A 50742-nucleotide genomic window follows, 5' to 3' on the forward strand; every position below is an offset into this window, starting at 1 on the left:
GTTTTACTAGGGTTGGCAGGGATTGTTGTGATCGGGGGGCTCTTATCCTGGTATATTGCCGATACCAGCTCATCTGTATCAGATGATGCAAACCCCTCACCCTTGTCGTCCCACTAGTCCGTATGCACATCGCTTGGATTGGCAAAAAATCCCCGCCCTGTGGCAACGTCACCTATAGCCGCGAAATTACGAACGCCTTGCTAGATCGTGGTTATCAGGTCAGCTTTTTGCATTTTGCCCAAGATGCGTTTGATGAAGAAACAGGTAAGCCTCTAGAGTTTCAAGAGACACCTGTTCCCCAAGAATGCCAAGAGGTTCCTCTCCCCTTCCTCTACAAATCTCAGGTCTATACGATTCCCACCCTGAAATCGAGCAAAGTGTTGGCGGAGTCTTTGCGCAACCTGAAGCCGGATCTAGTCCATGCTTCCCTCACCCTCTCGCCCCTGGATTTTGTCTTACCGGAAATTTGCCAGGAGTTACAGGTGCCCCTAGTGGCAACGTTCCACCCGCCCTTTAGCCATAAACATCGCAATTTGTCTTCTGGTACCCAACACTTCATGTACCAGCTTTATGCCCCTTCCTTGGCTAATTATGATGCGGTGATTATCTTTTCCCAAGCCCAGCGAGATTTGTTGATGCGCTTGGGAGTGCCGGAAGCCAAAATTGTGATTATCCCCAACGGGGTGGATACCGATAAATATTCTCCTGGCCCGTCAACCTTCAAAGCCGAACTTCATACCGAGCGCATCTTTGTCTATCAAGGACGGATTGCAATTGAGAAAAACGTTGAATCTCTGCTCAAAGCCTGGAAGCAGGTGCAAGCACAGATACCGCACTCCAAACTGGTGATGGTCGGGGATGGCCCGTTGCTCAATGTGCATATGGCGAATTACGGTCCTGAGCAGAATGTCCTCTGGTTAGGGGCGATTTATGACGAGCATCGCCGGATTGAAATTTTGCGTGGGGCAGATGTGTTCATCCTGCCGTCTTTTGTAGAAGGTCTATCCCTGTCGCTACTGGAAGCGATGTCCTGTGGTGTGGCTTGCTTGGCAACGGATGCTGGCGCCGATGGAGAAGTCTTGGCGGGCGGTGCTGGCATTGTCCTGAATCCGCAACGAACCAGAGGGGAACTTCGCACCTTATTGCCCGTGCTCGCGGAGCATCCCGAGATGGTGAAGCTTTTGGGGCAAAAAGGCCGCCAGCGGGTGCTAGAACGATATTGTTTGGCGCGAAATCTGGATCAGCTAGAAACGTTTTACGCTGGGTTATTTCAAAACACTAAAGTTGAAGTCTATCGCTAATATCGCCGTCTCGGCGTTAGAAAAGCTGATCTGAAGCGCGTTTGCCAATCACCGCTTCAGGAAGAATCAGCATAGCATCACCAAAAGAATAGAACCGATATTGTTGTGCGATCGCATCCTTATACAAGGCTAATAATCGCTCACGCCCTACTAGAGCACTGACCAACATCAGCAAGCTTGATTTTGGTAAATGAAAATTCGTAATTAATCCATCCACCACCCGCCATTGATAACCCGGATAGATAAATAAATTTGTGCGACCCTGCCAAGCCGTCAGAGGACCGTTTTGACAGGCTCCTTCTAGAGCTCTTGTGACAGTCGTACCCACGGCAATAATCCGTCCCCCCCTGGCTTTGGTTGCTCGAATAGCATCCACCGTCGCTGCAGGCAAATCCACCCATTCCGAGTGCATATTATGCTGCAGAATATCATCCGTTTCGACGGGCCGGAATGTACCTATCCCTACATGCAACGTCAGACGCGCCTGATTAATACCTTGGGATTGGAGACGGTCGAGTAGCTCGGGTGTAAAGTGCAATCCCGCTGTTGGCGCAGCCACTGCCCCAGGATGCTGAGCGTAAACGGTCTGATACTGTTCTGGCTGGGCTCCCGAATCTTGAATATAGGGGGGGAAGGGAACTTCTCCCACCTGCTCTAGGAGATCCTCAAAAGGTTGTTCAACTAAAGGTTTAAATTGAATCATCCGTCCCCGAGTATCTTCATCCGTTGCCAGTACTTCTGCTCGCAATAAGGGGTGTTCTGCAGGACCAAACTCAACTTGAGCCCCAGGCTTTAAACGACGTCCAGGCTTAACCAATGCGAGCCAGGTCAAGGGTTGCCTTGGTTCTAACAAAAAGATCTCTACCGGCTGAGCTAGTTCAGAATTCACTTTGCGGCCCAGTAAGCGAGCTGGAATCACTCGGGTATCGTTAAAAACGAGTAAATCACCTGGCTGCAGGAGCGTCACCAAATCCTGAAAGATTAGATGCTCATGCGACGATTGACGAACCACTAAGAGCCGGGAACAATCTCTAGGAACCAGAGGGGTTTGGGCAATTAAGGTCTCTGGTAGGGAGTAATCATAGGCTTGAAGCGTTTGATCTAATTCAGGTGTGGAACCCACTGGCATACTTTCTTTTGACTTACGGTAAACGGGGGTGTTCAGGCTGTGATGGTTAACTAGGTTGGGTATAACTCCCTAATTATTATGGGGATTCTGCTCTACCCATAAGCAGAGCTGATCGTGAGAATAAGTATAGGCAGGTATCCCTGCCCACCACAAATTCGCTGGGGTTGGTGCCAAGGCAGGCACAATTATGGATTACCTATACTATCTAGGAACAGCAAGTTTAGTCTTACGCGTTGTTCAACACCTTCGCAGAACAACTTCATTACCCGTCGAGTTTATGACGGTTGTCCACCAACTCAATGGTTGGGTGTTAAGGATTAAAACAGCACCTGGTTGGACACAACAGGATTTAGATAACTTCCGCGCCTTTTTAGGGGAATTGGGTATTCCCTATCAAGTAGACACTCGAGTAAGCACAGTCCTCCAGGCCTTAGAGTCCGGCCAGTCCCCTGTAGAGGTGATGAGCCAATATCAAGTTGCTGTGATTGCTCACGGCACCCCCGACATGACTGAAATTGAGGCATTTCGTCAACAGTTTATTCAAGGATTGGGCTATTGTCCTGAAACGTTGGCGTAAATAATGCGCTCAATGTCATTCATCACTGCTCATGAAGTCCGGTGATTGCCTACCACCCTGATATTCCTTGGAGTCTCTCGGCTGAAGTATCATCTTCCAACTGCTTAACGCCAATTGCCGATTTTTGGTTTGTGTTGCTAAGGTGTTTCGTGGTCAGAGTATCTTGCTTTGAATAATCTTTAAAACTACAAAAAATATGGAACCCGTTGTCAAGTAAGTCAGCACAATCAAGGAAGCCGGAGGATTATTCTCAAAAGCCGCAAGATAGGCGACAAAAAGAAAGGCAAAACTAACGGCCAGCCAAATGATCACAAACAAGATGGCTATCAGCAGCGGTAAGACTTGTTTCGTGCTGATTGCTGTGGCTGCCATATACAGGGGCAAGAGTATATTCCCCACGAATGGAATGAGCACCAAAATCACTGATATCCAATACACAAGCCAGGACATCGTCGATAGTTTGGTGCGGCGAATTACCCTAGACATGATGGGTATGACCTATTGGTAACCGGGCCTTTCCAAGATAGCCAATGTTAGATCCAGATTGTATGAACTCTATTCCAGATTTAGCAATGGCTGATTCCCTCTTGGCGGGCAGCTTGTTCTACTGCCGAAGCGACTGCTGTAGCAACGCGCTCATCAAAGACAGAGGGAATAATGTGATCGTGATGGAGTTCATCACTACCGACTAACGCTGCGATCGCATAGGCAGCTTGTAGATGCATGGTCGTTGTAATCGCGGCAGCACGGCAGTTCAGGGCTCCTCGAAAAATCCCAGGGAACGCTAATACGTTATTAATTTGGTTGGGATAGTCGCTACGTCCCGTGGCAATCACGGCCACATCACTTTGAATCAGCTCAGGCTGAATTTCAGGAATGGGGTTAGCCATGGCAAACACGATCCGGTCGGGGGCCATCGTCTTAACCATCTCAGGGGTCACAACGCCGGGGGCACTCACCCCAAGAAACACATCCGCGCCTTGGAGGGCATCGGCTAAGGTGCCCGATTGCTCCACAGCAAAGGACTGCTTGGTTTCATTTAAGTCTGTGCGATTGCGGCTGATAATCCCGTTGCGATCGCACAGTCGAATCGTTTTCACACCTGCCTTCTGCAACAACCGGGCAATGGCAACACCTGCTGCCCCAGCCCCATTAATCACAATAACAATCTCCTCAAAGGCTTTATCCACAAGCTTCAAGGCATTAATTAACGCCGCCAACACCACAATTGCAGTGCCATGCTGATCGTCATGAAAGACAGGAATATCTAGTTCTCGACGCAGCCGTTCCTCCACTTCAAAACAGCGGGGCGCACTGATATCTTCCAGATTGATCCCCCCAAAGACAGGGGCTATCCGCTTTACCGTCTCCACAATCTCATCCACATCTTGGGTGGCAAGACAAACGGGAAAGGCATTAATCTTGCCAAACTCTTGAAAAAGTAGGGCCTTACCTTCCATCACAGGTAATGCAGCTTCTGGGCCAATATTGCCTAATCCCAGCACTGCACTGCCATCGGTCACCACAGCCACGGTATTGCTTTTAATGGTGTAGCGATACACCTGATCTTTCTCTTGGGCAATGGCGGTACAAATTCGGCCCACTCCCGGGGTATAGGCCATGGATAAATCATCCTGGCTATGGAGGGGCAGCTTACTTTGAACCGTAATTTTTCCGCCCCGGTGACAGTCAAAGGTGCGATCAGAAATTTCCAATAGCGTAATTTGGGGCAGTGCTTTTAAGGCTTCAACAATGGACCCTGCATGTTCTGTGCTAGAGGCATCGACGGTAATTTCCCGAATTAAACAGGTGTGGATCCGTTCTAATAGATCAATATGACCTAAACTCCCCCCGGCTTCACTAATGGCTTTTAAGACCTGAGCCAACATGCCAGGTTGATTGGGCAACTTGACCCTAATAGTGAGGCTAAAGCTAGAATTGGGGGTCAGTTGAACCATGGCGATATCTACCGTACGTCAGATTTATTGCAAGCTACCGCTCCCAATTGTAATGGCATATAACGCCCCAGTATGTTCTGACCAAATCATCAGAATTGGCTCATTCCCCTCAATATTCGCCAGTCTCACTAGCGACAAGCCTGTCTTAAGGTAGGCGTTTCAGTAAATTCAGTCGTTTGGTGACCTCTTTGTACACTTCAGTCCGGCCTTTTTGTTGTGCCAGACGGGCGCTTTGTTCCAAATCGGCCCGTCCCTCAATTCTTTTACCGCTCAGGGCCAGCACCGTTCCACGATTCATGTAGAACAGTGCATTACTGGGAGACAGACGGATGGCCTGGGTCAGATCCTGCAGTCCACCCGAAATATCTCTGGTACTGGCCCGTGCTAGACCTCGGGCACTATAGGCAAAAGCTGCATAGGGAGAATTAGCATCCAATTTCAAGGCTTGATTGGCATCTGCGATGGCATTTTGCCACTGCTGCTTTTCGGTCAATAGATTGGCCCGCAGGATATAAGGCATTGCAGCTTGAGAATCTAACCTCAGGGCTTGGTTGATATCTGAGGTCGCCCCCGATCCATCTTTCAAAACAAAGTTTAGATAAGCCCTGATGGTATAAGCATCACTCAAATTAGGGTTTAAGCGAATCGCCTCATTGATATCCTGTTGCGCAGCCAAAACAATATCACGATTCTTGCTAGACCTCCCCTCTAAAAAACTCCAGCCGATCGAAGACATGCGAGCATCCGCCCTTAAACGATAAGCATCCGCTGCACTGGGGTCCGTTGCGATCACCTGGTTTAGAGCCCCTAAAGCTGCCTCGTTATTGCCTTGATAGAGTTGATTCCCACTTTGGGCAATTAAGTCATCCACCTTTGAGGGTTTAGCAGTTGCACTTGGATCTGGCTTTTGAGTAGTCGCAACCTGCAAATCCAGATTGAGCCCAGATTGAGGTGCTAAGGAAAGAAACGTACTAATCGGAATTCCCAGGTTATAGCCAACTTTGACCACCACATCTGGATTGCGGGTGCTTGCTTGGCGATCGGTTTCGCCACGGCCATGAATGCCTACCAATGTTCCTTCCTCACTCAAGACCGGCCCCCCAGACATTCCAGGCAAAGTATTGTTGGTATAAATTAATCCATAACCATCATCTTGCTTGACTTGGGAATTAGCAGAGATAATCCCTTGCTGAAACAACAGCGTGGGCTGGGTAATTGCCGTTCCCGTTAATGGCCACCCAGCAACATAGGTAGTCATTCCCCGCTGGGATTGGCTGGAATTACCTAGATTTGCAACTTGGTAGGGTTTATCACTAGTGAACTGCACAACTGCAAGGTCAACACCGGGGAGTTTTTTTACCTGTGCATAGCTCAAAGCATGGCGCTGGTTATCCGGCGTAATCACGTCATACTCATCGTCTGTTGCAACGACATGAGCTGCGGTCAGCACAAAGTAAGTCTTGTCTTGCTTGGCGATCATCACTCCTGAACCTGGAGCTTGCCCATCAATCTTCACGCTGATTTGCTCAGCAATATTTGCAACCTGTGCAGCAGACAGAGCCAGAACAACTTGTGCTTGCACCACAACTATCGTTGCCGCCCCAACCAGAACGGATGGAATTCCATAACCAAATTTCATCTATCGACTCCTCCTGCCCAGCAGCATTATCCAATGCAACTTCAATGTTCAAAATCGTTATCAGCAAATACTGATACAACCTGAGCTACCAAATATCATCTGGTTTAGGTTGAGACGGTGCTGAGCTTTCATCTGGTTGTGCTTGAGAGGGTGTCCCGCTTTTAGATGAGGCGGTCGGAGTTGCATCGATGGTTGGCCTGGAATTCAAAAACTCATCCATCTTGATGTAGATACGCCGATTTGTCTCATTCAGTGGATCTTGGGACGCTCGTACCCGTAAATCCATTAGCCTCTGAAGTGTTTTACCAGGATTACTTCCTGGTTTTAGGGTAAATAAAATACCCGTACATTTCTTCTTTGGAGCAGGCGCAACGCAGACAACATTTTGACGAGTGGTGCGATCTCTCTCAGTTGTTAAATAGTTCAGTGACCCTTCGCGATAATATTGCTCAAACAAGCCCGATACTTTTTGGCAACGTGCTTCTGGGGTCCAACCTGAACCTGCAAAGTGTTCTGAGGTCCACCGAATCACGGCAACAAAGCCTTGTTTGGTTTTAGCCAGCGTTGTTGGCGCATTTTGGCTTTGGCCACAGCTAAATCGCGGTTCACGTGCTTGCGCTGGGGAACGACTCACCCACAAGGTCGCACCCACGACGACGGGTAAAGTCAGCAAAGAAATGATTGGGTAACGCTTCATAGTCAAGTCCATGCTTAAATTACATCGAACGCTTTATACCGATAAAATCGATAAACTTGGATGTAGAAATCTTTTCTGTAGAGATTGCAATTCCTTAAAAACAACTGATTTCTAACTATATCGAGTTTATAAAGCCTAGACAAGAAAATCAATCATTAGTTCTTTATGAACCTTTGATGAAGAATTTAGCCCCCCATCAAGACTTTAAATGAGTCAATGAAACTCTTGATCAAAAATATTTTTTACACCTAATGTAATCAATAAAAATTCAAGGTTTTTAACTGAAAATAATTGTTCTAGAAGCCACTTAAGGTCTTCCATTTTCTTAAGCGATCTGACTAATTGTGTGCTTAAAATAATCATGAAAAAGTTTTTAGCCAGAAAGTCATTGCGCTTTTGCGATCGCAAAACAGGTCTATTCAAATCTCACAGTCATCCAGAAATGACACCCTGTCGTTTGATCTGTGGTTCTTATAAACGCCTAAGGACACGGCATTAAATGGATTTAGTCTTTGCAAAGGGCGGGTTGATCGATCAAGTCTTCCATACTTTAGCAAAGTGATGAATATCGTAATATCGCCCATCCTTGAACACTTCCCGCTTGAGTACCCCTTCCAACTCATATCCACATTTTTCGACCACTCTCATTGACGCCTTATTAGGAGCCAGAATTGGAGCATAGAGCTTCTGCAACTGGAGGTCTGAGAACGCATGGTCAGTCATCTGTTGGACAGCCTGGGTCGCAATCCCTTTACCCCAAAAGGGTTCTCCTAGCCAATACCCAATTTCAGCGAGGTGATCGCGCCAACCCGCTTGTCGAGTGAGTCCGATACTGCCTGTAAAGGCACCGTTATACTCGATGACTTTTGTCACGCTTTCTTCGGCCTTAACACCTTCAGAAATCCACCATTCCGCATCGGCTCGGGTGTAGGGGTAAGGAAATGTATAGACGAGGTATCGCGATACCCGCTTGTTATTGGCTAAAGCTAATAGCGAGTCGAGATCCGTTCGCTCATAGTCCCGAAGCGTAATCATGGCGAGGGGCGAAGTGTCTAACTGCCGTAACTGACTGTCAAACTATCATCTTCTTCAGCAGGCTGCTATTCCATATTGGCCAAAACTGGGGAATCGGGGAAAGCCGCAATGTGGCAATGACTCCAATCCACTCCCTTGAGCGTGACCTGACTTAAATCAACTTGTTTCAAGATTGTGCCCGTTAAAATTGCTTGGCTGAGATTGGCATTGTGGAGGATCGCGCCGGTTAAATCTGCCCCGCTCAGGTTAGCTCCCGATAGGTTGATACCTGTTAGGTCAGCGTATCGAAGGTCAGCCCCTGCCAAGTTGGCGCCGGAACCGTTGGCTTGATGTAAACAGGCAACTCTCAAATCTGCCTTTGCTAGGAGGGCATGTTGCAAGTTAGCTTGGTTCAAAGTCGCTCGAATCAGCTTGGACTGACTGAGGTTCACCACCTCTAAATCTGCATAGGAAAAATCTGTTCTCCAGAGCAGCGCTTGGGATAGATTTGCCCCTCTTAAATGGCTTCCCTGAAGCTGCGTCAAACTCATATTGACACGGGCCAGATTTGCCCGTTCAAAGCTAATCCCGTTCAGCACTAACTCACAGAGGCTATCGCCCATCAGAATGGTAGAGCTAAAGTCTCGATGACCAGTAGCGTACTGTTGAAGTAGGTGATCGGATTGGATTTCAACAAGCATGGCGGTCTATCTAAGGATAAGTGCCTTGGTTTGCGAGCCCAGGACATAAACATCGAAGGGCCTTCACCTACGGAGGACCCGGTAGGTGAAGGACAGGTGGAAGGCTTGAATTTTATGCGCCCGTCACAATTTGAATGAAGTTGAGGTTGGTTGCGAGTTCTAGCAGCAGGATGGAGGTGAAGCCAATCATCGCCAGCCGACCGCTGAATCGCTCAGCATTCTTGTTAAAACCGAATACAGGCTCTTCTTGAGTGGATGTTTTGGGCTCAACGGCAAAATTGTTGGTGTAGCCGCGATCGTCTGATGTGAATCCAGAGGTCATGGAAATACTCCGTAATAGTTTGGCGTGGTGTTTATGTAAATAAATGTAACATAACTGGCCTTGATTGTAAAGAAATGATCTGTTTTGGCTCTTCGAAGCTATACATGAATCACTCTGTATTTCTTTCCAAAAAAGGATTCTGATGATTTGAATGCAAAAATATTTTTTGTAAGACAAGTTAATTTTGTAACATTAGTTTTGACATTTACCCATTACCCTCCTGCTGGGGCAGCACACCCACATTATTGAGAATCGTCATGGGGCCAAGGCGTTTCAACTGTTCAAGCTCCTGTTGATTGCGAACGAGGAGTGACCCCGCAAACCCCAAAGCGTTAATCGCTATCCCCTCAAAACTGGGTTGCGATCGCAACACCATCAACATCCATTTTCGTGTCACCAGCAGATTGTAAGCCCCCGTGGCCTGAGGACTGTTCGATTGAAAGGGTATCCCAATCGCGTCTAGCAGTTCGTGATAGAGGGCGAGTAATTTAGGGGTGAGGCTCTGAGCAGAAGCCGTCCAGTCTAGGGTTAGGGGCACCACCGCATGAACAAAGGAGAAGTCTGGAATATGGCCCAACCCCTGGAGATCCGCCGCTGCGATCAGTGGATCAATCGGTAAGTCAGGACGGCTGGGGATGAAGGGTAATGGCACCATCTGCAAATGCTTGTGGGGCTGACTTGCCCCCGCCGCCTGCCCTCCGTTGTAAAAAGCTAATCCATCCAGTTCCGTCAAAACGAGTGCCAATGCCAACATGTCTACTTCATCTAGCCAAGTATCTTGACTGACAAACTCCCGCGTTACCATCAGGAGGTGGTGATCCATTACATTGAATTTATTCAATAGCACCAGATGCTGATCGGATAGGTCAGCCACAAAAAGATGATCTTCATAGGGTAAAAACGGATTGAAGTTTTCGGGCTTGGGTGCTTTTTGGTGTTTGGATTTACGCTCAAGATTGGCCACAATCCGCACCAAAAATTCTTGATGTCCTTCGGTCAAATATTCGTAATTCGTTGAAATAGACTGCAGGGCACCATTCTGCTGCGCGTGCTGCGTTCGATGGATCAGTTGAGAGTAGAGTGTTCCTGGAATGAGCCGCTGGGTATTGTTCATAGGCTTGGTTAATATCAGTCTTGATCCATTTTTTTTGGCTATCTTGCGAACCATCCATCTGTCTGAGATTGCTTCAAGATTATTCAATGAGGCATAGGCAACTCAATATCAACAAGCTAGACTAATGTAAACTAACATTTCTCTTACTCGTCGCTGAATTAAGTTCATGCTTAAGCTTTCTTCCCTCGGTCGGCCACGCATGGCGTCCACTGCAGTGCAAACGCCAGTCACCCGCCCAGAAGAAAAACAAGCTCAAAAAACAGTTCGGAAGCCCTATCCGAATTTCAAGGTCATTGTGGTCAATGACGATATCAATACCTTCGAGCATGTTGCAAAGACCTTAATGACATACATCCCTCATATGACATCTGATCGGGCTTGGGAACTCACCAACCAAATTCACTTTGAAGGACAGGCCATCGTCTGGGTGGGGCCGCAAGAGCAAGCGGAACTATATCATATGCAACTCCAGCGGGCGGGCTTAACCATGGCTCCCCTGGAAGCAGCCTAAACGATGGCGAGCAAAGGTCGGTTAGTCCTTAACCATTCCACCCATATTCCCGGTTTATTGGTCATTTTAGAGAAACTCATTCACTTTCCCGGGATTCAAACCGTAACCCCCGGGGTGATTAGCCGTGTTAAAAGACATTCACCCCATCTCCGATTAAGAGTGTCTGTGCCCATTCGTGGTGGATTTAAACTGTTAGCCCGCTCTGGCAAAACGGTGCAAGAAGTATTTGTTGTCACCACCCTCCCGCAAGATCGTTTTTCCCAACTAATCGCCGAGTTGTGTTAGAAAGTCCAAACTCTGAAGGGCAAGCCTTATTTCAGATTGGACCGGCGTTCTTTCGGCAGAGTAGCCGACCTGCCCGGGATTTAGGGGTCCTTGCTGCGGCTATCTACAAACAAGAGATGGGCCATCTACAAGTATTAGATGTGATGACGGGCTGTGGGGTGCGATCGCAACGCTATCTCTTAGAAAGCAACGCTGACTGGATTTGGGTCAACGATGCTAACCCAGAGTTAGCGGCTGTCTTGGCAAAGAACTTTAGACCGTTGCCTCCTGAACGGTATCGCCTCACCACTTATGCTGCCGAAGCGCTATTCCACGAGTGCTACCCACAGCACTGTACCTTTGATTTGATTGACTTGGATAGCTTTGGCTTACCCACCGCCTTTTTACCAGGCTGTTTCCGAACTCTCAAACCTGGCGGGTTGCTGTATGTGACCGGAACTGATAGCCGCACCTTAGCGGGTCACAATCCAAACCATAGCCAGCGTCTGTTGGGGGCATGGGCGCGATCACACCCGGCTGCTCATGAGCAAGGTTTGCGATTACTGCTCGGGCTATGTTGGCAACAGGCTCAACCTGTGGGACTTCATATTCAGCCTATTTTTTCGTATTTTCAAGGTCAAGTCTATCGGGTGCTCATTCAAGTCACTGAGCGACCCGTACAGAGCTGTATGGGCTTTTTGGGGTATTGCCACCATTGTGGCCACTACCAAACTGTTGCTTGGTCGCACCTGAGTCGGGCCGTCTGCCCGCACCAAGGTCTTCCCTTAGTTCTCAGCGGCCCGATGTGGCTTGGAACCTTACACAGCCCGAACTGGTTGGGAAAAATGCAGCAGCTAGCCCGACACTGGGGGTGGACCGAGCAATCCCAGCGCTTACAAATTATGCACCAGGAAGCGGAGATGCCCCCCTACTTTTTCGCTATGGCAGATATCGGTCGTCGGGGGAAAATGGATATTCCTAAGCGCGATCGCATCATCGCCCAGCTCCGCCAACAAGGATATCAGGCCTGCCTGACCCACATTCATCCCCAAGCGCTGAAAACCACCGCCTCTTTCCAGACCTGTCTCCAGATTGCAAAGCATCTCCAGATTGCCAAGCCCCTGTGAAGGAACTCATTTTGGGGTTAGCAGAGAGAAGGCTTCTGGGTACTATACAAATGAGTTGGTCTCCTGCTGGGGACACAGAGCTAGATTGAAGGAAAAAGGGTTAAGTTCTGAACGATGAATCCTCGCCGAACTGCTGTGATTGCTGCTAACGTTTTTCGCGATATTTTTCGCGATCGCGTCTTGTATCTTGCCGCTCTATACGCAATTGGTCTTGTTTTAGTCATTCTCTTCCTAGGAGAAGTCTCCGCGGGGACGGAAGGGAAAATCAGCGTTGATGTGGGATTAGCCAGCATTAGTTTGTTGGCGCTTGCTGTGGCGGCTTTCGAGGGCGGTGGCCTGATCAACAAAGAGGTAGAAAAACGCACCGCCTTAATTTTACTGGCCAAACCCCTCAGCCGGACAGAATTCGTGCTGGGTAAACATTTGGGTTTAACAGGGGTTTTATCCCTACTGATCGCCATTATGTCCGCCATTTTAGTGAGCGTTCTCAGTTGGCAGCAGTTTGCCTATGACCTCAACAATATTCTTTTGACCACTGGCTTTTTGATATTAGAAATGTCTCTGATTGCCGCTGTGTCAATCTTATTTGGGGCATTTACAAGCTCCTTAATGGGGACCGTGCTTACGTTTGCCGTTTATTTTATGGGGCATTTCAGCCAAAATCTGCTGAAGCTGAGTGAATCGATTAAGTCCGAGAGCGTTCAGCAGATTGCAAAAGTCATTTACCTGATTTTTCCAGATCTATCTCGCTTAGACCTTAAGAATCAAGCCGTTCATATCATTACCATTCCTCCCTCACAGATGGCGATGAATGCAGTGTATGGTTTAGTGTACGTGACCTTACTGTTAGCCATCTCCACCCTTATCTTTGCCAATCGAGAGTTTTAAAGGGGACGATACACCCGATAGTTGATATTAGGGAAAATATTGTCCATGACTTCTACCTTTTCCAACCAGCCGCTATCAATCTCTTGCTTTTTAATGCTGTGATAGAGATGCTGAAACCGAGCAATATGGGAACGAGTGCGGCGGACGGCATAGGGAACCATCGTCCCCGTTCGCATAATAAAAGCCCAATCAGAGGACTGTGCCAGTAATAATTCTCGGGATGCTTGGTTGAGGGCTCGCCACTGTAATTCATCCGCTGGCTCTAGCTTGGCCAGTTCAATCATCCGCTCTGCTGCCTTGTGGAGATGGGGATAGATCCACGCATTCGTGTCATTCAGCCAGTATTCATGAAATCCTTTATAGCCCCAACTAGACTGGGATGGGCGGCAGACTTGTTGGTTGGGCTGTGCCTTTAAATAATCGGCTAGATGGGTCATTTCGTAGGTCTGTTGGTCATACCACGACTTACGGAATAGATAATCAATAAACCAGGGACCTTCATACCACCAGTGACCATATAGCTCTGCATCGTAGGGAGAAATCACAATGGGGGGGCGATGCATCATGCCGTCTAAATGCCGGATTTGCTGCTCTCGATTGAACATAAAGTTATGGGCATGTTCTGCCGCCTTTTCACGGGCCCAATAGGGATCGTATAGGGCCTTATCGGAGAGTCCTCCCCCCCGTCCAGTAATTTTGTGATACTTGATGCCCACATTTTTACGTTGGCCATTGGGCATGATATAGGGCTTGATATATTCGTATTCCGCTTCCCAGCCCAAATCTTTATAGAACTCCCGATACTCAGGAGCACCAGGATAACCTACCTCAGAAGACCAAACCTGTTGGGAGGATTCATGATCACGACCAAACGCAGCCACACCCGTTTCCGTAAAAATGGGGGCATAGGTGCCAAACCGAGGTCGAGGTCGGGCATAGAGCAATCCATGTCCATCCATCAGGAAGTAGCGTAGGCCTGCATCGGCTAACATACGCTCTAGGCCTTCAAAATAAGCGCATTCTGGTAGCCAAATTCCCTTGGGCGGCCGTCCAAAGGTTTCTTGATAATGCTCACAAGCCACCTGAATCTGTGCCCACACGGCTTGGGGATACATTTTCATCAGCGGTAAATAGCCGTGGGTTGCCCCACAGGTAATAATTTCTAGATTATTGGTGTCTAGAAATTGCTTAAAGGCTGACACTAGATCACGATCATAGTTTTCCCACACCTCTCGCACCGTGTGGAATTCATTCACATAATACTCAGCTAGATAGCGAATATGACTATTGTGGACATTGCGCTCAACCTCTAATGTGGCCAGTTCTTCCAGCTTGGCAAGATGTTCATCGTATCGTTCTTGGAGTAAGGGGTCTTGGAGCATTGACACTAAAGGTGGCGTCATACTCATTGTCATTTTGAAATCTACGCCATCCCGCTTTAACCCCGAAAAAACCTGCAGTAAAGGGATGTAAGTTTCGGTAATGGCTTCAAATAGCCATTCTTCCTCTAGAACAAAATCACTTTCGGGATGGCGAACAAATGGAAGATGGGCATGGAGCACCAAGGCAAGATAACCAAGAGTCATATATTTTCGTTAAGAAGGGCAGAGGGAACGACGGTGCTTGACCGAGAGTATTAAATAATAGTAAAGAATGATCCCCCCTGTTGAATAGATAGCAACCAACAAATTTCTATCTTTAAGCGTGATTGGGATGATCCATACGGTTGACCCGTCCATACCAACGCAATAAAACGCGGGCTAAGCGCTCTGGGCTATGACGGACGTACTGGGTGCTCGGATCCTCATCCATCACATTTGCGAGAATGACGCGACACCCTAGACGCATCAGCATTTCTCGGTCAATCACAATCGGGTGAGCGTTCTCTTGCATATATCGGGCTAGAGCCATGGAAGAGGGGAGTTTCTTTTGCACCAGCACGGCATCAAAGATTCGTTTTCCGCAGGCCGCATCTAAGGCTTTCACGTGATCAGCAACTGTATAGCCGTCTGTTTCTCCCGGTTGACTCATAATATTGCAAACATAGATCCGAGGCACGGTCCGACGAGCAATGGCTTCGACAATTTCAGGGACCAATAGATTGGGCACCACACTGGTATAAAGACTGCCTGGCCCCAGAATAATGAGATCGGCATCAATAATCGATTGAATGGCCTTGGGGAGGGCGGGAGGACAGTCGGGAGTACAGCCAACACGGACAATTCTTCCACCGGCAGCCGTAATATTGGATTCTCCTTCAATACAGCGGCCATCTTCCAAATCTGCCCAAAGGCTGACATCACTGAGGGTCGCTGGTAATACCTGACCCCGAATGGCTAATACTTGGGAACTTGCAGCAATGGCTTGCTCCCATCCTTCTGTAATTTCGCTCATCGCCGTGAGGAACAAATTTCCGAAGCTATGCCCGGCTAAGCCATCCCCCGCTTGAAACCGATATTGAAATAAAGCTGTAATCAGTTTTTCTTGATCGGCCAGAGCGGCAATGCAGTTGCGAATATCACCCGGGGGGAGTCCGCCAATTTCTCGTCTTAGCCGTCCAGACGACCCCCCGTCATCTGCCACGGTAACAATTGCTGTAATATTGGCGCTGTAGGACTTTAACCCCCTAAGGAGAGTGGATAAACCAGTGCCCCCCCCAACCACAACAATTTTGGGGCCGCGGTTCAGACGACGATGAACTAACAGCCGATCGACGACTTCATCCTGACTATCGGGGGATAAGACTTCGGTGATAGAGCCGAGGGTTCTGGTTTGTCCCCACCACACCAGAAAGAGTCCCAGCAGAATCACTAAAGGGCCACTCACCTGCCGGGGTAAGAGGCGGGCCGCAAACCGCAAAGCAGATTCCAAAAACTGAATCACATAAAAGATGGGAGTTAGGCGGACCAAAATCGCCAAGCCCAGACTGGTTAAGATCACCCCAATTGCACTTAAAAACAGCCAACGCTTGATGGATAACCCGGGAGATAGCCAGCGAATGGATCGGCTAAACCGCCCCGGCAGATGCTGAAATGGCTTATTTTTGTACTGATTTATTGTCTGTTTGGGAGACCCCATGAGCATCAATGGCTGAGATAATGTCCAAATATATCAAAGGCTATACGGCCCCATTGAATATTTGCCTGCCACTGTAGGATAGCAAGTTGACCTGAGCGGATGTAAATGGGCTGAGAAAGTTGGGCGCAACTATCGCCCATACCACCCTATCGATTGCCCAAGGATCAGTCGAGCTCGAAATAGAGGTGCCCACTCCGGCAGAGGATCAGCATTTGGGGGGTGAGGCAATTATTTGATCCTGGGGGTAAAACCTCACCCAAAGATGACGGTTGCTTGCTGTCGGCCTGAGGTCAACCTGCCCTTAAAGGGATAAATCAATATCTGGATTAGCAGGAGAACGAGGATCGGTGCTCGTCCGCTCTGGCTGGTCTGGGAAGGATTGAGTCGGTTCATCTGGCACCGCAGGAAGTTCAATGCCAGATTCCGAGAGGGGGGGTGCATCCGCCTCAAATTTAATGCGACGAATGGGTAAATTGGCAATCAGGGCAGTCGCTCGCTGGTCAGACTCTAAGCTGAAATTTAACCCTTCTGTATCAATCTCCACATAACGAGAAACCACTTCTAAGATTTCGCGGCGCATAGATTCCATCAACTCTGGTGATAGATTCGCTCGATCATGGGCTAGGACAATTTTGAGTCGGCTTTTAACATCGTCGCGACTGGTCGTCACGTCTTGGCCGAGAAACAGCCGTTCGAGAAAATCACTAATCATAGAATTTCAACGGGAACGTCCACAGTTAGGAGAAATGGCTACAGCATGACGCAGGTGGGGCCAATGGCAGGGGGATATGAAAATGATAGATTACCTTTTAAAGAAACGTCTAAGTCGAGAGAAAAGGGTATCGTAAGGGGCATCTAAATCTAAGAAATCTATATCCTTTCCTTCGATTCGCTGAGCAATATTTTGCAGCGCCATGCCGCTGAGGGAAAAGTTTTCTGATAGGACTAAGGGTTCCCCACGGTTAGTCGCCACAATCACCTGCTCATCATCGGGAATCATCCCAATCAGGGGGATCGCCAAAATTTCTTGCACGTCTTGAACGGACATCATGTCATTGGCCTGCACCATGGCCGGGCGAATGCGATTGACAATCAGGTTGATGGTTTTGACATGGTGCGCTTCTAAGAGACCCACCACCCGATCGGCATCTCGAACGGCAGAAATCTCAGGCGTGGTTACAATTAAGGCTTCATCTGCGGCTGCGATCGCATTCTGAAATCCCATCTCAATTCCAGCGGGGCAGTCAATAAGGACAAAGTCATACTTTTTCGTCAGGGCATAAGCCAATTGCTTCATTTGCTCTGGCGTGACAGCGTCTTTATTCCGATTTTGGGCTGCGGGCAGCAACACCAAATCGTGCAACCGCTTATCCTTAACTAAGGCTTGCTCCAAGCGACATTGCCCAGCCAAGACTTCTAGAGCTGTATAGACCACTCGGTTTTCTAAACCCAGCAACAAATCAAGATTGCGCAATCCAAAGTCAGCGTCTATGAGCGCGACCGAATGGTTTAGCTTTGCTAAGGCCATTCCTAAATTGGCTGAACAGGTAGTTTTACCCACCCCACCTTTGCCAGAGGTAATAACTATAATTCGACCCATAGAACAGAGAGCGTTACAACTTTCGTCAATTCAGCCACGCAAATGATTAATAGTTTAGATCAATTTCGGGAATTCGCTAGGGTTAGATCATTTTTTTGCTCAAGTCTGCTGCCCGGGCAATTTGAATCCCATCATCAGCAATATAGGCCACCTCAGGATAAAACTGATCGGGTGGAGATTCTGGCGCACGAGCGACCCAATCCGCAATCCGTAATTGCGTAGGCTCCATTTGTAGTGCCATGATTTGGCTTTTTTCATTCCCGCTGGCGCCAGCATGGGTGATGCCTCGCAATCGCCCCCAGACTAAAATATCGCCGTCTGCGACGACTGAACTCCCAGGATTCAAGTCTCCCATAATTACCACTGTGCCCGGATGACGAATCTCGGCCCCCGACCGCAGGGTCGTTTGGAGGTACAAGGGCGCTGCATCCTTTTCCTCAGCATCCAGCTTAAATTGAGCAATGGTCGACTGAGCCATTGGCAAGATTTGAGCTTGCTGTTCAATGGAATAGCCTGAGGTCGCTGCGGCAACTGCTGTTTGCCGACGTTTGGTGTGGAGCCGCGTTAAGTGTAACTTAACGGTCGATAAAGCACTGGCCATCTGCTGCAATTGCCGATGATCGAGTAGACGATCACCCGTTACTAGTTCAACAAGGGTATTGGGTGGCCAGAATCGCTGACCGACCTCCAGCTGCTTTTGCACCTCTTTGAGTAAGTCTGCCCATTCCAGTGTTGTTTCACTGGGAGCCGGTAAGTAGAGCAACAATTTGCCATCTTCAGCTTCGAGGTGGAGTTGCACTTCAGCAACCCGAGGTGACTCTGGTTCTGATTCTGGTTCTCTGCTAGCAGGGGAAGTAGAGGAAAGTGCAGCTCTAAGCCGTTCTGGATCCATAGACGCCCTTTGTTATTTGCGTGACTGTTTGGCTGATTTGCTTTTGGGGACGACGTTCAGTCGTTGACTGATAATCGTCATGCCACCCTCTTGCACCAAGATGGCAGAAATCCACTCGCTAGTTGGTTTATTGCCTGCTGTACCCACCTTGAATAAGCCGCCAGCGGGGAGCAGCTCTAGCTTGAGTTCGGGTTGATTCAGATAATTCTCCATTGTGATCGGTTCTTCCAGAGCCAACCCCAATAAGGGGTTGGCTCCAAGGGGCTCATCCACAATCACATCAAATTCAAATTTCTCTCCCACCCCAACTTCCTGGGGAAGATTAACTTGCACTTTGGGAGGTTTCCGGCCTGATGTAAGTTTGCTCTGTTCCGCCAGAATCTCTTGCTTGGTAATTTGCTGCCCTACCCAATGTTGACGGGAGTGGAGGGTAGATTGTAATTTTACCGGCCCTTGATCGAGGGTTTGGGTGCCGATGATGGTGGTTTTGGTTTCAACAACAAATCCTTGAGCTTTTTTTTCCCAAGTCAGCAGTTCGGTTTTGTAGGATAAATCTGGATAATCTTCCCAGAATGTGGCAATCACTTGTTTCAGGGTTTTCCGGTTTAGGCCATCACCACTAGTAAAGGTAGGGCTATAAAAGCCGATTAGCTTGGAGAGATCGCGTTGGTTGGCCGCTAGGTCAACTTGCGCTAACTGCTCTGTCAAAGCAACCGGAGCATCAGTTGCAGCTTCTAACTGAGTAATGTCTGGTGCGACGCTTTCGGCATAAGCGAATTGAGGCAATGCTACCATCGCTAGGGTCCATAGACAGGTTGTGGACAATCCCAAGCCTAATCGGCCCAAAGAATGGCGAACGGTCCTTAACTGGCCGCCAGTCTGAGCGGTCGTAGATTGCAAAATGCAGATAGAGTGGTGCATGGGAGTATGTAATAACAAGAACCAATTCACTCTTTCAGATAGGGTTTGAGCCTTGAGCCTATAGGAGGGGCAGCATCACTGTCGAGTGGTTAGCTTTGCCACATTTACCTGAAAGTAGCATCTCAATTCTAGATTAACTTTCCTATTGAAGGCGAAAACGCTAGAATTCTCAACTTCCACCTACCAAGGATAGCAACAGTGAGCCATTCCGAATCGGTTGCCAAAACAGTACAGCCTAAACGTCTCCTAATCGCTGCTAGCGGCACAGGCGGACATTTATTCCCCGCACTAGCAGTTGCCGAAGTACTTGAAGCAGAACAGTTTCAGCTAGAGTGGCTGGGGGTTAGCAACCGATTAGAAACCCAGTTAGTTCCCCAAAAATATCCACTCCGCACGGTTCCCATTGAAGGGTTGCAAACACGGATTGGTCCTAAAACGCCCATCCTCTTGGGCAAATTAGCGGTTGCAGTTTGGCAAACCCGTCAACTGTTGAAGCGAGGACAATTCCAGGGCGTGCTTACCACAGGAGGTTATATCGCTGCCCCTGCCATTTTGGCAGCTTGGTCCCTAGGGCTACCGCGAGTGATTCATGAATCGAATGCCATTCCAGGAAAAGTGACGCGATGGCTCAGTTCAATCTGTACAGGGGTGGGCTTAGGGCTAGCGGATGCGACTCAATATTTACCTAAGGCTAAAACCATGGTTGTGGGCACTCCAGTCCGTCCCGCTTTTCTGACCCCTTGTGACCTCGATTTACCAATTCCGCCCGAGGCAATGCTGATTGTGGTGGCGGGTGGTAGCCAAGGCGCAGTCTCGGTTAACCAACTGGTGCGCGCCTGTGCGCCCGCTTGGTTAGAAACTGGGGCTTGGATCGTTCATCTAACGGGGAACCAAGATCCGGATGCCCAATCTTTTCAGCATCCCCATTATTTGTCGATGCCGTTTTATGACAATATGGCCGGTTTGCTGCAGCGTGCCAATTTAGCCATTAGTCGAGCAGGTGCAGGAACCTTAAGTGAACTTGCGATCGCATCGACGCCAGCGCTCCTCATCCCCTATCCCTACGCAGCGGAAGACCATCAGGCGTTTAATGCTGCTGCCTTTGTTAAAGCAGGAGCAGCCGAGATGTATCGCCAGGATGAGCTCACAGTGGATCAACTCCAACAAACGGTTCTTAAATGGATTCAAGAACCTCAGATCCTAGAAGAGATGGCAACAAAAGCCTATAGCGTAGCGGTCCCCGATAGCACGGAGCGCTTCGCCCAGCTCATTCTTGAGCAGATCGAAGCGACTCCATAAAAGATTGAGATGCTGGACAGCGCTAAGCTTAAATCATTTTTAGGTGAGGATAAGCGGCCACCAAGTCATCGGCACTGAGGGTATCAGACTCTGCTTGAGGCGTCCATAACACCTCCAGGGCTAGGAGTTGATCACTGGAAACAGACCCCACTTGATTCAGCGCTTGACGGAGATCCTGATCCGACTTGATATCCGGAAGCTTTAGCTTTCCTTGGGCTGCCACTACTAGGGTCACCACTATATATTCTCCAGGGGCTTGGGTGAGGGCATCCGCTGTTTTGGTCAGCACTCCGTCGGATTCTTGGATTTGCTGCTTAACGTTGGACAGGGTTTCTGCTTGAAACTTACTGCGTTCGGTCAGGGCCAGATGGTTGAATTTTGCTTCTGCTGATACAAGCCGGGTTTGTTCGGATTCCGCACTGGCATAGACCCAATATTCTGGGTGACGTAACAGGGCCAAATTGGTCTCTTGCAGGACTTTTGCTAAACCGCTGCTGGAGCTGGTATTGCCCGTTTGGGCGATCCGATCTAAATCGGCTTTGAGTCCCCGGGCTTCAGCAAGCAAACCCACCTGGATTTTGGTCACTGAAACAGTAGGGTTCGCAGAGTTTTGGTCGTAACTGTTGCCACCTAAATTGAGCCCCTCGCCATCGCTAGCGATATTACGGAAGCTAGAAACCAAGAAGTTGGCAACAGCAATCAGGATCAGAATGGAAAATAAGCCGCCGCCGCCAAAACCAAAGAAGGGGATCAGGAAGGGAAAACCAAACCCGCCCCGAGGATAAGCTCCCCGAGAGTATCCCCCCGAATATCCCCGGGAAGGACTACTGCGATAGGAGCGAGACGGCACGGAGCGACGGAAGCTACCCCCGCTAATGCGACCCCCCGTTCGGGCCGCTAAGGCAGCATCGGCATTGCTGAAGACTAGGACACCAACGAGCGCGATCGCAACGAGTAGACGGGAAAAAGTTTTATAAATGGAACGTTTTGTATTCATCTTTCGCACTGAGGGCTTACATTAACGCAACCTGGGGACAGACCGTAGAGAATAGGACTGATCCGATAATCGGTAAGACAACCAGAATTATTCTGACAGTCATCGGCAACCCTCTGCCCCAAACCTTGCTTTGTCTTAAGTTTAATCCTTCTCCCTAGCCGAGGGTGAGCCCCAACAGAGAGATTACCGAAAACCGACCGTAACCCTAGTATCGAATCCTCGGATCAACGTAGGCATTGACAATATCGATCACGATGCTGGACATCACAGTAATAACTGAAACAAAGACGATAATTCCTTGCACTGTCGGATAATCTCTTAATGAAATTGCATCGTAAAGTCGATTCCCTAAACCTGGCCAGGAGAAAGTAACCTCTGTTAGCACGGAACCGCCTAGCATTGCAGAAATGGTTAGCCCTAAAACAGTGATGACCGGAATTAAGGCATTTCTCAATGCATGAAATACTAGAATTCGCCATTCAGGGATTCCTCTTGCCCGTGCAGCCTCTACATAGTCTGCTGTGAGTGATTGCTTGAGATTGACTCGAACAATCCGTTCAAAAATACCGCTTAAGAACAGTCCAAGGGTGAGACTGGGCAAGGCTAAATGATAAATCGCAACGCCAAAGGAGTGAAAATCTCCTATTAGTAAGCTATCGATTGTATAGAGACTGGTCGGGCCTTGCGGTGCACCTAACCGAGTTGAAAAACGAGTGCTATCAGGGAACCATCCAAGTTGCACCGCGAAGAATAATTTAAATAACATTCCCACCCAGAACATGGGTAGTGCATAAGTCCCAATTCCAAACATCCTGCCCCAGAAGTCATAACTGGTATCGGGTCTAGATGCTGACAAAATCCCAACCGTAACTCCCAAAATCAACGCAACCGTGAGACTACAAAGAGCCAGTTCTAATGTTGCTGGAAAATGCTGCTGGATAATATTCCAGACAGGCTCTCCCCGACTACTTAATGAAGTTCCTAAATCGAAGTTGAGTAAATCCTTCAGATAGTTCGTATATTGCTGCCAAAGCGGTAGATCGAGTCCTAATTGACTCCGTATGGCTAACTTCTGAGCGGCTGGGGCTTTCGGTCCCAGAATGGCATCAATCGGATCCCCAGGGGTGGCTCGCATCAGCAAGAATACGGCAGTCGTCACTGTCCAGATCATCAAAGGGGCCAGCAATAATCGGGCCACCACATAGGAACGAAGCGCACTGGAACGAGACATACTGATGTCCTAGGTCGCGGAACGGCTAAGAGAGGCAAAAGGCATTGCTTGGGTCGGTTCAAGCTTGACTCCCTGGATATCGGGGCGGGCAAAGGCATATTCTTTCCGTTGCCAGAGGGGGATAAAAGGAACATCTTGGGCCAGCAAATCTTGAATCTCTGCAAAGATTGTTTGCCGTTTACTGGGGTCTTGCTCTTGGCGCTGCTGATCGATCAGTCGATTCATCTTTTCGCTGTAGTAAAAAGAGCCTTGCCCAACCGTCGCACCTTCCTGACAGCCTTTCTCAGCTGATCCATCCGAACAATCTAAGAAGGGATGGATATAAGTATCCGGATCATAGTAATCACCACTCCAGTCCAGCATAAACATGGGGTAGGTTCCTTTATCCAGATTGTTATAGGCTGTCGCTGATTCGATACTTTTGAGTTCTACCTTGGCTAAATCCCCCAGTTCCTGCTCGATAAAGGCTTTGATCGTTGTAGCTGCAGGGCTATCACTGGGGACATTAGAGCGATACCAAAACTCTACTTTCAAGGGTTTGTTACCTGTGTATCCCGCCTTGGTCAACAGCGCCTTAGCCTGCGCTGCGTCTGAATGACCACTTTCACTTTGAAATACGGGCTTGCTGACCTCAAAAATACTGGGTATCAAACTATATAAAGGATCAACTTGACCATCAAACACGCGGTTCTGGATCAGCTGCCGATCAATGGCCAGAGCTAGCGCTTGGCGAACCTCAGGTTTCTTTAGGGTTGCATCTCGGAGATTCAAGCTGAGATAAGTGATATTGCTACCTGGTCCGGTAATGGCTTGCCAATCTCCTTTATCAGCGGCTTTGGCTAGCAACTCAATTTGTTCAGGATTCAGAGATTGATAGGCAATATCTACCGAGCCCGTGCGAAAGGCGTTGTATAAGTTGGCGCTGCTGGTAAAACTTTGAATATCGATGCCTGGATTGGCAGGTTTGTCACCCCAATATTGATCGAAGCGATCTAATCGAATCGAGTCGCTACGATTGTCCACCAGTTTATAGGGGCCAGTTCCAACGAACGTTGAGGGATTGAATTTCCCAGATCCGATTTCATAGGCTTGTGGCGAAACTGCAACTAAGCCTGAGAAGGCTAGCAAATCCGTAAACGCCGCAAATGGTTTTTTCAGCTTAATCTCCAGTTCTGACGCAGACTTTGCTTCGACCGACTCCACCACATCAGATAATAAAAAGGCCGGTTGACCGCCATTTTGGATAAAGCGATTGAGGGAAAATTCCATCGCCTTAGCATCAAACGCACTGCCATCGTGGAAAACAACGCCTGTTCTTAACGGGATGGTGTACACCAAGCCATCATCGCTCACCTTAGGCAATTCTGTAGCGAGTTGGGGCACCAGCTCTGTTGTGCCGCTCTGGTAAGCATATAGACGATCTCCCATGTTGTAGAGGAGATTGCCCGAGAACAGTTCTAGGGCATCTGCTGGATCCAAGGTTCTGACTTTACCCGTTGTGCCCAGCGCGAGACGAGTGTCTGCTCCAGTTGTAGAGGAACTTGGCCCCGAATTGCGAGGCTGGCAACCTACAATCAGTAATAAACAGCAACAGAACAGACTGAGATAGAACCTTGCCCCTCGCCATCGCCATCTCTGAGCCAGATAGGTCGGAGACGCTAGTACAAGACGCGTCAAAAATTTAGAAGGAGTCAACAAGAGCTTCTCTCACCGATACAGAAAGACAGTAGAGAAAGGGCATCAAAACATCTGTGAAGATCGTTGATCCGGCTCTACTGTCTTGTCATTTTATAGTGAGAGGGCAAAATATGATGCGCCTATGCATGGGAAATTTATCCAGGCAGCCTTTATTTTTTGCCCTCGTTCTTATCGGCGGCTGCCAAGGCAATTGGTTCTTGGCCCACACCTACTCTTACTTCCATGCCCGATTGTTCCAGCACAACGATAGGGGCTGAAGGATTGAGGATGATGGATTTGACCAAAACTTGGCCATTCGCAATCCGCTCACCTACACCCACTGTTCGGGTAGCTTTCTCACCCGGGGCTTTCAGAATTGCTTTGGGCCGACCGCCTAAGTTTACGACCCCTGTGACTTTCACACCCTGAGCCACTTCGGGTTTAGGGAGTTCAGGTAGAACAATCTTACCCGGCGTGGCCGTATTAGGCTTCGTCGAAGGGCTGCCAGGATTTGACCCAGTCGACTTGGGCACATTCACCGTTGATGCGGGCCGTTCCGGGGAATTTGAACGCGGGGGGGTGGAGCGAGCAGGAGAACTACCTGGGACAACCGCAGGTACAATTTCTGCGAAGGGATCGGAACGGCCACTTTTGACCACCCGTAAGCGTTCATCAGGGTCGGTCGGACGAGTTAAAACCACCTTTGCAGCAGGGGGAGAAGGAATTTCAGGTGAGGCGCTGGGAAAAGATTGTTCGGCGGGGGCATCAGATGACTGTTCTGTCTCAGGCTCCTCGCTACCCAGCAGACCACAACTCCCTATCCCCATGGATAGGAGAACAAAGGTTATCCCTAGTACTGTTTTTCGCATCCGTTTCTCCATCGTCTTAAGCACTATATTCACACCTAAATAGTTGTTATGTTTACGATTGGGTAGGTGGTCTAGCCTGTCCTGAGACGATTAGCTCAGGATTAGGCGGAAACTGCTTAAGATCACAACGGGTAAAAGCAAGAGAAAAATTTCTTGCTGTCAAGACAAGCTTGCTGTCAAGACAAGTTAGGATCGAAGCAGTTGCAGTCCACTGGTTTTGAGCGCTAACAACTATTCAACAACTCAAACGCCTAAGTCGCAGGGCAAGGTTTTTATCATTGGTGCTGGCCCTGGGGAACATAACCATCTTACGGTTATGGGACAAAACTTGCTTGCTCAGGCTGACGTCATCCTCTATGATGCCCTGATCGATCCAGAATTATTAAACCTGGCGAAGAAAACTTGCTTAAAAATCCTAGTAGGCAAACGGGGCAAAGGTCCTAGTACCTCTCAATCCACTATCAATCAATGGCTAGTGGATTATTGCTGTCAGGGATATCACGTTGTGCGCCTCAAAAGTGGTGATCCTTTTATCTTTGGGCGCACGCGTTCTGAGATCCTGACCCTCAACTCAGCGGGATGTCTGGTTGAGGTTTATCCGGGTCTCTCCTCTGCGCTAGCGGTCCCTTTATTGGCGGGTATTCCATTAACGGATGCTCAGTGCAGCCAACACTTTACCGTTTTAAGCGCCCATGCGCCGGACAATCTAGATTGGTCTGTCTTGGCCCGACTGGATACGCTGGTGATGCTGATGGGGGGTAGACAGCTAAAGACCATTGTTGATCATCTGAGACAAAACGGGCAATCGGCCCAGCACCCCATTGCCGTTATTCGATGGGGAGGTCGGCACCAGCAGCAGATATGGACGGGAACGTTAGCAACGATTGTGGCCGAGACTAGGGGGGAATTGCTATCGCCCTGTGTCATCGTGGTGGGCGAAGTGGTCAACCTTCGCTCCACCCTAGGGCTTTCTTTCCCGGCCAACACTGAATATGCTCATAGAAGTGATGCGGGGCGATTAACGATGGGTGCTTCTTTGGTTCGGTCTGATTTGCCGTTAACGGGTAAAACCGTCTTGGTGACCCGGGCTGTGGCTCAATCTACGACTTTTAGGGATGCCCTTACCTCAGTGGGGGCGACGGTGATCGATCTGCCTGCATTGGAAATTGGTCCACCGTCCTCATGGAAAGACTTAGATGCTGCGATCGCATCCCTTGATCGCTTTGACTGGCTGATCTTGACTTCTGCCAATGGCGTAACGAACTTTCTAGACCGCTTATGCCATGCAGAACTGGATGCTAGGGCACTCGCCTCTGTCAAGATTGCGGTGGTCGGTCGCAAAACAGCCTCAACCTTGCAAAAATATGGATTAAAGGCAGATTATATCCCACCGGACTTTGTCGCTGATGCGCTCGTCGATCATTTCCCTGATGGTGGGCAATTGGCCGGGCAAACACTGCTGTTTCCCCGAGTGGAAAGCGGGGGAAGAGACATATTGATTCAACAGCTCACGGCCAAAGGGGCAACTGTGAAAGCAGTCGCCGCTTACCAATCCCGATGTCCAGAGCAGATCGATCCAAACGCCCTTCAGGCCCTACGACGGCGAACGATTGATGTCGTGACGTTTGCCAGTTCTAAAACCGTTCGCTACTTCTATCAGTTGATCCAACAAGCGGCTGGCAACGAGGAGATTTCGGAATGGCTCAACCCGATCACGATTGCCTCTATCGGTCCCCAAACCTCATTCACCTGCCAAGAGGTCTTCGGCCGTGTCGATATCGAAGCCCAAGAATATACCCTCGACGGGCTGACCCAAGGTATAGTTGACTATTTTGGTGGATCGCAAGCGATTAGCTAAGTTCATTCCACACCAAAATTTCTGGAAAATTACCGGCAATGGTATACCCCGCCCAGTACCAAGGATGGTTAAACGGGAAGGTATTGGGTGCAGAGGATTGGGCTGTATTGCGGAGATTGGACTGAAGATGCTCCAGCAGCGTTGCTTGTTGATCGTCCAATGATACTGTATCCGCCAACGCCTCTAGCCACTGGATGATATCTGCATAAGTCAGTTTGCGCAGCCAATGTTGAGCATGTTGAAGGGCATGGACAGGATTACAGTTTTGGTGCAACAGACGATGAAAATGTACCATTAACAGCAAGCGAGAACAGTGATTGACCTGCCAAAGACTTTGAAGCACATGTTGAACACCCTTGGCTAATAGACTCGTGGCCAGATCGGGGCCGAGACTGGGGAAAACCGTTAGTCTCTGGGGGCCGCCCGCCAGGCAGACTAAGGGGTAAGCCTGCCAGTTCATTTGCAGCAGATCATCGACGGTCAACAGATGTTCATCCGTCAACCGCCATGCAGGAGTGAGATGAGCAGGCCCCGCAGTGGTTAAGCCTGTGAAATAAAGATTCCCTCCTGAACCCGCAAGTGCAGTGGTAACGGTCGTCTGAGTGAGTTGCAAACCGCCCAGTTGGGTATTTCGACGATAACAGGACGCAATGGCCTGTGCTTCTAGCGCTGCAAGGCTACTATCCCCGGTGGTCGATGGACCTGGGGGAACGATACTCAAGAGGTGGTCTGGAGGGGGTGGATCTGCCTTGAGCAGATTGATCCCAAGGCGCAAATTAGGCAGGAACGTAATCACAAAATTGTCTGGAAAAAGTGCCGACATAGGCAAGTAGCGCAAGGGCCGTGGAAGAATAAGAATCAGTTCCTGAATGCCAGATAAAGTCTCTTGGCAGAACGATTCAATCCCTAAAATTTGTTTGAGTTGGCTCAAAAGATGAATGGCTTGCCCATGTAACCACCAATCTGCCCCCATTCCAAGCAGATCGACGTCGGATGCCTGAGACGTGCTCAAAGACTGAGCCTTGTCCCAATTTTTCTGCCAGATTCCCAGGTGAAATCGCTGCCCCACCGGGGATTGTTCAGCCTTCTCTGGACTGCTCAAATCAAAAGGTTGGTGCGGGGAGGCAGAATAGAGAATAGGGTCTTCTTGGTGCTTCAGGATAAACGTGGATAGCGTAATGGGGCTGAGATGCCAATAGATGATAGCCCGCTGGGGATTGAGGAGGGGTTGCAAGTCTCCATATTGAAGTTGGACAGCCTCGTAATTGGGACCGAAACGCCAACGCCCTAAGGCACGATCTTGGCACTGCTCGGCCCAGAGGATAGCATCCTTCAGCTGTTTTTGGTGAATTAACCAATCTACCTGCAGTTGCTGAAAACCAGAAAATTGGTCCTCAATCTGCATATTTTGGTCAGAAGAGAGGGTTTTGCCTTGTTTGAAAATTTGGAGTTTAATAGCTCCTTCCAAAAGCATGGTCTGGATGGCAGCAGTTTCTTGTAAATAAAACCGGACTTTTAGAAGCGACTGCCAAAGGGTGAGGTGCTGATGGGGGAACCCATGAAAATCCAGTAAATCTAATGCTTTGAGATAGCTCAGCTTAGCTGCTTTCCACATGGTGGGGGGAGAGGGCTGCTGCCATGCATATTGAGCTTGAATATCCCCTTTGCACTGGTGCAAGCTACCACACCCTAGCTCATAGTCATCACTATCACACCAAAGCGCCTGAATCCCTTGCTCTAAGGTGTCAATGGCAGCGTCTACACCGTGAACATGCAGAACCGCCATCCCCAGATCTTCCCAAGCTTGCCAAAGTTGCTTGTCCGTCCAGCGAAGGGCTTGCTCGTAGCTGTAGATGGCTTCTTTAAATTGACCGACTTGAATCAGGATACTGGCCCGATTGTTCCAGGCTTGATACAAATCAGGTTGGTAGTCTAAGGCGCGTTCAAAACTGGCGATCGCATCCTCAAATCGGTGTAAACGGAATAACACCAGCCCTCGTCGATACCAGGATTGGGCCTGCTGCGGCTTCAATACCAATACCTTGTCATAGGCCGCTAAGGCAGCGTCATAGTCTTGGGCTTCGGTGCAGGCTAAGGCCCGCCTTTGCCAAAAGTCATAATCCCCATCAGGGACAGCGGAGCAGGGGACAGAGGATGGCGGCGGCTGAGAGGTAAGCGGCGTCACGTGTCCCTGGGCTTTCGCGAGTAACGCTTCTAGGGGAATCGTTTTCAGTTTGGCTTCAGGACTCCCAAACAACCGCTGGGCGTTGTGGTTGGCTGTGATCGCGTCTCCGTAAAAGCCCAGTTTTTGTAAGACGCTGCCACACTGAAGCCACGCCTCAGCGTTTCGGGGAGCAAATGCCAAGCCCTGATGGATACACTGCAGGGCATCGATATACTGATTGTTTTGGAGATACGTTTTAGCCTGCTCCAGCCAAGTCAGGGAGTCAGAGAAATCAGGGCTCGTCATACCAAACCTCTCCCTTACCTTGATACCCTGAAAGAGCAGCCAGAATGCAGCGCTTTTTCGACGTCATTGAACCAATCCTTGCTGACTTCAGTCTAAAGGATAGAGAAGAGACGCTGGTAATAAATATTGAAAACAAATTAAAGGTGAGTACTGAGCAACAATCAACGGAGGATTCGGACCACACCCTTATTCAAGGCTGTTTGCAAGGCAGTACTCAGAGTTTTAGGGTGTTGTATCGCCGTCATCAGTATCGGGTGCGGTCGACCCTGATGTCTTTGTGCGACCCTGAGGTGCTAGATGACCTCGTCCAGGATGTGTTTGTCCGGGTGTGGAAAGGGTTGCCCAAGCTAGAAGGTCGGGCCAAATTTACGACTTGGCTCTATCGCATTACCTGGAATGTGGCAGCGGATTATCGGCGGTCGGCAGCGCAACAGCGATCGCGCTGGCAATCCCTCACTCACCAGCTTCCCAAGCAAGCCACCGAACCCAATTGGCAGCATCTGCACTATCAGGATTTGATTAAACGAGGCTTGGTCCAACTGAGCTTTGAACACCGCAGCGTAATTGTGCTCCATGATTTACAAGATCTGCCCCAACAAGAGATTGCCGAGATGTTTGAAATTCCGATTGGCACCGTGAAGTCTCGTCTATACCATGCCAGAACCGCCCTCCGAAAATTTTTGCAACATGAAGGGATTTCCCTATGAACCCACCTTCCGACCCTGATCCGAATTTGAATCACTCTGACGCCAATGAGGAGGAATTTGCTGATGATCCAGCATTGGTGAATTTCCTTCAGCGATATCAACCCGAGGTGCCAGCATCGTCTCCAGATCTGGAGGACCGCATCCTCCATGCTGTTTTAGACGAAGTCGCCCAGTCACCCTCAAAAGCTCATCCCCAAACGTCAGTAGAGCAGGCGAGGATAGCGAGATGGGGGATTCTGGCTGCGATCACAGCCACCCTCGCCCTGTTCTGGGGCGGATCGCAAATATGGCAGACAGCCAAGCAGTCCGTCCCACCGGATGGAGATCCAGATGGCGATCTAGAAGCGTTTGTAGCGGAGAGTTGGTCTGGCGCGTTTGACCCCTTCGATAATTTCGATGATCCAGAAGCCGATTTATTGACGGATCCTTGGGAGTGGTGGGGACAACAGCCAACATCCGCCATTGCTGAAGCCAATATCGACACATGCAAGAGGTCCAGTCCATGTCAAGAGTAAGTAAAGGAGTCATCATTTGCTTAGCCCTGATCGGGATTTGTTCCCTGGGGCAATGGGTAGGGGATGCCTTTCCCCCTAGCGTCGCGCAAGCCCCTGAGCGTCGTCTCCCAAGGCGACGGTTTAGAGGTTTATTTCGAGACTTACAGCTGTCTCGCCAACAGCGACAAGCCATCCGTGCCATCCGCCAACAATATGGCTCTCAGACGAGGGAAAAAGCACAGTTACTGCGACAAACCCGGAAAGAGTTGAAAGCCATGATTGCTAGTGAGGCTGCTGAGGCAGAGATTCGGGCCCAGTTTCAAACCTTAGAGCAACTCACCCAAGAGAACCTGAAGCTAAGATTTGAAAATATGATGGCTATTCGTGACGTCCTGACTCCAGACCAACGCCAGCAGCTAGCGCAAAAATTAGCAGAGCGAAGACAACAACGACGGCAGCGGCGCTTTAATCCTGAGGACTCTGAGGGGTAGCTTCAGGTCTGATCACTTTGGTGATTTCTTGCACCACCGCTTGGCAAACCGACTCTACAGACTGATCGGATTTGAGCAAGATGTGAATATCCGCTTGCCGATACAGGGGACGCCGTTGAGTCAGCAACTCCTCCAAAACTTTCTGGGGATTGGGTTTTTGCAGTAGCGGACGAGATTGGTCAGCTTGAAGGCGTTGCCACAGTTGTTCGGCCGCAACATCTAGCCAGATAACCAGGCCATGTTGCAAAAAACTCCAGTTCTTTTGCGCCAGAACGATGCCACCACCCGTCGCCACCACGAGTTTTGTATGGGCAGCCACTTCTGACAGCACTTGGGACTCAATTTGCCGGAAATGGGCTTCACCTGATTCGGCAAAGATATCGGTAATCGCTTTACCCGTAAGTTGGACAATCAGGTCATCAGTATCCACAAAGCGATAGCCCAACTGCTGGGCCAAGGCCCGTCCAGTGGTGGACTTACCACACCCCATCATGCCGATAAGGTACAGATTGACGCCTTTAAGATTGACCATTCCTAAGATTGACCATGCCCTGAGATTTTATCGAGCCGCATGGTCTTTGAAAGACCGATAGGCTTTTTCAGGGTCGTATAAATGACATTCCTCAGAGATTTCTTTCATCAAAGCCCAATTAAACTGACGTTCATAAACATACTCACCCCAGTTTTCCTTGAGGCTTTGATGGGCCATGCGTAAGTTATAGGAGGGAATTGCGGTAGAGACGTGGTGAGGGATATGAACGTTAATATCGTGGCAGAGGAACTCAACCCAGCGGGGATAATCACAATGGACTGAACCCACGAGCTGGGCTTCAGCGGCATTCCATTCTTGAGTGGGCTTAAAGGGAATGTCAGCGGCGGTGTGGTGGACGATGGTGAAGGTGCTCATCCAGAAATGGTAGACCATCCAGGGAATCAACCAGAACTTGACGAAGCCCCAGAGTCCAGTGAAGTAGATGAGGATTGGGAATGCGATCGCAGCGAACAATACCACAACGCCGATGGAGAGTTTGACATCACCCTTATCTTTCTCATCAAAGGTGGTCCAGTTAAAGTGCAAATTGGCCCAGTGGACAATGGAACCCACCCACCAAAAATAACCGCGAATCAGCTCATAAACCGTACGAATCACTGGATCAAGGCTTTCATACTCAGCGCCATCAAAAGGCCGCCAGGCATTATCCACATCCAACTCATTGGTATGGGTATGGTGAAAGTTGTGCAAAATCCGCCAGCAATGAAAGGGATAAATCAGCGGCATCATAAACAGATGACCCACCACATCATTGACCCAGCGCTTCTTAGCAAAAGAGCGGTGCCCGGCATCATGGCCAATCACAAAAAATCCTGTCAGGGCTGTCCCCGTAAAGATCCAGGCCAAGGGCAGCAAAAACCAAGGGGAATTGACAATCGCGACATACCCGAGCGCCACCATCAAGACATTGATGATTGCCCCTGTCCAAGCCTTCACTGCATTTTGCTTAAAGCATTCCTTGGGCAGAGATTTGATAACATCTTGAAGGGTAATGGACGGATCGGTCAGTGTCCGCAGTTGAGAGTCAGACTTGACAAGGGATGCAGTCATAGCTGAATTAGGAATCTCCTGAGCTGAAATACGTGATCAAGCACCATGTATCAGGCTTGCCGCTGACCAAGCATGCTGTAATACCTCAGACTTGGACTTAAATTGTGGGCTTCTGATCCATACGGGGAAAGTATGGCAAAGCATTTGAGGGATGATTGAATCGCAAGACAAATCAATATTTCTCAAGAGCGCTTTACACAACTAAACCTCTGTTTTTATAACATGATTTGAGGGGCATGAGGTATTTTTGCTTAGGGATAACTTAGGACAGCAACCCGTTTATAGACAAAGACTTTGGCGAACCCATTCCTGAGTGAATTACCATAGGAACAGTCTTTTTGCCCACCTCATCCAGTCCCTCACCCCTTTACATAACTTTATGAGTTCAGATTTGCGCCGATATCACATCACTACCTTTGGTTGCCAGATGAACAAAGCTGATTCGGAGCGGATGGCTGGAGTGCTGGAAAACATGGGATTTCAATGGTCCGACACCCCGGATGATGCCAATCTTATTCTCTACAACACCTGCACGATTCGGGATAATGCTGAGCAAAAGGTTTATTCCTATTTAGGGCGGCAAGCCAAGCGTAAACATGCGGAACCAGATTTGACTCTGGTAGTCGCAGGCTGTGTTGCTCAGCAAGAAGGAGATGCACTACTGCGCCGCGTACCAGAAGTGGATCTGGTGATGGGACCGCAGCATGCGAATCGTCTGCAAGATTTACTGGATCAAGTGGCGACAGGTCAGCAAATCGTGGCTACAGAACCCATCCATATTGTCGAGGATATTACTAAGCCTAGGCGAGACAGCACCGTGACGGCTTGGGTCAACGTGATTTATGGCTGTAATGAACGCTGTACCTACTGCGTCGTTCCCAATGTGCGGGGCGTTGAACAGTCTCGGACGCCAGAAGCGATTAGAAATGAAATGGTGCAGTTGGGTGAGCAAGGCTTCAAGGAAGTTACCCTGTTGGGCCAAAATATCGATGCCTATGGTCGAGATTTACCAGGAGCCACCTCAGAGGGTCGCCATCAGAATACGCTGACAGACTTGCTTTACTTTGTTCATGACGTACCTGGAATTGAGCGTATTCGATTTGCGACGAGCCATCCTCGCTATTTTACGGAACGTCTGATTCGGGCCTGTTATGAGTTACCGAAAGTCTGCGAGCATTTTCATATTCCCTTTCAGTCCGGGGATAACGATGTTCTCAAGGCCATGTCCCGGGGCTATACCCAAGAGAAATATCGCCGAATTATCGATAAGATTCGCAATCTAATGCCAGATGCCTCGATTAGTGCCGATGCAATTGTCGGGTTTCCGGGTGAAACGGAAGCCCAGTTTGAAAACACTTTAAAGCTGGTGGAAGAGATTGAATTTGATCAGCTCAATACCGCTGCTTATTCTCCTCGTCCCGGCACTCCTGCAGCGCTCTGGGAGAATCAACTGAGTGAAGAGGTCAAAGCGGATCGATTGCAGCGGTTAAATCATTTGGTGGGTTTAAAGGCGGGGATGCGATCGCAACGTTATGCCAACCGTATCGAAGAAGTCCTCGTCGAAGACCAAAATCCTAAAGACCCGACGCAAGTTATGGGGCGCACTCAAGGGAATCGCCTTACCTTTTTCCCTGGCAAAATTGAGGAACTACGGGGCCAAATCGTTTCGGTAAAAGTCACTGAAGTTCGCTCTTTTAGCTTGACGGGAGAACCCCTATCAGCTTTGGCAACCACCGCTAGCTAGATAAGGTCTATCTCTTGTTATCAGTCCGAATAGGCCAAGAAATCCGCAACTTTTTGGGCACTCAAGAATCGTCTGTGCTGTCTTAATGCTTCTGACGCACGTAGGGGTCAACCCCTTCTTTCAAACGGAGTTCAATATAGGCATATATTTCTTCAGCACCCATATAATTGAAGGTTCTCATAAATGTCTTCATATGGAAGGTTCTACTTGCCCAGATGGATCAATGTAGCAAACTGCAATTTCATCGATTCCTAGCATGGCTGTGAGCTTGTGATGCTCACATAAATTTCTTAATTGTCTGCTGCCAAAACTGAGCGGGCTTTCGGTCTGGGAAATACTGGGCAATATAGTCGTGACCATTTTGGGCCAGTGTGTTTCTTAAGGTTTGATCTTCCAACTGAAACAGGCATTGCACCACCTCAGCAGGGGTCTCCCCGGTTAGGGCTGTTTTACCATGCTCCATGCAAAAGTTAGCCCCCCGGGCCGTTTTGCCCACTACCACAATGCCTGCAGCCATCGCTTCTTGAGGCGGTAAAGCACAGCCTTCCGAGGTCGCCGAGGCGAGAAAGGCTTGGGGGCGACGGAACTGCTGGGCTAACGCCTGTAATGAAATGCCATCAACCCGTTCAAATTGCCAGAACGCCCCTCCTTGCTGTTGGTAAAGAGCTTGGGTTTCCAGGATAAAATCTTTGCCCTTACGTGGGAAGGCAAAGAGTAACCCCTGTTCTCGCTGCGCTTGGGGAATAAAGGGAAACAGCTCGTTGTCAACAATATTGGGCACAATTTCAGCGGGTTTATCAGGATAGGTTTTGGCGCAAATCCCTTGCATCAGCGCCGAGTCCGTCCACAGGAAAACGTTATCCCTGCGGTAATCGAAATTGGTTTTGGTTTGCAGGGGAGATTGTTCGTATGCGATCGCAATCCCCTCCACATCATTAATCAGCAGCGTGGCAAAATCAGGGACTATACAAATATCCTGGGGTTGTCGGTCTCGCCAAGCAATATAGGGCAGTGTCCGATTCAGCCCAAACACATCCCCATAGTTATCCTGACCACTGATCGTTGCCAGGACCGCTTCTGCCCCACATTGGCGGGCTACCCAGCAGTGGCGCATGATATTCATCGTGCCCCCAAAGACCTCATCCACATACAGCCACTGTCGCAGAAACCAATCATTGACCCGTTGACTCCGGGATTGGATCACCCCCTCTGAGAGCAGTCTCCAGAGCCAACCTTTCTTCAAATCTGGAATTAAAAAGACAAAGCGCATGGGAGATAGAGCCAGAATCGAGGCCGAAGAATGTCAAGATTAAGCGGCTACAGCAGACATCTTTAAACAGTGGCGAACGGCGGTAATCACATCCTCCACATCAGAGTCAGTCAATTTCGCCGAGAGCGGAATACTAACGGTTTGGCGACCGATTTGCGCGGCATAAGGATAATCCTGGGGCTGCCATCCAAAGCGCTGCTGGTAATAAGGGTGTTCGGGCAGGCTCAAGTAATGCACGCCGGTACCGATATGCTGGCGGTGCATATCGACTAAAAACTGATCACGGCTAACGCCCGTTTGCTCCTCATCAATCAGCAGCGTATAGAGATGATACCCGTGGACGGTATCCGGTTCTGGAGGGGCAGGGATGCCCAGCGGCCCATCCGCAAACGCCTCATTGTATCGCTGCCAAATTTGCTGCCGTCGCTGCCAGTAAGGGGTGACTCGCTGAAGCTGGTGAATCCCGATGGCGGCCTGGATATCCATCATGTTGTATTTAAACCCCGCTTCTACGACTTGATAGTGGTTATAGCCATCGTCACTAAACCGTTTCCAAGCATCTTGGCTCATGCCGTGGAGGGCTAACACTTTAATCCGATCCGCATCCTCCTGGGTTTGGGTGAGGATCATGCCCCCCTCCCCCGTCGTAATATTTTTGGTGACATAGAAGCTAAAGCAGCCGAAGTTACCAAAGGTGCCAGCTTTACGTCCCTTATATTCTGTTTCGATTGCATGGGCACAGTCTTCGATCAGCACCAGATCATATCGTTGTGCTAAATCACAAAGCGCATCCATATCGCAGGGGCGGCCCGCAAAATGGACTGGAATAAGCGCTTTAGTGCGTTCCGTAATTTTGGCTTCTACCTGGGCCGGATCGATATTCATGGTGACCGGATCGATATCGGCTAAGACCGGAACCCCACCTGCATGAATAATGGCATTCACCGTGGCACAGAACGTCAACGGGGTTGTGATCACCTCATCACCTGGGTTCAGGTAGGCGGCCAACATACTCAGATGTAGGGCTGCGGTACAGGAGTTCACTGCGATCGCATGTTTGCCCCTTTTATAGGTGCAAAAATCCTGCTCAAAACGCATCACTTTAGGGCCAGTTCCCAGCCACCCCGTTTTTAAACTGGCCATCACTTCTTGCATTTCCGCCTCTTCAATGGCGGGGGATCCAAACACGAGAAATTGGTCTTGAGAGCGGCTCATAAATCACAGCCTTTTTGCAGATGAGAGGAATGGGGACAGACGATTCAAAAAATCTGTTCTGATCCTTAATATTCCCGGTTCAATGGATAAATCCTATCCTGGTTCAAGTGTCTTCATCAGAACCATCTAGCCCCCACTAGATATTGTCGAACTTCAGAACACAGCCTTGAGTGAGCGACTTGAGGCATACTGGATGAGAGTTCGCTCATTCGGCTTTAAAGACCTGAATTGAAACATTAATGGCGGATTTACAACCTTACTTCCAGCTTCTTCGCGTTTCTGCAGAGGTTACGCCTGCTGAGCTAAAGGCTGCATTCCGTCGTCGAGCGCGTGAGTGTCATCCCGACCTTCATCCTGACAATCCGAATGCTGAGGCGGAATTTCAGCAATTGAGTGAAGCTTATGACATTATCTCTAAAGCTCTTTATCCCGCTCACCAAGCGGCCCCATTCATCTATGCTGATGGCAGTGACAGTCAGAGCCCTGCCCAAGCCCTCTATACCAGAGCCACCCAAAAAGCGGCTGAAAGAGACTATGAAGGGGCGATCAAAGATTACACCCGGGCCATCGAATACGATCCAAAATTTGTGGATGCCTATCTTAGACGGTGCCAAATCTGGTTTGTCCAAGGAGAGGATGAAAACGTCCTCGCAGACTGTAATGAGATTCTCAAATTAGATGATACGGTTGCTCAGGCTTATTATTATCAGGGTCGCGCCCGATTTCAGTTAGGGTCAGCCCCCTCTGCAATTGCCTCCTACAGCCAAGCCATTGCCCTAGACGAAAACTATGCCCAAGCCTGGCTGCATCGAGGGCGGGCTCGTCGGGAGATGAACGCAGATAAATTAGCTCGTGAAGATTTAACCCATGCAGCAGCATTGTTTGAAGCGCAAGGTGAGCCAGATGAAGTCCATCGCGTCCAAATGATATTGCAAGAGATGGGGCGTCGCCCATTCACTAAACCGAAGGTTAAGCCTTCAGAGCATCGTGGGCTGGTCCAAGATATCTTCTCGACCATTCCTCAATTTTTCTGGAACCCGAGTGGGGGGTTACTGCCCACCTTTGCGCGCTTGTCTGCTCGGCGCGCCACTGAAGTGGGGGTGGGCTATGCAGGATTATCCATCATAGGCTTCGTGTTGGCCGCTAATTTATTTCCTGGGGCCTTTAGTGCTGTCTCCTGGGCAGAGCGGCTGATGCTCAGTGCGGTGCCGTTTGTCAGTTTAGTCTTTTTAAATCAACTGGCCCGTAGCTTGACTCGCACTCGGGGCAGTTGGGCCAGCGATATCTTTATCAGTGGGGCAACGTTATTACCCCTAAGCCTGTTGATTTTCCTAAGTGAGTTGGTGGCTCAATTCGGGGCAGCGGCGGTTTGGATCGCCTCGTTCTATCTGGGGTGTGATGCAATATTGATCCTGTATGTAGGCTGTACTCAAATTAATAATTTGTCAGAGCAAAGTGCCACATTAGCCGTGCCGACACTATTATGGGTAACCAGTGCCATAACTTATGGCACTTTTACGCTACTTGCCAACTAAGCGAAAGGAATGAAACAGCCATTGTGATTGTTACTCTGATCGTTTTCTTGGGATGGATTGTCTCCGTTTGTCTGCACGAATTCGGACATGCCATTGTTGCCTATTGGGGGGGAGACAAAACGGTTAAGGATAAAGGATACCTCACCCTCAACCCGCTCAAGTACACGGATGTTTCCCTCAGCTTGGTGCTGCCGATTGTCTTTCTATTGATTGGCGGTATCGCTTTACCCGGGGGAGCCGTGTATATCAATCACAGCCTCATTCGGAATCGCTGGTGGGAAAGTGCTATGTCTGCCGCGGGTCCTGCTGCAACCCTTCTGGTTGCGCTATTGATATCGGTTCCTTTTCGATTGATGAATCCACCTGATTCTTTGGAAAATTCGTTCAATATAGAAGCACTGGATCAACAAACTCTTTCATTTCAGACTCATCTGACAACCCAAGATCAACTGTGGTTAGCCCTTGCTTTCCTGGGACTTCTAGAAGTTGCGGGTGCTGTTTTAAATTTACTGCCCATCCCCTCTTTAGATGGCTTTGGCATTATTGAGCCCTGGCTTCCCCCAAGCCTGCAGCAACAAGCGAAAAAGTTTGGGCGTTATGGTTTTTTAGTCCTATTCGCTTTACTGTGGTTTGTGCCAACTGCCAATGCTGCATTTTGGGGATTTGTGTTTGGCCTGAGTCACCAGCTAGGTATCCCCGCGTTGCTGTCTGGACAAGGGGCTTTGGTGTTTCGGCAAGGGTCTTGGCTACCATTGGTGGTGCTTGTGGCGACCATTGCCATTGGTCAACGACTAAATCCCCAGACCCGAGTGCAGACCGATCAGACGAAGGATTTGCAGCGTGCGATCGCACATTCAGAGCAAGCCGTTCAGGCCCATCCTGATCAGCCCCGGTTTTGGTATCAACGGGGGCAACTCTTACTGGACGACCATCAGTACGAAGCCGCTGAAGCGGCCTTTCACAAGGCCATTCAACTTCAGCCTGACGCAGATACTTGGCATTTAAGAGGGATTGCCCTGTTATTTATGGGGCAATACGAACATGCGATCGCAGCCTTCGACGAAACCTTACATCTCCAGTCCGATCAAGCCTTAGCTTGGGTGCATCGAGGTCGTGCGCAACGAGGGTTACAACGGTTTGAAGATGAAATTGCAGACTATGATCAAGCCCTTGCTCTGGATCCAGAGAATGCGAATATCTGGTGCGATCGTGGTTTAGCCCACTATCACCTTTCCCAATATGAAGCTGCGATTGATAATTTTGATCGAGCCGCTTTTCTGGAACCATCCGCTTGGCAAGCATGGTACCTGAAAGGACTCGCCTTGGTGCCTCAAGAAGAATACGCGCGGGCCATGCGCTGCTACGACCATGCTTTAGATCTACGGGCAGATGCGACCCAAACCTGGATTGCGAAAGGTTCGGTTTTATTACAGCTCCAAGATTTTGAGAGCGCGATTGCTTCCTACAACCAAGCCCTGTCTCTAGAGCCTGAGAATGCCACAGCAGTCTATAACAAGGCTTGTACTTACAGCTTACAAGGACAAAATGCGATCGCTCTTGAGACACTGGATCAGGCCTTGCAACTTGATTCGCAAGCCAGTCGCCTAGCAGCTTCGGACGTCGATCTCGATCCATTGCGATCTCTTCCTGAGTTCCAACAATTACTGGCTCGTTATACTGCTCAGGACAGCGAGGCACCCCCTCCAGCTAACGGAGTAAAATAGGCCAGCGGTATAGAATAAACCGCCCTACGTTAATCGCCCAAACCACCATGAGGAACCAAAGGTATAGCCGCAACCACCGCGGTTGCCGAGCTTGCCGTACCCATAACTGCCCTTGTCCAAGCTGCACAAGCCGAAATATAGAGTAAAAACTGCCAATAATGACCGAAATCCCCCGCTGAAAAATAGGCGTCAAGATCAGCTCTGACACAATCTGGGCCAGGAAAACAATCAGATAGGCATTCAGCAGGCGGCGGATAATCGGACGACGACGATATCTAATCCGCATCATAATGGGCAGTAACAGGCCTGTTACTGCAACAAAGATATGCCAATAGGGAGAGGACGGGGGTAAGCGATCTGCAATATCTAGATGAATTGCCAGCCAATTGGCCCTAGCCAATCCGCCCATCAAAACCGAAAGACCCGTTATGCCAATAATGACTCCCAATAGGAGTTTAGGTTTGAGGGTTTGGGGGCAGGTCATCATCCTGAATAACGGGACTTCTGCGCAGAGAGAGCTGTCACCATTTTCTGAAACTTGAACCGTTCTGTCACTAGTCTGACCCATCAGATGCCTGTCAAGGGATGAAAAGTGTTACGGTGAAATGCGGCCAGTTAAATGGTTGTACCCGTTTGTATCGATCTGAACGCTATGCCCTTAGTATCCTTACTGATTCGGACAACTACACTGATGTTGAGGAGAATCCCTTTACTGAAGTCTCAGCAGCTGTTGAGTTCAGCCTTGGCGGTGTGCCTGGTTGGTATCCTACTGTTCAATAACAGTGTGGCTGCACTCACCCTATCCCTCCCCCAACTGGCAGCAATGGGCGCATCAGATGATGCTTTAGATCAGCGACAGCGGGTTTTAGACGAAGACCTAAAAATTGATCCCACTAAGCTGCGCTATCGAGGTTTGGACTATGTTCAGTTTCAGCCGGATGCCGAACGCTTCAGTGATGCTGAAATTAAATCTTTCATCAAATCAGATATTAATAAAGATGTCTTTGTTGCCGTTGCCAGCGGTTCAGTGCAAGTCTTTGGTAATGTCCAAGATATCGATGTGGCCCGCGAAGTCGTCACTCAAATCAAAGACATTCCGGGTGTCCGAGAAGTTATGTTTGATATTGGCCTAGACACTAAAGCGGAGTAACCCACCCTCACCAGGCTTATTGGTGATCTAGCAGTCAGATTTGTCTGGCCAAAATCACGAAAATATGATGATTATTCGAAGTTTAAGATAAGTGAAAGCCCTGATTCTTGGCAGGACCCTGACTGCCTGACACGCCTACTCAGTCCCTTGGATTTATCCAGTGTGGCAAATGAAGGCTGCCAGACGATCTGAACGAGCTAACCTGAGCAGTTTATGCTGCAATGCAAGTCCAGTTAGCACAAGGCTTTGAGGCACTTACGTCAGGTAGTTAGGCCATTACCTCAATGCCAAAAAGTTTTCGATTGATTGCAGTTACAGGCTGTTTGATTTCTGACATTTAATCTAATTTTTTTATCTATATGTTGACAATGTCAGATCATGGGGTTACCTTCGAAGAAGAGTCTACTGCAAGTGGGGGACGAAAATATGCCTGATGGAGATATTGTGCATAGCGGCTTAGGAAGGCTATATAAGAAGCCATATGAGTGGCTATGCGAAGGAAAAGCCACCAGTGAAGAATGTGCTCGAACTCCCCTGGCAGCCCTCAAGAAAGACATCATCCGAAAAGGTAATCTGCCTGTCAGACTTTCACAATATATGGCGGAAAGATTGATTCAAACTGTCAATGCGATAGGTGATATCAGTGCTGTTAACTGGACTGCTGTCAATACAGCATTTGATCAAATAGCCCAGCAAACGCATGGAAGTCATGCTCTTAAAGAGCTAACTTTACGGGCGGCTAAGAGTTTCCTTCACGATCTAAGGTACGGACAAGAAACTACCATTAGCAATGCACCAACCGCAATCCTAAAAGGATTCTTTCATGAAGTATATGAATCGGAATTCAAAGATCGAATTCCCCTTACTCCAACCCACCATGCTGGAGTTGATCCGACAATTTTAGATCAACGTATTGGGAATATAGAGCCGACCATTTTTACTGCAATACAAAAGTGGGCCAATAAGGCAGTTCATGATGGAAGTGTCAAAAATATCCGATTACCAAGGCGCGAAAAAATCAAAGAAATAGATCTAAATGAGAATATCGGTTGGTAGGTTAATAGTTATGGAAGAACACTACAAATTCGATAAAGACTATACATTTACTTTTGGACCTATTGAGAATGGTAATGGTAGTGTTCATGTTATTGAGCATAATAGTGGATTAGAGGACCATATAGGGATCAATATCTTTGATCAAGATTTCCAATATCGTTCTTCGCATAAGTTTCCAACAGTGGTGGCTGACCTGATTGACCTTGCGGTTAGTATTCATGCTTCTGATCGCCTTGCTTTGCAATCTATCCGTTATGAACAAACTCGAATCCATGTCATTCTTCCTGTAAGAGTCCCAGAAGTAATGAATTCCAGTACATTTCTTGTTAAGTTAGTAAACTTACTAGGATGGACTACTGCTAGCCAATGGTCATTTGAGTTTCTAAAATGTGCTGATTCTGAACGCTTGATCGAACGGCAAGGAGCTATTCCTGTTATTCCTAGGAGCTGTGAAGTAGCGCTGTGGAGTGGAGGTCTAGATGCTCTTGCAGGGCTATATGCTCGTTTAGCAAGCAGTGACGCGGAATCCTTTTTGCTATTTGGCACAGGTAGTAACAACATTACCTATGCCCGCCAAAAACAAGTATATGAAAGCCTAAAGATTCCATATCGCGTTGATCTTTCTCGGATACCCATTAGATTTACAGGCAGCAACTTACATCGAAAAAATAAGATTTCTCGTGCCAGAGGCGTTGTCTTTACATTGCTTGGTTCAGCTTGTGCATACCTGATGGGCCAAAAAACCTTGCATGTATACGAGAACGGGATTGGTGCCATAAATCTCCCGTACCGTAAGTCAGCAGTTGGACTAGAGCACACCCGATCAGTTCATCCCCTAACGTTATTGCAAGTTAGTGGTATTGTTTCAGAGCTGATAGGAGAAAAATTCACAGTTTACAATCCTTTCTTATTTTGGACCAAAGCCGAAATGTGCAAAGAACTCGCCAAGTACGAAAAAGACGATTTAGTGGCATTGACAATGTCCTGTGATAGCCCCCACCGTCAGCAGCCAACTCAGTGTGGATACTGTTCATCTTGTATTTTGAGAAAACAGGCTCTTGCTGCCTCTCACATCAAAGATAAAACTTCTTATGTATTACCGAGCAAAAATAAACGAACAGATGATGTAAGCTTGCATCTAAGACACATGCTAGACCAAGTTTCTACCATCCAAAGCTTGTTAAATGTATCAAGAACTCCTAGTGCTCAGTGGCAGGGCCTGACTAAACAATTTCCGATATTAGATGACATCGTTGATCGAAGTGCTAGCGCAGAAAATCTAACAGCTTCTGAGATGCAGCAAAAATTGATCCAGCTTTATCAAAGCTATGTGAATGAGTGGGATAATGCTGGATCTCAAATCCTGGCAAATTTCTCTGATCAAATCAGTGGTATGCCGCTATCTAATCGAAGTCCCATCACTGTGTAATGAGCTTGGAGAAAAAAGTGATGGCTACAAATGTTTTAGATAATATAGACTTACGTCGATTAGGAGAACGTCTGCAACAGGCACGGAAAAAGTGTGGAATGACACAAGCTGATGCAGGGCAAGTGATTGATGCAGCTCGGACTACCATCGTAGCCATTGAAAAAGGGGACCGTCGGATCAAGCCTAACGAATTGATTCAACTAGCTCGTGCTTATGGGCGAGCAGTCAGTGATTTTGTTCGTTCTACTCCGCCCTCAGAACCTTTCGAAGTTCAATTTCGAGCAGCCTATCGTCGCAATCAAGCGGAAGAGAATCAGATCAAACCAAGTATTGACCGCCTTGAGGAACTTTGCCGAAATTACCTAGAGCTTGAGCAAGCAATGGATGCACCGCTCCCTCGTAACTATCCTCAAGAGTACGAGGTTGCTAATATGCCTATTGAGGCTGCCGCAGAAAGTATTGCGATTGCCGAACGTCAGCGTCTTGGCCTTGGGGATGCCCCTATTCCTTTATTACGCGACATCTTAGAGCAAAGTGTGGGGATTCGCATTTTCTACCTAGAAATGCCGCCCAAATATTCGGAAGTCTATAGCTATGACGAGCAGCTTGGGGGATGTATGGCTATCAATATTTCACATCCTGAAGAACGTCGGCGCTGGTCAATGGCTCATGGATATCTACATTTTCTAGCACATAGATACAAGCCTGTTGTGGATTTTGATGGCCAGTATCAGAGGATTCCAGAGAGTGAAAGACTTGCTGAAGCGTTTCCACCATATTTTCTGATGCCAACCAGTGGGTTGCTCAGCCGATTTAACGATATGTATCGTACTCATAATAAGTTTACTCCCACTAATTTATTTACCCTTGCTCATTACTACGGTGTATCTATAGAAGCGCTTGTTTATCGTTTGGAAGGAATGTCACTGGTACCCTCAGGCACTTGGGAGCGACTAAAAGATCGCGGCCTGAAAGTCAGACAGGTTCAGCAAGAGCTGGAATTAGAGGACATTCCACGTCGAACTGATATGGTGCCTATTCATTATCAACACTTAGCGATTGAAGCTTTGGATCAAGGACTGATTACTGAGGGACGTTTTAGTCATCTTTTGGGTGTTGATCGACTGGAAGGTCGTCGGATTGCAGAGGAGATGCGTGAATATTCTAGTGGCATGGTAGAGCCAGTAATGTATATAGATTTGCTTGATCTCCATCAAGCGTAAGCGGTGGAGAATACTCATGTTAATTCAGCAATCCCACCTAGTACTTGATGCTTGCTGCGTCCTCAATTTTTCTGCTTCAGGTCATTTTCTAGAGATCATAAAAGCGATTCCTGCAAAAGTTGTTGTTAGTGAAGTGGTCAAAACGCAAGAATTGATTACCCTACAACAACTAGAAAGTGAAGGCAATGAAGCTGTTATACAGTTTGAAACAGCAATAAACAAAGGTTTGCTGTTAATTGCAGACTTTGAGTCGGCTGAAGAGGAAGAAACCTTTGTAAAGTATGTTTTTGAGCTTGGAGATGATGGTGAATCAGCAACGGGTGCGATCGCAGTTCATCGTGAATGGGCTATCGCAACAGATGATAAAAGGGCTATTTCTTTTTTTCATCAAGAAGCATCTCAGCTCAAGATTGTTTCAACACTAGAAGTAATCAAATTTTGGGCAGACTCTGCCAATCTATCTGCGTCAGAATTGAAAAATGTGCTCAAAGATATTCGTGTAAAAGGACGGTATGTGCCACACAAGAATCATCCATTATTGGATTGGTGGCAATTGGCAATGCAGTAGCGGGTATTTCTAGGGCAGGGTCAATTGGGCTGCTGAGTTAAAAAACTGACGGTATACGCCTTGAGCCACCAACAATGTTGTCACCAAAGTGGCAAAGGCCAACATAAACATAATCAAGATCTGGTATGACGCTGCTTCCTGGGGATCGACACCGCTGAGCAACTGTCCGGTGATAATGCCAGGGAGCTTGACAAGACCCACCACCATCATGGCGTTAATGGTTGGGATTAAACCCGCTCGGATGGCCTCGCGACGATATTGGGCAATCGCTTGTTGGGGTGAAGCGCCCAAACAAAGGTGAGTTTCAATTTCATTGCGATTGGCTTTTAGGCTTTGCACCAGACGCTCCCCTGCGATCGCAGCCCCATTCATGGCATTCCCCATCACTATTCCAGCTAAGGGAATCAAATATTGAGGGTCAAACCAATTGTCAGGTTGCAAGATAAACACTGTCGTATAGCTGAGGGTCAACACCATACTGATAAAAATCGCCCCCCACAGCCAGGGGATGAGGTAGGGAATATCCTGACCAATGCGGTTGCGAGATTCGATACTAGCAACAGTCAACATCCCTGCAATCAAGGCCAAAATAGCGCCAGGATATTTCCAAGCAAAAATAAACCCTAGCAGGTAACCCATCATCATCAGCTGTAAAACGGTTCGCCCCGCAGCCAACAGTAGACTCCAAGTCAAATCCAGCTGCTGCCAAATGGAGAGACCCACAGCAATACCGATTAACCCCAAAGCCCAAGCTAGGTCAATGGGCTGCAGCGCAATCAAAGCAAGTACCGAGAGAATAAACACGGGTTGAGCAAAGACTTAATGGTGTCGAAATGCTGAACAGTTCCTGGATAGGGTTGGCTCTGGACAAGCATTTAAGGCAATCCTAGCACCCCACTTTGCTATTTTTTATCCTGATTGTTGTCAGATCATGGGACTGCCATGATGATGGACTAAATACCAGTCTTGTCCCAGGCGTTCAAAAATATTCGTCGCCATTGATTCAGCCTTTTGTTGGCGACGTTGAGCAACCTGCAAAACCTTTTCAATCAGAATGACGTAGGCTAACTCCCCGTTGCCATTGACGGTAATAATTTTGGTGTCAATTTCTAGATACGCGGTATTGCGAAAGATCTTTTGCCAGGAGGATTCAATGGCCTCCCAGCCTTTCAGCTCACCCCGTCCAGGATGAACACAAGTGCAGGCAATACCGTGGGACCACACCTGACGCATGGCTTCGAGATCTTTTTTTTCGAAGGCTCGATAAAACGCGTCATTGGCATCCAGAATAACTTGCTCATCTTGCATGGGGGAAGATGTCCTATGCTGTGAAACAAATGGGGCTTAATTGTCTTCTTTCTTTTTAGACGGTCCTTCTCTGATTCAGCGCCTAGGTTAACAACTTGTTATCTGCGTGGCACATTAGGAAATGAACCGATTGCAGCATTTTTGACTTTATTTTGACTATGATCAAACCCAAACTCATGTCCGTTGCGGTGGGTGCGATCGCATTCACCCTAATCGGTGCGCCTTCTCTCAAAGCCCAGCCCCAAAATCCCTTGGGCCTCTCCAAACGGCTCCGTTTCACCCCCACCCAACGGGCAAAACTGGAGCAAGCCAAGGTGAGTTTGGATGCTCAAATCAGAGGCATCCTCACCCCCACTCAGGGGAATCGATTTCAAGGCTCGTTCGCACAAGGTACCTCTCAAGCCATTGCCCTCAGCGCCCGATCCCTCACCCCCCAGCAAATAGCCCGCTTGCAACAAGCAGAAGCGTTGGAGGGAAAGCAACTCGACGATAGTTTGAGCAAGAAACCAGAGAAACAGTTAATGGCGCTGCGAGAGTCTGGGCAAGCAACTCCTACCATCAGCAATGCTGCCATCAGCGCAACACCGATTCCCGTCACTCAGACCGCTCAAGCCCCACCTACGAATCAAGCCCCACCTACGAATCAAGCTCCACAGGCAAATCCCCTCTCATCCTTAAACTTGAGTCCTGCTCAAGCCGCGCAAATCAAAAAAATCGATGCGCTGATTCAAGCCCAGGTTCAAAGTGTTCTCACCCCTACCCAATGGTCCGAATTACAGACTTTACAGACGGCTGGAGCTTCTAAAGGGGCAGCCTTAGCCAAGCTCAATCTCTCTGCCAACCAAGTCACTCAATTAAAGGAAATTGAAGCCATTGCTCAACAGCGCCTTCTTTCCATCCTAAATGCAGAACAAAAAAAGCAGCTCCAAGGCGGGCAGTTGAGTGCTCCGTCTGCTTCCCCCCCGCCAAGCTCAGCCCCTGTTTCCCCGTCTGCTGCTCCCCCTCAGTCCTCAGCACCTTCTGCCCTGGCCACTTTAAATCTCACGACCGATCAGCAAGCTCAGGTTCAGCAAATTCAAGCCTTAGCCAAAGCTCAGGTTCAAGGTATTTTAAATCCTGCTCAATGGCAGCAACTCCAAACACTGCAATCGTCCAATCTTTCACAGGCAGACGCTTTGGGGCAGATCAATCTAACGGGCGAACAAAAATCTAAGCTGCAAGACGTTGAAGTATTGACCCAACAACGCATTTTGTCCATTTTGACAGCAGAGCAAAAAAAGCGGTTACTGACGCCCTGAGAATCGCCTCACTGACAAGCCCGACCTAAACCGCCATCTTATCGGCCCCTCGGACGGACGTGGCGAGGGTCGTTAGCATATCGGTAGTGGTTTCAAAATTAACACAGGCATCCGTAATGCTTTGCCCATAGGTCAGTTGGCTTAAATCCTGGGGAATCGGCTGGTTGCCCGCCACCAAATGGCTTTCAATCATAACGCCTAAGAATTGTTGGGAGCCAGTATTGAGTTGCGCTGCAACATCTTCTAGGACCTCTACCTGCCGATTATGGTCTTTATTGGCATTGGCATGGCTACAGTCGACCATCAATCTTGGATTCAAGCTATGCTTGGCAAGATCTTGGGTGGCTTGTTCCACCTGTTCGGCGGCATAATTGGGGCCGTGTTTCCCACCCCGCAGAACCAAATGGGTATCGGGATTACCCGTTGTCTTAACGATACTGGCAAGGCCATGGTGGTTAATCCCCAGAAACCGATGAGGTTGGTTAGCAGCTAGCATGGCGTTGGTCGCAGCTTGCAGACTGCCGTCGGTGCTATTTTTGAAACCAATTGGCATGGATAAACCGGAGGCCATCTCTCGGTGGGTTTGACTTTCGGTGGTGCGAGCACCAATGGCGGTCCAGGTAATTAGATCGGCAATGTACTGGGGGGTAATTGGATCAAGGAGTTCTGTGGCGGCAGGTAAGCCCAAGTGAGCTAGATCCAAGAGTAGTTGACGGGCTAATCGCAAACCAGTGTTAATGTCATAACTCCCATCAAGATGCGGGTCGTTAATCAGGCCTTTCCACCCAATGCTCGTCCGAGGTTTTTCAAAATACACTCGCATCACAATTTCTAGCTGGTCGGAGAGCTGTTCGCGCAGGACCGCTAGCTTTTTGCCATATTCATAGGCTGCATCAACGTCATGAACGGAACAAGGACCCACAATCACCAGCAACCGCGGATCCTCATGACGCAAAATACCGCGAATGCGATCGCGGGTTTCTGCAACCAAAGCAGCCGCTGTATCCGTCAGCGGAACCTCGTGGTGGAGCAAGGCAGGGCTAATCAAGGGACGGGTTTCAACGACATGCAGGTCAGCTGTCTTATACATGGTGTCTTAAAAACTCCAGTTATGGGCCTAGATCACAAGGACCAGGGGGCGTACCTATAGTTTAGGCAATACTGTGGGGTCATGCCTAGAGATCTCTGATGCCTATGAATGAGCAAAATTGGCTCTCAGCTTCACCAGCCTTGCAAATCAGCTAAAGTTTATGGAGACGAAATTAACAGAGGCCCCCAGTTTTTCAGGGTTTCGAGTTTTGGGGGGCTATCCAAAGCAGGGGGCAGTGGGAGATGGAACCTATGGGACCAAAGGTTTGGGAGATAGTAGATGACTATTTCTCGAATCTCTTGATGTCTACAGATCCAGTTCTAACGGCAGCTCTGCAAGACAGTGATGTCGCTGGTTTACCTCAACATCATGTTGCCCCCAATCAAGGCAAGCTGCTGCATCTATTGGTCCAAATTCAGGGTGCTCGTCGCATCTTGGAAATAGGCACTTTAGGGGGCTACAGCACCATTTGGTTAGCTCGGGCCTTGCCAGCAGATGGCTATATGGTGACGTTGGAAGCCAATCTAAATTATGCTGAGGTCGCTCGAAAGAATCTTGCTAGAGCGAATCTTATGGATAGAGTCGATCTTCGAGTTGGCAATGCCCTAGTGGGTCATTTGGTATGAGCATCGCCATTTTGTGAGGCGTCGGTCAGTATAGAAGCGACCTCAATATTTTCTCGCTATGAGCCGTCGACAACAGC

The 50742-nt window shown here is 48.7% G+C and carries 47 protein-coding genes and 1 pseudogene; 21 read left to right on the forward strand and 27 right to left on the reverse strand.

From position 1 onward, the window contains the following. Positions 1–122: 122 nt before the first annotated feature. A complete protein-coding gene (locus Q0991_RS15895) occupies positions 123–1301 on the forward strand; it encodes a glycosyltransferase family 4 protein (RefSeq protein WP_299490011.1) in 1179 nt (392 codons plus the stop codon). Positions 1302–1317: 16 nt separating this feature from the next. On the opposite strand, the gene queA is transcribed toward Q0991_RS15895, so the two are convergent. Beyond that, on the reverse strand, positions 1318–2430 hold the full coding sequence (queA, locus tag Q0991_RS15900) for a tRNA preQ1(34) S-adenosylmethionine ribosyltransferase-isomerase QueA (RefSeq protein ID WP_299490013.1): 1113 nt from the start codon (positions 2428–2430) through the stop codon (positions 1318–1320). A 187-nt stretch (positions 2431–2617) separates the two neighbouring features. Between queA and Q0991_RS15905 the strand changes: the two genes are divergently transcribed. After that, entirely contained in the window at positions 2618–3007 is a 390-nt protein-coding gene (locus Q0991_RS15905) for a DUF732 domain-containing protein (protein ID WP_299490015.1), read from the forward strand. A gap of 566 nt (positions 3008–3573) precedes the next feature. On the opposite strand, the gene Q0991_RS15910 is transcribed toward Q0991_RS15905, so the two are convergent. The 7 genes from Q0991_RS15910 to Q0991_RS15940 all read right to left on the reverse strand — a co-directional run bounded on the left by Q0991_RS15910 (position 3574) and on the right by Q0991_RS15940 (position 10452). Continuing rightward, the gene (locus Q0991_RS15910) at positions 3574–4965 is read right to left on the reverse strand and encodes an NAD-dependent malic enzyme (RefSeq protein WP_299490017.1); all 1392 of its coding nucleotides are present in this window, start codon (positions 4963–4965) and stop codon (positions 3574–3576) included. A 145-nt stretch (positions 4966–5110) separates the two neighbouring features. Further along, a complete protein-coding gene (locus tag Q0991_RS15915; RefSeq protein WP_299490019.1) occupies positions 5111–6604 on the reverse strand; it encodes a trypsin-like peptidase domain-containing protein in 1494 nt (497 codons plus the stop codon). Between the two features lie 85 nt (positions 6605–6689). After that, positions 6690–7301 (reverse strand): COP23 domain-containing protein, encoded by a 612-nt coding sequence (locus Q0991_RS15920; protein ID WP_299490022.1) that lies wholly within the window; start codon positions 7299–7301, stop codon positions 6690–6692. Positions 7302–7835: 534 nt separating this feature from the next. Next, a complete protein-coding gene (locus tag Q0991_RS15925) occupies positions 7836–8336 on the reverse strand; it encodes a GNAT family protein (protein WP_299490025.1) in 501 nt (166 codons plus the stop codon). A gap of 65 nt (positions 8337–8401) precedes the next feature. After that, complete coding sequence (locus Q0991_RS15930) at positions 8402–9016, reverse strand: pentapeptide repeat-containing protein (protein WP_299490027.1); 615 nt, start codon at positions 9014–9016, stop codon at positions 8402–8404. A gap of 112 nt (positions 9017–9128) precedes the next feature. After that, on the reverse strand, positions 9129–9338 hold the full coding sequence (locus tag Q0991_RS15935; RefSeq protein ID WP_299490029.1) for a high light inducible protein: 210 nt from the start codon (positions 9336–9338) through the stop codon (positions 9129–9131). A gap of 205 nt (positions 9339–9543) precedes the next feature. Next, a complete protein-coding gene (locus Q0991_RS15940) occupies positions 9544–10452 on the reverse strand; it encodes a DUF4922 domain-containing protein (RefSeq protein ID WP_299490030.1) in 909 nt (302 codons plus the stop codon). A 199-nt stretch (positions 10453–10651) separates the two neighbouring features. On the opposite strand from Q0991_RS15940, the gene clpS reads away from it, so the two are divergent. From clpS to Q0991_RS15960, 4 genes are all read left to right on the forward strand, one after another. Beyond that, positions 10652–10963 carry an ATP-dependent Clp protease adapter ClpS gene (gene clpS / locus Q0991_RS15945; RefSeq protein WP_299490113.1) on the forward strand — a complete coding sequence of 104 codons (312 nt, stop codon included), beginning with the start codon at positions 10652–10654 and terminating at the stop codon, positions 10961–10963. Positions 10964–10966: 3 nt separating this feature from the next. Further along, positions 10967–11248, forward strand: a complete 282-nt coding sequence (locus Q0991_RS15950) for a DUF2103 domain-containing protein (RefSeq protein WP_299490032.1) — start codon at positions 10967–10969, stop codon at positions 11246–11248. Further along, positions 11242–12354, forward strand: a complete 1113-nt coding sequence (locus Q0991_RS15955; protein WP_299490034.1) for a tRNA (guanine-N1)-methyltransferase — start codon at positions 11242–11244, stop codon at positions 12352–12354. The genes Q0991_RS15950 and Q0991_RS15955 overlap by 7 nt, the downstream gene beginning before the upstream one ends. A gap of 114 nt (positions 12355–12468) precedes the next feature. Further along, positions 12469–13242: an ABC transporter permease gene (locus Q0991_RS15960; RefSeq protein ID WP_299490036.1), complete on the forward strand. Its 774-nt coding sequence runs from the start codon at positions 12469–12471 to the stop codon at positions 13240–13242. Here the strand turns inward: Q0991_RS15960 and Q0991_RS15965 are convergent. The 6 genes from Q0991_RS15965 to Q0991_RS15990 form a co-directional block, all read right to left on the reverse strand. Beyond that, entirely contained in the window at positions 13239–14828 is a 1590-nt protein-coding gene (locus tag Q0991_RS15965; protein ID WP_299490038.1) for a glycoside hydrolase family 57 protein, read from the reverse strand. The genes Q0991_RS15960 and Q0991_RS15965 overlap by 4 nt on opposite strands. Before the next feature lie 112 nt (positions 14829–14940). Beyond that, positions 14941–16326: a gluconeogenesis factor YvcK family protein gene (locus tag Q0991_RS15970; protein WP_299490040.1), complete on the reverse strand. Its 1386-nt coding sequence runs from the start codon at positions 16324–16326 to the stop codon at positions 14941–14943. Positions 16327–16621: 295 nt separating this feature from the next. After that, a complete protein-coding gene (gene minE, locus Q0991_RS25215; RefSeq protein WP_366524976.1) occupies positions 16622–17032 on the reverse strand; it encodes a cell division topological specificity factor MinE in 411 nt (136 codons plus the stop codon). Positions 17033–17122: 90 nt separating this feature from the next. Further along, on the reverse strand, positions 17123–17920 hold the full coding sequence (gene minD / locus Q0991_RS15980) for a septum site-determining protein MinD (RefSeq protein WP_299490042.1): 798 nt from the start codon (positions 17918–17920) through the stop codon (positions 17123–17125). A gap of 82 nt (positions 17921–18002) precedes the next feature. Further along, positions 18003–18812, reverse strand: coding sequence for a septum site-determining protein MinC (gene minC / locus Q0991_RS15985; protein ID WP_299490044.1), 810 nt, complete (start codon positions 18810–18812; stop codon positions 18003–18005). A 12-nt stretch (positions 18813–18824) separates the two neighbouring features. After that, the gene (locus tag Q0991_RS15990) at positions 18825–19733 is read right to left on the reverse strand and encodes a nuclear transport factor 2 family protein (RefSeq protein WP_299490046.1); all 909 of its coding nucleotides are present in this window, start codon (positions 19731–19733) and stop codon (positions 18825–18827) included. 198 nt (positions 19734–19931) lie between these two features. Between Q0991_RS15990 and murG the strand changes: the two genes are divergently transcribed. Further along, complete coding sequence (murG, locus tag Q0991_RS15995; RefSeq protein WP_299490049.1) at positions 19932–21032, forward strand: undecaprenyldiphospho-muramoylpentapeptide beta-N-acetylglucosaminyltransferase; 1101 nt, start codon at positions 19932–19934, stop codon at positions 21030–21032. Between the two features lie 28 nt (positions 21033–21060). Here murG and Q0991_RS16000 read toward each other — a convergent pair whose 3' ends face one another. The 4 genes from Q0991_RS16000 to Q0991_RS16015 form a co-directional block, all read right to left on the reverse strand. Then, a complete protein-coding gene (locus tag Q0991_RS16000; RefSeq protein ID WP_299490051.1) occupies positions 21061–22029 on the reverse strand; it encodes a DUF1517 domain-containing protein in 969 nt (322 codons plus the stop codon). A 205-nt stretch (positions 22030–22234) separates the two neighbouring features. After that, positions 22235–23260 (reverse strand): ABC transporter permease, encoded by a 1026-nt coding sequence (locus Q0991_RS16005; RefSeq protein ID WP_299490053.1) that lies wholly within the window; start codon positions 23258–23260, stop codon positions 22235–22237. Positions 23261–23269: 9 nt separating this feature from the next. Further along, complete coding sequence (locus Q0991_RS16010; RefSeq protein WP_299490055.1) at positions 23270–24937, reverse strand: ABC transporter substrate-binding protein; 1668 nt, start codon at positions 24935–24937, stop codon at positions 23270–23272. 170 nt (positions 24938–25107) lie between these two features. After that, a complete protein-coding gene (locus tag Q0991_RS16015; RefSeq protein WP_299490058.1) occupies positions 25108–25806 on the reverse strand; it encodes a hypothetical protein in 699 nt (232 codons plus the stop codon). Between the two features lie 217 nt (positions 25807–26023). Between Q0991_RS16015 and cobA the strand changes: the two genes are divergently transcribed. Continuing rightward, on the forward strand, positions 26024–27664 hold the full coding sequence (gene cobA, locus Q0991_RS16020; RefSeq protein ID WP_299490061.1) for a uroporphyrinogen-III C-methyltransferase: 1641 nt from the start codon (positions 26024–26026) through the stop codon (positions 27662–27664). Here the strand turns inward: cobA and Q0991_RS16025 are convergent. Further along, entirely contained in the window at positions 27657–30134 is a 2478-nt protein-coding gene (locus Q0991_RS16025) for a tetratricopeptide repeat protein (RefSeq protein WP_299490063.1), read from the reverse strand. The two genes, cobA and Q0991_RS16025, sit on opposite strands and share 8 nt — an antisense overlap. 143 nt (positions 30135–30277) lie before the next feature. On the opposite strand from Q0991_RS16025, the gene Q0991_RS16030 reads away from it, so the two are divergent. From Q0991_RS16030 to Q0991_RS16040, 3 genes are read left to right on the forward strand one after another with little or no spacing between them, the layout of a single operon-like run. Continuing rightward, a complete protein-coding gene (locus Q0991_RS16030; protein ID WP_299490065.1) occupies positions 30278–30841 on the forward strand; it encodes a sigma-70 family RNA polymerase sigma factor in 564 nt (187 codons plus the stop codon). Further along, positions 30838–31356, forward strand: a complete 519-nt coding sequence (locus Q0991_RS16035; protein WP_299490068.1) for a hypothetical protein — start codon at positions 30838–30840, stop codon at positions 31354–31356. The genes Q0991_RS16030 and Q0991_RS16035 overlap by 4 nt, the downstream gene beginning before the upstream one ends. Continuing rightward, positions 31344–31826 carry a Spy/CpxP family protein refolding chaperone gene (locus Q0991_RS16040; RefSeq protein ID WP_299490071.1) on the forward strand — a complete coding sequence of 161 codons (483 nt, stop codon included), beginning with the start codon at positions 31344–31346 and terminating at the stop codon, positions 31824–31826. The genes Q0991_RS16035 and Q0991_RS16040 overlap by 13 nt, the downstream gene beginning before the upstream one ends. On the opposite strand, the gene Q0991_RS16045 is transcribed toward Q0991_RS16040, so the two are convergent. Together Q0991_RS16045 and Q0991_RS16050 are read right to left on the reverse strand one after the other, a co-directional pair. Further along, entirely contained in the window at positions 31801–32358 is a 558-nt protein-coding gene (locus tag Q0991_RS16045) for a shikimate kinase (protein WP_299490074.1), read from the reverse strand. The genes Q0991_RS16040 and Q0991_RS16045 overlap by 26 nt on opposite strands. Positions 32359–32385: 27 nt before the next feature. Continuing rightward, the gene (locus tag Q0991_RS16050; RefSeq protein ID WP_299490075.1) at positions 32386–33429 is read right to left on the reverse strand and encodes a fatty acid desaturase; all 1044 of its coding nucleotides are present in this window, start codon (positions 33427–33429) and stop codon (positions 32386–32388) included. A gap of 379 nt (positions 33430–33808) precedes the next feature. Between Q0991_RS16050 and miaB the strand changes: the two genes are divergently transcribed. Next, the gene (gene miaB / locus Q0991_RS16055) at positions 33809–35173 is read left to right on the forward strand and encodes a tRNA (N6-isopentenyl adenosine(37)-C2)-methylthiotransferase MiaB (RefSeq protein ID WP_299490078.1); all 1365 of its coding nucleotides are present in this window, start codon (positions 33809–33811) and stop codon (positions 35171–35173) included. Positions 35174–35450: 277 nt separating this feature from the next. Here miaB and Q0991_RS16060 read toward each other — a convergent pair whose 3' ends face one another. Both Q0991_RS16060 and Q0991_RS16065 read right to left on the reverse strand, forming a co-directional pair. Further along, complete coding sequence (locus Q0991_RS16060; RefSeq protein ID WP_299490080.1) at positions 35451–36443, reverse strand: glycosyltransferase; 993 nt, start codon at positions 36441–36443, stop codon at positions 35451–35453. A 39-nt stretch (positions 36444–36482) separates the two neighbouring features. Beyond that, positions 36483–37658, reverse strand: a complete 1176-nt coding sequence (locus tag Q0991_RS16065) for a DegT/DnrJ/EryC1/StrS family aminotransferase (protein ID WP_299490082.1) — start codon at positions 37656–37658, stop codon at positions 36483–36485. Positions 37659–37897: 239 nt separating this feature from the next. On the opposite strand from Q0991_RS16065, the gene Q0991_RS16070 reads away from it, so the two are divergent. Together Q0991_RS16070 and Q0991_RS16075 are read left to right on the forward strand one after the other, a co-directional pair. Then, the gene (locus tag Q0991_RS16070; protein WP_299490084.1) at positions 37898–39193 is read left to right on the forward strand and encodes a J domain-containing protein; all 1296 of its coding nucleotides are present in this window, start codon (positions 37898–37900) and stop codon (positions 39191–39193) included. A gap of 23 nt (positions 39194–39216) precedes the next feature. Next, positions 39217–40917, forward strand: a complete 1701-nt coding sequence (locus Q0991_RS16075) for a tetratricopeptide repeat protein (RefSeq protein WP_299490087.1) — start codon at positions 39217–39219, stop codon at positions 40915–40917. Here Q0991_RS16075 and Q0991_RS16080 read toward each other — a convergent pair. Next, complete coding sequence (locus Q0991_RS16080) at positions 40901–41485, reverse strand: hypothetical protein (RefSeq protein WP_299490089.1); 585 nt, start codon at positions 41483–41485, stop codon at positions 40901–40903. The genes Q0991_RS16075 and Q0991_RS16080 overlap by 17 nt on opposite strands. 84 nt (positions 41486–41569) lie before the next feature. Here Q0991_RS16080 and Q0991_RS16085 point away from each other — a divergent pair, with 84 nt between their 5' ends. The 5 genes from Q0991_RS16085 to Q0991_RS16105 all read left to right on the forward strand — a co-directional run bounded on the left by Q0991_RS16085 (position 41570) and on the right by Q0991_RS16105 (position 46343). Beyond that, the gene (locus Q0991_RS16085; protein ID WP_299490091.1) at positions 41570–42067 is read left to right on the forward strand and encodes a hypothetical protein; all 498 of its coding nucleotides are present in this window, start codon (positions 41570–41572) and stop codon (positions 42065–42067) included. Between the two features lie 426 nt (positions 42068–42493). Then, entirely contained in the window at positions 42494–43123 is a 630-nt protein-coding gene (locus Q0991_RS16090; protein WP_299490094.1) for a hypothetical protein, read from the forward strand. A gap of 10 nt (positions 43124–43133) precedes the next feature. After that, complete coding sequence (locus tag Q0991_RS16095; protein ID WP_299490097.1) at positions 43134–44552, forward strand: 7-cyano-7-deazaguanine synthase; 1419 nt, start codon at positions 43134–43136, stop codon at positions 44550–44552. 20 nt (positions 44553–44572) lie between these two features. Continuing rightward, positions 44573–45775 carry an XRE family transcriptional regulator gene (locus Q0991_RS16100; protein WP_299490099.1) on the forward strand — a complete coding sequence of 401 codons (1203 nt, stop codon included), beginning with the start codon at positions 44573–44575 and terminating at the stop codon, positions 45773–45775. 16 nt (positions 45776–45791) lie between these two features. Next, entirely contained in the window at positions 45792–46343 is a 552-nt protein-coding gene (locus Q0991_RS16105; RefSeq protein WP_299490101.1) for a hypothetical protein, read from the forward strand. A gap of 9 nt (positions 46344–46352) precedes the next feature. Here the strand turns inward: Q0991_RS16105 and fetB are convergent, their stop codons facing one another. Both fetB and Q0991_RS16115 read right to left on the reverse strand, forming a co-directional pair. Beyond that, entirely contained in the window at positions 46353–47123 is a 771-nt protein-coding gene (gene fetB / locus Q0991_RS16110; RefSeq protein ID WP_299490103.1) for an iron export ABC transporter permease subunit FetB, read from the reverse strand. A gap of 144 nt (positions 47124–47267) precedes the next feature. Then, positions 47268–47651: a nuclear transport factor 2 family protein gene (locus tag Q0991_RS16115; protein ID WP_299490105.1), complete on the reverse strand. Its 384-nt coding sequence runs from the start codon at positions 47649–47651 to the stop codon at positions 47268–47270. Between the two features lie 158 nt (positions 47652–47809). On the opposite strand from Q0991_RS16115, the gene Q0991_RS16120 reads away from it, so the two are divergent. Beyond that, complete coding sequence (locus Q0991_RS16120) at positions 47810–48949, forward strand: hypothetical protein (RefSeq protein ID WP_299490107.1); 1140 nt, start codon at positions 47810–47812, stop codon at positions 48947–48949. A 25-nt stretch (positions 48950–48974) separates the two neighbouring features. Here Q0991_RS16120 and Q0991_RS16125 read toward each other — a convergent pair whose 3' ends face one another. Beyond that, positions 48975–50039 (reverse strand): 3-deoxy-7-phosphoheptulonate synthase, encoded by a 1065-nt coding sequence (locus Q0991_RS16125; protein WP_299490109.1) that lies wholly within the window; start codon positions 50037–50039, stop codon positions 48975–48977. Between the two features lie 251 nt (positions 50040–50290). On the opposite strand from Q0991_RS16125, the pseudogene Q0991_RS16130 reads away from it, so the two are divergent. Further along, positions 50291–50647: pseudogene (locus tag Q0991_RS16130) on the forward strand (methyltransferase); the annotation flags it as partial. Positions 50648–50742 lie beyond the last annotated feature (95 nt).

Source organism: Acaryochloris sp. IP29b_bin.137 (genome assembly GCF_028285745.1).
Taxonomy (GTDB): Bacteria; Cyanobacteriota; Cyanobacteriia; order Thermosynechococcales; family Thermosynechococcaceae; genus Acaryochloris.

Bases quoted from the DNA above. Each gene is read 5' to 3' on its own strand.
- Q0991_RS15895 (WP_299490011.1), top strand. From the start codon at position 123: ATGCACATCGCTTGGATTGGCAAAAAATCCCCGCCCTGTGGCAACGTC.
- queA (WP_299490013.1), bottom strand. From the start codon at position 2,430: ATGCCAGTGGGTTCCACACCTGAATTAGATCAAACGCTTCAAGCCTAT.
- Q0991_RS15905 (WP_299490015.1), top strand. From the start codon at position 2,618: ATGGATTACCTATACTATCTAGGAACAGCAAGTTTAGTCTTACGCGTT.
- Q0991_RS15910 (WP_299490017.1), bottom strand. From the start codon at position 4,965: ATGGTTCAACTGACCCCCAATTCTAGCTTTAGCCTCACTATTAGGGTC.
- Q0991_RS15915 (WP_299490019.1), bottom strand. From the start codon at position 6,604: ATGAAATTTGGTTATGGAATTCCATCCGTTCTGGTTGGGGCGGCAACG.
- Q0991_RS15920 (WP_299490022.1), bottom strand. From the start codon at position 7,301: ATGAAGCGTTACCCAATCATTTCTTTGCTGACTTTACCCGTCGTCGTG.
- Q0991_RS15925 (WP_299490025.1), bottom strand. From the start codon at position 8,336: ATGATTACGCTTCGGGACTATGAGCGAACGGATCTCGACTCGCTATTA.
- Q0991_RS15930 (WP_299490027.1), bottom strand. From the start codon at position 9,016: ATGCTTGTTGAAATCCAATCCGATCACCTACTTCAACAGTACGCTACT.
- Q0991_RS15935 (WP_299490029.1), bottom strand. From the start codon at position 9,338: ATGACCTCTGGATTCACATCAGACGATCGCGGCTACACCAACAATTTT.
- Q0991_RS15940 (WP_299490030.1), bottom strand. From the start codon at position 10,452: ATGAACAATACCCAGCGGCTCATTCCAGGAACACTCTACTCTCAACTG.
- clpS (WP_299490113.1), top strand. From the start codon at position 10,652: ATGGCGTCCACTGCAGTGCAAACGCCAGTCACCCGCCCAGAAGAAAAA.
- Q0991_RS15950 (WP_299490032.1), top strand. From the start codon at position 10,967: ATGGCGAGCAAAGGTCGGTTAGTCCTTAACCATTCCACCCATATTCCC.
- Q0991_RS15960 (WP_299490036.1), top strand. From the start codon at position 12,469: ATGAATCCTCGCCGAACTGCTGTGATTGCTGCTAACGTTTTTCGCGAT.
- Q0991_RS15965 (WP_299490038.1), bottom strand. From the start codon at position 14,828: ATGACTCTTGGTTATCTTGCCTTGGTGCTCCATGCCCATCTTCCATTT.
- Q0991_RS15970 (WP_299490040.1), bottom strand. From the start codon at position 16,326: ATGCTCATGGGGTCTCCCAAACAGACAATAAATCAGTACAAAAATAAG.
- minE (WP_366524976.1), bottom strand. From the start codon at position 17,032: ATGATTAGTGATTTTCTCGAACGGCTGTTTCTCGGCCAAGACGTGACG.
- minD (WP_299490042.1), bottom strand. From the start codon at position 17,920: ATGGGTCGAATTATAGTTATTACCTCTGGCAAAGGTGGGGTGGGTAAA.
- minC (WP_299490044.1), bottom strand. From the start codon at position 18,812: ATGGATCCAGAACGGCTTAGAGCTGCACTTTCCTCTACTTCCCCTGCT.
- Q0991_RS15990 (WP_299490046.1), bottom strand. From the start codon at position 19,733: ATGCACCACTCTATCTGCATTTTGCAATCTACGACCGCTCAGACTGGC.
- Q0991_RS16000 (WP_299490051.1), bottom strand. From the start codon at position 22,029: ATGAATACAAAACGTTCCATTTATAAAACTTTTTCCCGTCTACTCGTT.
- Q0991_RS16005 (WP_299490053.1), bottom strand. From the start codon at position 23,260: ATGTCTCGTTCCAGTGCGCTTCGTTCCTATGTGGTGGCCCGATTATTG.
- Q0991_RS16015 (WP_299490058.1), bottom strand. From the start codon at position 25,806: ATGCGAAAAACAGTACTAGGGATAACCTTTGTTCTCCTATCCATGGGG.
- Q0991_RS16025 (WP_299490063.1), bottom strand. From the start codon at position 30,134: ATGACGAGCCCTGATTTCTCTGACTCCCTGACTTGGCTGGAGCAGGCT.
- Q0991_RS16035 (WP_299490068.1), top strand. From the start codon at position 30,838: ATGAACCCACCTTCCGACCCTGATCCGAATTTGAATCACTCTGACGCC.
- Q0991_RS16040 (WP_299490071.1), top strand. From the start codon at position 31,344: ATGTCAAGAGTAAGTAAAGGAGTCATCATTTGCTTAGCCCTGATCGGG.
- Q0991_RS16045 (WP_299490074.1), bottom strand. From the start codon at position 32,358: ATGGTCAATCTTAAAGGCGTCAATCTGTACCTTATCGGCATGATGGGG.
- Q0991_RS16050 (WP_299490075.1), bottom strand. From the start codon at position 33,429: ATGACTGCATCCCTTGTCAAGTCTGACTCTCAACTGCGGACACTGACC.
- miaB (WP_299490078.1), top strand. From the start codon at position 33,809: ATGAGTTCAGATTTGCGCCGATATCACATCACTACCTTTGGTTGCCAG.
- Q0991_RS16060 (WP_299490080.1), bottom strand. From the start codon at position 36,443: ATGCGCTTTGTCTTTTTAATTCCAGATTTGAAGAAAGGTTGGCTCTGG.
- Q0991_RS16065 (WP_299490082.1), bottom strand. From the start codon at position 37,658: ATGAGCCGCTCTCAAGACCAATTTCTCGTGTTTGGATCCCCCGCCATT.
- Q0991_RS16070 (WP_299490084.1), top strand. From the start codon at position 37,898: ATGGCGGATTTACAACCTTACTTCCAGCTTCTTCGCGTTTCTGCAGAG.
- Q0991_RS16080 (WP_299490089.1), bottom strand. From the start codon at position 41,485: ATGGGTCAGACTAGTGACAGAACGGTTCAAGTTTCAGAAAATGGTGAC.
- Q0991_RS16085 (WP_299490091.1), top strand. From the start codon at position 41,570: ATGCCCTTAGTATCCTTACTGATTCGGACAACTACACTGATGTTGAGG.
- Q0991_RS16090 (WP_299490094.1), top strand. From the start codon at position 42,494: ATGCCTGATGGAGATATTGTGCATAGCGGCTTAGGAAGGCTATATAAG.
- Q0991_RS16095 (WP_299490097.1), top strand. From the start codon at position 43,134: ATGGAAGAACACTACAAATTCGATAAAGACTATACATTTACTTTTGGA.
- Q0991_RS16100 (WP_299490099.1), top strand. From the start codon at position 44,573: ATGGCTACAAATGTTTTAGATAATATAGACTTACGTCGATTAGGAGAA.
- Q0991_RS16105 (WP_299490101.1), top strand. From the start codon at position 45,792: ATGTTAATTCAGCAATCCCACCTAGTACTTGATGCTTGCTGCGTCCTC.
- Q0991_RS16115 (WP_299490105.1), bottom strand. From the start codon at position 47,651: ATGCAAGATGAGCAAGTTATTCTGGATGCCAATGACGCGTTTTATCGA.
- Q0991_RS16120 (WP_299490107.1), top strand. From the start codon at position 47,810: ATGATCAAACCCAAACTCATGTCCGTTGCGGTGGGTGCGATCGCATTC.
- Q0991_RS16125 (WP_299490109.1), bottom strand. From the start codon at position 50,039: ATGTATAAGACAGCTGACCTGCATGTCGTTGAAACCCGTCCCTTGATT.